Genomic DNA, 50,442 nt, shown 5'->3' with positions numbered 1-50,442 from the left:
TACCTGATGATCGTCGAGGCGATCGGCAGCCAGGGCCGCTACTTCCGCTCCTTCACCGCCAGCAGCCTGAGCGGCTCCTGGACCCCGCAGGCGGCCGGCGAGAGCAACCCGTTCGCGGGCAAGGCCAACAGCGGCGCCACCTGGACCAACGACATCAGCCACGGAGACCTGGTCCGCACCAACCCCGACCAGACCAAGACCGTCGACCCCTGCAACCTGCAACTGCTCTATCAAGGCAAGGACCCCAACGCCGGGGGTGACTACAACAACCTTCCCTGGCGGCCGGGCCTGCTCACCCTGCAGCGCTAGCGGCGTCCTGCCCTGACGGCTGGGCCGCTGCCACCAGCGAATTCCGCTCGGTGGCAGCGGCCCACCCGAGTATTACGTCAGCTGAGGCGGACGCGGCATTGCTCAGTGACCGCTGTTGCCGCCGGCCGCGCGTAAATCCTCGAAGACCGTGGTCAGGATTCCTCGGCGATACAGATCGTCCCGGATCTGGATAAGACCCGCATGGCTTCGCCTTCCGGCGAACCAGGGCGATGGTGAATCAGAGCAACGGCTGGGCGAGAGGAGCGACCTTGTTCTCCTGCTTCAGTGCGGCAACCTCAGGCATGTCGTCCCAGTCCTCCCAGCCCGCTGCGAAGGTCGCCTCGCCGCCAGAGGTCTGCAGGACAGCCTCCTCGCCGTTGAACAGCAGAACCCCCTCGGCGTAGGCAAGGCTGAGTGCGACACCGACCATGAGAGCGGTGTTGTGTGGTTCCAGGTCGGTACTGGTCGATGAGAACCTCCTCGGCGGCGTAGGTGATCAGGCGCGACACCAGCACGGCGATCGCGTCGCGCACCATCATCCGTACGCCCGCGATGAGCATCCCGGCACCCTCGGTGATGGCCGCCATCGTCTCCGCCGCGCCGGCCAAGGCGCCGACGGAGTCCCGCTGCTGGCGGTCCAGGTCTGGTACGCGTCAGCCGCGGCTCCCCGCCACTCGGCGGTGTCCCAGCGCACGGCGCGGTCCAGGTCGGCAGCCCGATCGTTCAGCGCCCCCGCGATGTTGCGCCAGGTCTGCGCGTGCGCGGCGATCTGACCCGGGTCGCCGGCCAGCCAGTCCAGCGCCTCCGACAACGGCTTGACGTGCTCGATGATCCAGGCGACGCCATATTGCAGCAGGCCGCCGATCGGGTCGGAGATGAAGGCGAGCGTGTCGAGCCCCGCCGAGACGGCGCCCAGCGTCGTGTCGATCCAGCTACCGTTCTTGATCCCGGCGAGGATCGTCTCGATGTCCTCGGCGATCCACGCACCCGCCCAGGGATCGGTGGGTTCCGCCGGAGCTGGCCACCGCGACGAGCGGCGGGCGACCCGGCCTCACCGCGTGTTCCGAACCCGGTCAGCCGCGTTGCCGTCGGCAGAGTCGTAGGCCGCCGCGACTGACCGCAGCGCGTCCGCGGTCTCGTGCGCGGACCCGGCCGCCGTGTTCATGCCGTCGATCATTTCCTGCTGCAGGCCGTTGAGTAGGGCGGGCACGAACTGGCACAACTGCCCGTAGGCCCCGGTATCGGTCTGCGCGGTCTGCCCGGCCTGGCCCGCGGCGGTCAACCCGTCGCCGATCGTGTCGATCCTGTCGGCATGCGAGACCAGCGTCGCGGAGTTGACCTCGAAGCCGCCCCGGTCAGTCGGGCTCACCGAGCCTCCTCCGAAGACCTGCCATCAGCATCCGTCCGGTCTCGCTCTCCGCGCCGACAATTTCTGCGGTGAGTTCCTGAAACTGTTTCAACAACGACGCGTTGGCAGCCCGAATGGTCTCCATCAGCGAACGCGCGGTGGTCTCGGCGGACTGCTGTCGCGTGCCGTCTTCGAGGTGGATCCGCTCGACTCTGCCCTCAGCGCCGACCGTTACCTTGACCAGACCGTCACGGCTGTGAGCGGTGGCGGTCAAATGAGCGCGATGGATCGCTCCCACGCATCGATGCGCTCCAGCGCTCCGCTCACGGACTCACCGTCGAACATTCTGGAATAGTAACTACGGCCGCCGATGCGGACCGGTTGTCGTCCAGCTCACCACCATCGGCCTGGCCACCGCGGCAGTCCCGGCCGTGCTCAGCGGCCACGCGTCGCCTGAGCCAACGTCTCACGAGCAGAACCTGAGCTACACAAACCATGCAAGATGGAGGCGAGAGGTGCCCATCGTGATGCGGTCGGCGGCGTTTCTGTTTGAGCGCCTGCATCGGTCCGGGATGCGCGACGTCGTCGCGGTGGAGCCGGTGACCGGTGGGCTCGCCGCGCTCGCGGGTATAGCAACCCGCCGGGACGCGCCGCCCGTGTTCGTCAAGGCGTTCGCCGAGGCGCCGCACGACGACGTCTTCAGCGCGGAGGCCGAAGGGCTGGCCGCCCTGCGCGCGAGCGGCGCCACGGCGCCACCCGACGTGCTCCTGGCAAATCGGGAACTGCTCGTGTTGTCGATACTGCGGGCGAGACCGTGCACCGAGACCTTCTGGGAGGAGTTCGCGCACGCGCTCGCCCACCTGCACGCGAGCACGATCCACCCTTGCTTCGGATGGCACCGCGACAACTGGCTGGGCCGCCGCCGGCAGATCAACACCTGGAACGACGACGGTTTCGCCTTCTTCGCCGAGCGCCGGCTGCTTCGGTGGCTGGGGGAGCCCCGCGTGGATGCCGCACTCGACGCCGGCGACCGCGCGGCGCTGGAGCGGCTGTGTCACCGGCTGCCCGAGCTGTTGCCCGACCGGCCGGCGTGCCTGACGCATGGCGATCTCTGGACCCAGAACCTGATGGCAACCCCGGACGGGCGGCCCGCGCTGATAGACCCGGCGGTGTCCTACATGTGGGCCGAAGTCGACCTTGCCCATCTCTGGACCACCGTGCCCCCGCCGGAGGCGCAACGGTTCTTCGAGATCTATGCGGAGCTGGCCTGCCTCGACAGCGGCTGGCAGGACCGCATGCCGATCATCCAGCTGCGACAACACCTCGCGGTCCTGGCCCAGTTCGACGACGACTGGGGCGCGGGCGACCTGATCCGCGCCACCCTCGCCCCATTCCGGACGTCAAACTGACCAGAGGCGCGTATGGAAGCGGCGTCAGGCGGTGCACTCCGCCAACTCGGCGGTCCGGTCGCGCACGGCCGTCCAGAAACGCTCGTCCGGCACCTCGGGGGTGAACAGGTACATCAGGTGCTCGTGGGTGCGGTCGCCCTCGATCGTGTCCCGCTCCGTGTACGGCACCTCGGAGGTGACGTGGAACCAGTGGTAGCCGAACGGGGCGACCACCTCGGCGAGCCGGTCCTCACCGCGGCCGGCCAGCACCTCGCACAGGATCCACGGCCGGTGCTCGGCGATCGTCGCCGCGGCGCCGGCGAGCACGTCGGGTTCGGTGGTCTCGGTGTCGACCTTCATGACCGCCGGCACGAGGCCGGTCCGGGCGGCATAGGAGTCGAGCGTCTCGACCGTGACCGTGAGCTGCTCGGACGACTTGCGGAAGCCCTCGGCGAGTGAGTTGGACGTGTCCGAGCTGTCGGACATGTAGAAGGTGGCCGTCCCGTTCTCCGCGCCCAGCGCCAGGGTCTCGACCGAGTAGCCGAGCTGGTTGTCGGCGGCGAACCGGCTGGCAACCTCGGCGAGCTCCGGCGCCGGCTCGAACGCCCGCACCGTACGGCGGGTGAGCGCGCTCGCGATGCCGGCGTAGATTCCCACGTTCGCCCCGATGTCGAGCACCTCGCCGGGGCCGGCGACATCGAGCGCGGCCAGGAAGCAGGCGATGGCCGCCGGCTCGTACGCGGCGAGCCCCGCCTGGGCCAGTTTCCGCGGCACCAGCATCCGGGGCGGCGCGGACATGGTGATCAGGGCCGGAGCGGCGTGCCGGTCGGACGCCGCCGAGGGCAGCGTGATCGGCACCACCCGGTCCGGCCGGACCACCGGGTTCGTGGCCGGCGCGGGAGCGGGAGCGGACTGCGCGCCGGCCGGCCGGGAGCGGCCCTCCCGCCACAGGCGGGCCAGGCCGGCCGGCACGCTGACCACGGCCTTGGCGGGCTGCCGGCCACCCGTGGACAGGACCTGCCCGGCCCGGAAGGCGATCGAGCGCTCCATGGTGGCCAGCCGCTTGCGGGCCTTGGCGAGCTTTTCCTCCGACTTCCGCAGCGCCTCGGCCCGCTTCTCGGCCAGCCTCTCCAGATCGAGGATCAGCTGGTCGCGGTTGTCTCCGGCGTAGGCGTCCTGGCCGTGGCCGGCCGCCGGAAAGACGTCGGTCCGCTCGACGAGCACCGCGCATTGCACGCCGTGCCGGCTCGGCTCGTCGATCGGCAGCACGGTCATGCACCGGGAGCCGGAGGCGTCCAGCAGGCTGGGCAGTCCCTGGGGAAGCAGTTCGGCCACCGGCCAGGCGGTCAGCAGCAGGGCGCGCGCGCCGAGCTTCATCCTCCTCAGCGCCGCTGCCACCTGCTCCGGACCGTTGTCATCCGGCGCCTTGTCGCCCACCAGTGCGACCAGAAGGGTGCCCGGGCCCAGCTCGAGCTTCTCCGTCTCCACAAGCGTGGAGCGCTGCTGGGGGAGGCCGTCGGGGACGCCGAGATGCCGCGGAAAGTCGGCTGCCGCGGGGGTCGTGTCGACGAGTTCGCGGATCTCACCCGTGAGCGGCAGGACTTCGGAGATGAGCATGAAGGGGAGAATCCTCTCTCGGCCAGCTGTGGCGGCCCATCCTATGTCGGATTCCGAATTATCACTGTCCGCGACCTGCCCTATTCACTTCCTTTTCAACCGGCTGCTCGTACCCACACTTATCGGGCATCACTCGCTCGAATGCCACGATCAACGGAAAGAACGGATCCCGCAGATCTTCGCGGAACATGACACCCGGCGTTTCGCGCGGCGGCGGCGAGGTTCGTGCGGACGTCGTCCCTGACCTGATCCTTACAAACCGCTCGCGGTTCCCTGACAGTTGACCCCGAAGATCGTTGGCATGAGACGAACCCTCGCCGTCGCGTTGGCGGCCGCCGTGCTGCTGACCGGCGGCTGTGCCCGTCACCCCGCGGCCACCGATTCGGCACCGACCCGGCGGCCGCCGGTGGACGCGCCCGCTTCGCCCTCGCCGCGTGGCACGACCGCCACGTCGGCCACCACCTCGAGCACCAAGTCGAACGCCGACATCGACGGCCTCCTCGACGAGGTCGACCGGCAACTGCGCGGCGACGAACAGCCGGCCCAGGACCAGGACTGAGAAAGAGGACACTGATGAACCGCACCCTGCGTACCGCCGTGGTGACCACCGCCGCGCTCGCCGTCGCCCTTGTCGCCGGAGCGCCGGCCCAGGCCGCGGAAAGGCCACTCGACAAGGTGAAGACGGTGGTCACCGCCCGGATCGACAAGCGCCTCGCCGCGCTCAAGCGTTTCGACACCACGCTGGACAAGGCCGCCCGGGTACAGAGCGCGCACCGGGCCACGCTGGCCAAGCTGATCGACGACCAGACGGCCGGGCTCACCGCCCTGCGTACCAAGGTCGCCGGCGAGACCACCGCGGCCGCGGTGAAGGCCGACGCTCAGAGCATGGTGAACGACTTCCGCGTCTTCATCCTGACCGGCCCCAAGGTCCGGCTCACCGCGGCGATCGACGCCGAACTGGCCGTGGCCGGCAAGCTGGACGACCGCTCGGACGTCGACCAGGCCAAACTCAAGTCGGTGACGACCTCCGTGAGCGGCCAGGTCGACAAGCTGCTGGCGATCCAGCCCGGACCGGACGGCGACGCGATCCGCGCCCAGGTTCGGCCGATCCGCGAGGCGGCCCGCAGCGCACGGACCACCCTGCGATCACTGAAGTGACCGGCCCGGTCCGGGCGGCACGCCGCCCGGACCGGCACCCGCGCCTGGCTCTTGAGGACGGGCAGGGTCGGGCCGGTGCACCCGAATCCACGCCTCGACGTCGTCGTGGTTCCACACCCTGCCCTGGACCAGGTGATCGCGGGGTGGAGGCCAGTCGGGGCGTTGGGTGAGCTGATAGACGCGTTGCCTGCTGATGCCGAGCCGCTGCCGGATCTCCGCTGTCCCCATCAATAGCCTGGACATGTGACTAGGTTACATGGGACTATCCCGCCCGAGGATGCCGGCCTGCTGACGACCACGGGCTCGAATCCCCGCCCGCCCCAAATTGGCAGCCGGCGAACAGGTCTTGTGTGGACGGTCGCGGACCAGCAGGGTGGGTGGGCAGCTTCCGTCAGCTCGCGACCCGGGGGATCCTGATGACGCATAGTCGCCTGCCCGCATTGACCGCAACCGTGGTCCTGGCTCTGACCGGCGCCCTTGCACCCTCAGCCGCCCAAGCCGCCGCCCAAGCCGCGCCACAGCGCCCCAATGCCGTAGTGGTCTGGAACCTGAACGCGCAGAACGAGATCTACGAGGTGGCCAGGCAGTCGCCGGCCACCGCGGCGCGGAGTTTCGCGATGGTGCAGGGAGCGGTCTACGACGCCGTCAACGCGATCGCCGGCGCGCCGTACCAGCCGTACCTGATCGCGCCGAGGGCGCGCCGCGGCTACTCGGCCGACGCCGCCGTGGCCGCGGCCGCGTCCGGCGTCCTGCTGTCGCTCTTTCCGGAGCAGGCCGCGACCGTGCGCGCGCAATACGACGCCGCCCTCGCCGAGATCCCGGACGGCCGAGCCGAGGCTGGCGGCGTCGAGGTAGGCCGGCGGGCCGCCGACGCGATGATCGCGGCCAGGGTCGGCGACGGCGCGTTCGGCTCCGCCACCTGGAACGTCGGCACGGCGCCGGGCCAGTGGTGGCCCACCCCGCCCGCGTACGCCCAGGACGGCGCGTGGTTCGGCGAGCTGCGGCCGTTCGTCATTCCCGACGCGGCGATGTTCCGCACCTCCGGCCCGCCGGCGCTGAGCAGCGCCGCGTACGCCCGGGATCTGAACGAGGTCAAAGCGATCGGCGGGGTCACGAGTGCGGTCCGCACGCTCGACCAGACCCAGTCGGCGATCTGGTGGCACGACCGCCGGCTCACCGAGTGGGCCATGAAACGCCAGCTTGCCGAGGTGCGGCAGCTGAGCACGTTGCAGACCGCGCGGATGTTCGCGATGGTCGACATCACCAACGTGGATGCCCTGATCGCCTGCTACAACGAGAAGAAGTACTGGAACTTCTGGCGCCCGGTCACCGCGGTGCAGGAGGCGAACGACGACGGCAACCCGGCGACCTCCGCCGACCCGTCCTGGATGCCGCTGCTGGTGACTCCGCCGTTCCCGGACTACACGTCGGGACACACCTGTTCCTTCTCGGCGATCACCCTGACCTGGCAGCGGTTCTTCGGCCGCGACGACATCGCGACGAGCGCCTACAGCGCCGACTCGGGCACCACGCGGGCCTTCCCCAGCTTCTCGGCGGCGCTGGCCGAGGTCGTGGAGGCGCGGATCTGGGGCGGCGTGCACTACCGTTCGGCCAATGTGCAGGGCGTCCGGATCGGCACCGGCACCGCACGGTACGTGCTCGCCCGCGAGTTCCGGCCCCGCCATTAGGCAGGCACCGGGCGCCTTCACAGGTCAAGCGGTTCGATGACCTGCTTCCGGGCGTGCTGGTAGATGACCGAACTGCGGAATCCGACGATCTCGCGGCGTCCACTGAACTTGTCCATCAGGAAGGCGTGCAGGCTGTCCACGCTGGGCACGGCGACATGCACGAGGAAGTCGTCGCCGCCCGCCACGACGAACACCGAGACCACCTCGGGCAACTTCATCGCGTACGCCTTGAAGCCGTCGATCACCGTGCGGCTCAACGGCCGTACCTGTACGTGCAGCAGCGCCTGAACCCCGCGATTGAGGGCCGCGAGGCTGATCTCGGCGTGGTATCCGGTGATCACGCCGCGCTCCCGCAGCGACCGTACGCGTTCGAGGCAGGTGGAAGGCGCGATGCCGACCGCGCGGGCAAGCTCGCGGTTGGTCTGCCGCGCATGTGTCTGCAGGTGCTGGATGATCGCCGCATCAAGTTCGTCCACGACCGCGATCGTGCCACCCTTTCCGAACGACGTTCGGTGAGAGCCGCCCGGCGCCGCTGCGCTGCGTACCGTCGGTCGCAATCCGGCGAGCGTATGACAGGGGGGCCATCGTGGTCGCGTCCGACATCGACACCGAGCCCATGCACGAACATGTCGTCGTCAAGCGGGGGACCCGCTCCGGCCTGCCGATCGTGGTGGCGGTGCACTCCACCGCGCTCGGGCAGGCCATCGGCGGTTGCCGGATCGCGCACTACCCGCACTGGCGCGACGGGTTCACCGACGCGCTGCGGCTCTCCGCCGCGATGTCGGACAAGTGTGCACTTGCCGGGCTGCCCAACGGCGGCGGCAAGACCGTCGTCGCCCTGCCCCCGGACGCGACACCGGACGCGGCCGCCCGCCGGGCGCTGCTGCACGACGTGGGCGACGTCATCGCGGGCCTGGCCGGCGCCTACGCCACCGGCCCGGACGTGGGAACCGGACCCGACGACATGCTCACGATCGCCGAGCGGACCCCGCACGCATTCTGCCGGCCGGTGGATGCCGGCGGCAGCGGCGACTCCTCCGAGCACACCGCCGTCGGCGTGCTGGCCGCGCTGCGCGCCCTGTGCACCGAGCGATTCGGCTCGGCCGACCTGTCCGCGCGCAGCTTCGCCGTGCTCGGCCTCGGTCGCGTGGGTGGTCACGTCCTGCGGATGCTTGCCGACGCCGGCGCGACCCTGGTCGCCGGCGACATCGATGAGACCCGGCGCGCGCTCGCCGACGCCGCCGGTGCCGCCTGGGCCGGCCCGCAGGACTGCCTGACCGCCGACGTGGACGTGCTCGTTCCGGCGGCCCTGGGCGGCCTGCTGACGGCGCGTTCGGTGCCGACGCTGCGCTGCGCCGCGATCGCCGGGCCGGCCAACAACCAACTCGACGCCCCGGCCACCGCCGGGTTGCTGAGCCGGCATGGCGTCCTCTGGGCGCCGGATGTCGTGGTCAGCGCGGGCGGCATCATCCACGCGACCGCCGTCGAACTGCACCACGAGACCGCCGCGCAGGCGGCCGCCCGGGTGCACGGCATCGCCGACACTCTTGCCGGCATCCTGCGTACCGCCCGCGCCACCGGCTCGACCCCGGCCGAAGCCGCCCGCTCCCGGGCCCGCCAACGCCTCAGGCGCCCTCCGCCGCGGTGATCCCGGACGTCGACTCATCCCGCCTGACGCCCGGCCATGAGCGCGTTCAGGCGGGCGCCGAGAAGCGTAACGGCAGTTCGTTCGGCCCGTGGGTGCCGATCGCCGGCCGCCAGGTCACCTCTCCGGCGATGACCGGCGGCCCGAATCGGCGGACGAGGACCGGAAGGGCCTCGCCCAGCTGGACGTGGGCGAGCGCGGAGCCGAGGCAATAGTGCGGCCCGGCGCCGAACTGGAGCAAAGGAGCCTCGCGGACGGCCGTGATGTCGAAGGATTCCCCGCCGGGGTATGCGCGCGGATCACGCTGGGCGGTGTGCACGGCCATGGTCAGGAAGGTCCCCGCGGCGATCGGCACCTCGTGATACTCGAAGTCCTCGGCCGCTCGGCGGAACACGCTCGCCGCGGACGGCCGCCAGCGCATCGTCTCGGTGACGGCGCGGTCGATCAATTCCGGCCGGTCGCGCAGCAGCGTCCATTGCGCGGGGTGTTCGGCGAAGCTGACCATCGTGTTGGAGAACTGGTGGCGGGTGTTGTCGTGCGCTCCGAAGACCAGCGTGACCAGCAGGTTGCGCAGTTCCTCGCGGGTGACCGTGTTCTCGATCTGCCAGGCGGCGACCATCCTGGAGATCAGATCGTCGGCCGGGTGCTTCGCCTTCTGGTCGATCAGTGTGTCCACATATCCGTCCAGGCCCGAAACCGCCTGTTCGACGCGGGTCGCCGTGTCACCGCCGGTGGCCAGGGCGAAGATCAGGCCGATGTCGCTCGACCAGACGCTGAATGTGCCGAAGTCCTCGGCGGGCACACCGAGCAGTTCGCCCATGACCGCCAGCGGCAGCCGATTGGCGAAGGCGTCGACGAAATCGGCCGGGTCGGCGCCGGCGAGATCGTCCGCCAGCGCTTCGGCCGTGGCGCGGATGAACGGCCGGAGCAGGTCGATGGTGCGCGGGGTGAAGGAACGCCCGACGAGGCCGCGGAGCCTGCGGTGGTCGGCGCCGTCGTGGTTGACGATCATCGGTACGTACCAGTCGTAGATCGGCCCGGAGGTGATGCCGTTCTGCCGGAGGTAGCCGTCGCCGCCGTGGTCGAGCCGCCGGTCCCGGAGCAGTTCCTGCGTCTCCGCGTATCTGAGGACGAGCGGACCGAGTGGACTGTCGGCGTACCAACTGGCGGCCTGGGCGGCGAACACCTCCGGCGCGGTGAAATCAAACGCCGGATCGACAACGTTGAGGAACGGCATGCGGGCCCCCATCCGGTCGCGCGCGTGTCACCGAGTGTGCCGTACCGCTCACCAAGAACGGAACGCCGAGGCGGCCACACCCACCCGGATTCGCAGGCGACCTTCCGCGACCCGACCGTCCGGATCCCTTCCGATCATTGGACAAGCCGACAGTTGGCGACCTTCGGTTCGCGCTGTTCCCGCGGTAGGTGGATGTCCTGTGGCCCACCATCCGATCTTGGAATCAGCCGCCCGGTTGCGTGGTGAGGAGGGTGGCGATTCGGTGGGCGACGGTCTCGGCGGAGTTCACCTCCGTGGTGGTGCTGCCTCGGGTGGTGGCGACCGCGATCGCGATGTTCCTGCCGGGCAGGTAGGTCTGCACGGCGGAGTAGCCGGCGAACGACGGCGTCTGCTGGATCCAGCCGTCCTTGACGGCGACGCCCAGCCCGAAGTGATACCTCTCGGCCTGGTGCACGCAGATCGTCGCCGGGCAGGTGCTGGTCGGCTTGCCGAGGCCCACGGTGCCCGGGTTCAGCTGGGTGCGCAGGGCCTGTGCGGAGATGAGCCGCCCGGTGCCGACGGCCCGCGCCGAGGTTGCCAGGTCGCAGATGTTCGAGGTCAGGACGGCGCCCGCGGCGGTGGTCCACGACGGGTTCCAGTATGTGGAGTCCTCGAACCGGCCGCGTTCGGTGGTGTAGCTGTGCAGCACCGGGCCGGGGATGGTCGAGGTGTTCTCGCTGCTGGTCGCGGAGAGGCCGAGCGGGTTCAGCACCTGCCGGCGGAGCAGTTTCTCCAGGGGAGTGCCGGTGATGCGTTCGAGAACCCGGCCGAGGATGACGAAGTTGGCGTGCGAATAGCTCCAGTTGGTGCCGGGTTCGTACCACTGGGGGCGGGACAGGGCCAGGTCGATGAGCTCCTGTTCGGTCCAGTGCTGGAACGGGTCGGCGTAGAGCCGGGCGATGAACGGCGGGTAGCTCTCGTAGTCGGGGTATCCGGATGTGCTGCTGCCCAGCATGCGAAGTGTGACCTTGCCGGCCCGGGGCAGCGTGGGAAGCCAGCGCGCGATCGGGTCGTCGAGCGTCACGGTGCCCTTGTCGACCAGTTGCAGCAGCAGGATGTTCAGGTACGCGATGGCGACCGATCCGACGCGGAAGCGCATGTTCGTTTTCGCCGGTATGCCGGTCGTCGAGTCGCCGGCGGCGGCGGTCACGACCTCTCGGCCGCCGACCGTCACGCGGACCACGGCCGCGCTGAGGCCGAGGTCCCGTCGTGTGGTCTGGGCGATGCCGACGATTTTCGCGGCGATGCCGCGTGGCCGCGCGGTTGGGGCGCATCCGGTCTGCGGGCCGCCGGCGTCGGCCGGCGCGACCCGGCAGCCGGTTGCCGCCAGCGCGGCGATCGTCAATACGGACAACACTGTACGTCGCATTTGCCTTACTTTATGGAGCTAGGGGAACGTAAGTGCAAACTCCGGCGAAGCGAGCCGCCTGGTCGGCCGCCGGACGATGAGCAGCGGAGTGACGCCGAAGACGCCGAACGACATGTCGATCAGTTCCCATCACCAGGGCAGGTGGCGGATCGGCCCGGTGATCAGCGCCAGCGGGATGATCGCGGCGCAGCGGATCGTGCACCGCTCGACCACCCAGACGTTGCGGACCGGATCGCGCCACGGCCCCCAGGGGGAGATCGCGATCGTCAGGTGGGCGAAGGCGAGCCAGTCGGTCCCGTACGCGATGAAGGGGTAGTCGCGGGCCGTCACCGTGACGTCCTCGTGCACCCGGTCGATCCACGTGACCAGCGCGGCCGGGGCAAGCGGCAGGTCAGGGATCTCCTGCCGGCGCCGCTGTTTGCCCCGGATCGCTACGATCCCGGGCAAGTCCTCGGGGGGTGGGAGCAACACATGGACAGACGCGTGCCTTGGATGCTCAGCGCCGTCGCCGTCCCCCTCGCGCTGGTGGCCGGTTACGGGCTCGCCGGCGACCGGCGGGAGCCGCCGCGGCAACCGCTCGCCGCGGCGGGCACGGTCGCCGAGTACCCGTCGATGACCGCGCTTCGCAAGGTGGAGAAGGCGGGCGTCGCCTACGACCTCGGCTGGACGATCTCGAGTTCGCCGCTGATCGTCGTCGCACCGCACGGCGGCGGGATCGAGCTGCGCACCAGCGAGATCACCAGCGCGATAGCCGGCGTGAACATCGACGGCACGCCGTTGGACGACCCGCCGGCGGACGGCACGCAACACACGCAGTGCCAGTTCATGGGCAGGCTTCCCGCCGGCCAGAACGGGCGGCTGCACGTCACCAGCGAGCACTGGGACGTCGAGGAGTGCCTGATCCTGATCGCCCAGCGCACCCACGCCCTGTCGGTACACGGCGCGAACAAGCCGGGCAAGGTCGCATACGTCGGGGGACGGGACACCGCCACCGGCGCCGAGCTGGCCGCCGCCCTGCGCGTGGCGGGCTTCACCGTCGTGCAGCCCGCACCCGCCGACGTCGCCGGCACGTCGATCGACAACTTCGTGAACAAGGACGCCGACGGCGCGGGCGTCCAGCTCGAGCTGACCTCCGACCTGCGCATGGAGCTCTTCCCCACGCGGGCCGGATCGCCGTCGCCGCGCGGGAGGGCCTTCGTCGATGCCGTGCGCGCCGTCTACGCGTGAACCACGGCGAGGAGCAGGGTGCCGGCCGGCCCGCCGGCCCGATCGCCTGAGTCGGCGAGCTCAGGTCTCCGAGCCCGCGCGCTGAGCCGCGTCCGCATCGCAGACACGGCGCCGCCGGTGGGTGCCGATCCACGCCTCGACGTCGTCGGCCGCCCAGACCTTGCCCTGCGCCAGGGTGGCGACGGGTCTCGGGAAGTCGGATCGCGCGGCCATCTGGTAGACCCGCTGCCGGCTCACGCCGAGCAGGTCCCGGATCTCGTGAGCGCCGACCAGGCGCGGGGACCCACCGTCCATGCGGACGACTATAGTCGTGAGACTAGCCGTACGGGAAGGCCGGGCGCCGGGGATCCCGCGGGTCAGGGGGTGGCGCGCAGGTCCAGGCCGCCGCCGTCGGCGCGGGTCAGCGTCAGCCGGTCGCCCGTGACGCGGTAGGACAGCTCGCCGCGGAGCAGGCCGAGGACCGTGCGGTCCAGCGCCTCGAACTCGGGCGCGCAGGTCCGCGCCCGGGTGGTCAGGCGGGAGAAGGTGATCGAGTCGTCGCCGACGGCCGCCGGGCCGGCTATCTCGGTGCAGCCCGCCGAGCCCGTCACGCGGCCGTCCCGGAAGGTCAGGTGGGCCTCGGCGCCGGCCGGGACCGACGCGGCCGCCTCGCCGTCGATCAGGGACTGCACCGACCAGCGCGGGCCGGCCAGCGGCCGGTCGGGCTCGGCGGCCCGGATGTCGATCAGCCGCAGCCGGGTCGTTGCGGTGCTCAGCACCAGGAGGTCGCCGTCGAGTTGCCAGCGCGGCCGCTCCTGCAGGAAGGCCGTCAGCCAGGCGTCCTGATCCATCAGCTCCGGCGAGCAGGCCATCATCGTGCCGCCGACGTCCGAGACCACCAGCCGGTCGCCGTCGACGGCGGCCGTGCCGGTGAGGTGGTTGCATCCGGCCTCGGCCGTGACGCCGCCCGGCTCGAATCCCAGGCGCAGGCGGGTGCCGGCGGCGAGCCTTCTGGACTCCTCGCCCGCCGCGGCCGGCGCCGAGACGAACGTCCGCCCCCAGATGCCCCCGGTCTCGGGGGGTGGCGCCGCGGCGCCACCCTGGCCGCATCCCGTGATCGACATAATCGTCACCACCGTCAGGAAGTGCCACCACTTGATCGTCATGCTGCCTGAGACGCCATTCATCCGCCCGTCGTTCCCTCGATCTGATCGCGAGCCGGGAGCCCCGGCAGGAATACCGGGGCCTCCGCCATTCATTTATCGGGGGTCACGCCGGGGACAGACCCTCCGCGAAATCGAAGAGGCTCTTGACGTCGTTGTCGAAGTACGGGCCGTCCATCTGGGCGGCGTCGTCGTGTCGATGACTGACCACGCTGTTGGTGTATCCGAGGCCGTTCTGATCGTTGTATTCCTGCAGCCAGGGTCCGCCGCTGGAGCCCTGTGTCATGTTGCACCAGGCCCGCACCTGCTGGCCGTGACCATTCCACGTGGTGCCCTGGCAGAAGTACTGAAGGTCGCCGGGGAAGCCGCCAGTGGCCGGGTAGCCCAGGATGGTCACTGCGACGGAGTAGCCCCAGTTCCACCGCAGGCCCATGCCGCCGACGGTGTCGACCACCGTGGCGCCGTAGATGCCGCCGTTGTTCATGATCGCGATGGCCATGTCCTCGTCGCTGCTGCTGTTGTTGATCCACGCGCTGCGGGCGGTGAGGTTGCCGGCGACGAAGTTGCCCACTGGCGAGACGCCCTGCCGGAAGCCCGGCACGAAGATGAAGTTCGAGTACCAGCCGCCGCCGGCACCGGCGTGCACGCAGTGGCCGGCGGTGATGACCAGGCGGCGCTTTCCGCTGTTCAGGGCGCTTGCCGAGCACTGCCCCGTGCCGCCGGGTACCGAGACGTACACCTTGCCGACGGTCACGGACTGGTTCAGCGCGGTCAGGCCGCGCTTCGGCGGCGCGGGGGCGAGGCTGCCGGGCTTGCCCTGCGGCGCCGGGGCGCCGACCGGGTCGGAGTCGGGGACCTTCAGGTCCAGGTCCACCGCGGCCGCCATGCGTTCGGGCGTCCAGTAGGCCTCCACCTCGGCGATCGCCGCGGGGCTGGTCACCGCCGTGCCGCCGGACGTCCGGGCGACCGTGCTGACGTTTCCGGAGGCCGACGCGGGCGGCTGGGCCTGCGCCGCGACGCCGCCCGCCAGCATCAGCGCGACGCCGACTCCCGTAACGGTTACCGATCTGACAACGGATCTCATTCGGATTTCCCTTTCCCGAGAGGTATTCGATTCCTCGATCGTATAGATCAATTCGGAGGAAAGGTTTCCGGACGGCGACTCGTAAAAAGACGTTGTCATTAACCGATTCAAGCGATGTCGAGGCAGCCGTCAATGGATCTCGAAAAGACCGGGACGTGGCATGATTAACCCACCCAAAAGGGCACCCGCCAATTCTGAATGGATCAATTCGGTGCCCGGATAATGGGAATCGCGGGCAATTGATCTCCGCCGCCGGCGCGTTCGATTCCGTCGAGGGGCAGGTCGATGGTGAACCCGAACGCGACCTGGCTGCCGCGCCGGCCGGGTTCCTGATTCCCGGGGCGACCGCCGCCGCGTCTATCGGCGAGTTCTGGATCCGCGTCGGCGTGCTCCCGGAGGTCGTGCCCGAGCAGGCCGTCACGATGCCGGCGAAGTCGCCCGCGTGAACAGGGCGACCGGTGGTCAGGCTCGGTGCGCGCGCGCCCGGGCCGCGGGTGCGGCGAACCGGTCGAAGCCGTTGTTGCGGGCGCGCCGGGCCGCGGGGCCGGCCGAAACCGGGGCCGGTCGCTCCGCCGGCGTCTCGATGATCTCGGCGGGCCGGGGCGCGGGTGCGGGCGCCGGCTCGGCCCGAGCCATCGGCGGGGCCGCGGCCGGCGGTGGGGGCGGGCCGGGGGCCGGTGCGACCGCCGGCACCGGGACGCCGCCCAGGTCGTCCGGTGCGCCCGTGGTGATCCGGGTCCATCGGGGCCGGTGGTGAAGGAAAACGGCCGCGCCGACGCAGATCATCAGGATGCTCACCAGGACCGTCGTCTGCACCACGCCGCCACGACCTCTCGCTCCGCCCGAGCTCATTGGTTATCTAGCCAACGACGGTAGCAGTACGCGGAGCCGCAACCAATCGCCGGACGGCCGGGAGCGTCTATTCTGGCCCGATGACCCCCTCGCGGCCGCTGATCGGCTTCGGTGGCTACCTGAAGGAAGCGATACAGGCGGCCGGGTTTCCGACGCCCACCCACTTCGCGCGCGCGGTCGGCACCGACCCGTCCGTCGTGCTGCGCTGGCTCAGCGAGGAGCAGCGGCCGACCATCAGGTCGATCGAGCGCATCGCGCCCGTGCTGGGCCGGAGCATCCCCGAGATCGTCGTGGCGGCGTACCCGGATCGGCTGGGTGGGCCGGCGCCGGCCGCGCCCGCCGTTCACCCGCTGGTCCGCGAGCTCGGACGGATCCTCCGGGAGGACTCGCCGATCCCGGCGGGCGACCGGGCCGCCCTGGAGACGGTGCTCGACCGGATGTTCGAGCCGTACCGGAAAGTGTTGCGCCGGCGGAGGTCGGCATGATCGATATCGCATCCACACCGGAACTTCCGTAATCTCGGACCATGACTGAGCGAGTCCGCGCCGACCATGGGTCCACCGTGGGCGGACTGTCCATCCAGATGAGCAGGTTGCTGCTGGTCTGCCTCGTCGTGGCCACGGCCGCGACCGGCGCACTCATCATCACGATTCTGGTCGGGCTGCCGCCCGCGCATCCGCCGCCGGGCCCCAACGGCCTGCCGCCGCCCCCGCCCGACCTCCGGCCCCTCGCCACCTTCCCCGTCGTCACCGGATTGTTCGTGCTCTCCTGGCTCTCGGTCGTGGTGGTGTTCTCTCGCGACCAGATCCTGCAGCGGATCCGGCAGGTGCAGCGCGAGCCGGAGGTGGCCGTCCAGCGGGTCGACGAGTTGTTCGCCGAGCTCCGGTCCCAGCTCGCCGCCGACCGCGAGCGTGAGCTGCGGATGCTCGAGGAGCGCATCGCCGAGCTGACCACCGAGTACGGGGAGCAGCGCGAGACCGACGGCTACCTCAGCGGCCTGCGCGTGGCGACCACCGAGGACCCGGCCGGGAAGGTGCACGCGATCCGCCGCGAACGCCGCCCGGGCGGCTGACGAGGCCCGCCTCCCGATTCGGGGTTTGAAGTCCGTTTCGCCGTCCCTTCCGGGTGGGTAGTCGGTGATCAGGAACATTTCCCGAGCCGAAGGGTCAGCGACCATGGTGACCGTAACTCTGTGCAATGCCCGGTCCGTCTCCCGGGAGGTGTGGCGATGAGCGCGGTCGCGAACCCCGCCACCGTCGGGGACTGCCTGCGGGTGGGTGCCGGGTTCTCCCAGGGTGACCGCAACTGGATCGCCGAGCAGTTCGCGACGCTGGACGCCCGGCTGGCCGGCTTCCACGCGGACACGACCGAACTCGAGGTCTCGGTGAAGGACCGCGAGGCCCGGGGGCAGAAGGTCACGCTGGAATGCTGGATCGCCGGCTGGCCGAAGTTCGTGACGACCTCCCAGGAGGAGGACCTGCACGCGGCGCTCAACGACGTCCGCGACGACCTGCGCCGCCGGCTCAACGACGCGAAGACCAGGCAGGAGCCGCGCAACAACCGGCACCTGCGCGACCAGGCGGCGCCGGAGGGCGCCGAGGAGCCGCTGCTCGAGCCCGGCGAGGTCTGACCGCCGGCCCCGCCCGCCGCCCGGCGGCGGGCGGGACCTCCCGGCGGCGGCCACCCGCCCGAGATGTGAGCGCACGAGATGCACCAGACTGTGTGCCGTGGCCAGAACGATGCGGATCAGCACGCGCAACGCGACCTTCCAGCAGTGGCAGGCGCTGCTCACCAACCGGAACAAGCGGCAGCGCGCCGGTGAGTTCCTGGTGCAGGGCGTACGCCCGATCTCCCTGGCCGTCGAGCGTGGCTGGGAGATCCGCGCGATGCTCGTCTCGGACGGTCCGGGCCTGTCCCGGTGGGGGCGCGACATCGTCGACATCGCGGGCGCGCCGCAGGCCGTTGTCGCCGCCGAGCTGATGCGTGAGCTGGGCGGCAAGGACGACGAGGCGCCGGAGTTGCTGGCCGTCGTCGCGATGCCGGGCGACGACCTCGCCCGCATCGTCCCCGGCCCGGCCATGCTGGTCGTGGTCTTCGACCGGCCGACGACGCCCGGCAACGTGGGCACCCTGGTGCGCTCGGCGGACGCGTTCGGCGCGGCCGGGGTGGTCGTCACCGGGCACGCCGCCGACCCGTACGACCCGAAGGCGGTGCGGGCCAGCACCGGTTCGCTCTTCGCGCTGCCGGTGGTACGGGTGCCGAGCCACGTCGAGGTCCTCGACTGGGTGAAAGTTGCCCGTGCGGACGGCGTACCCGTGCAGATCGTGGGCGCCGACGAGCACGGCCCGGTCGAGATCGCCGAGCACGACCTCACCGGGCCGACCGTGTTCGCCGTCGGAAACGAGACGCACGGGCTGAGCGCCGCCTGGCGCGACGCCTGCGACGAGGTGGTCCGCATCCCCATCACGGGCGCCGCGAGCTCGCTGAACGCCGCCACCGCCGGGTCCGTCGCCCTGTACGAGGCGGCGCGTCAACGCAGCATTTCGGGCTAGTCGCTCAATCAAGGGAGATTCCGGCCGAACGGGTAGGACGTGCGGTGTATCCGGTGCCGCCGTCCCAGGGGAGTACGACTCGTGCGTGTCAAGGACATCGGCGTCGGCAAGCGGCTCGGCGCGTCATATCTCCTGCTCACCTCTCTGATCGTCGTCGCGGCGGGGGTCGGCTGGTGGGGGCTGGAGCAGCAGAACGCCACCCAGAAGCGCCTGGCGGTGCTCGAGCAGGTGCGCGACGACCTGCAGGCGGCCCAGTACCTGGTGGCTGACGTGTCCGGCTGGCAGGGGCTGGTGGTCGCGGACGCCGGCGCGTTCGGATTCGAGAAGGCGACCGGCCCGGACGGCTTCAACCGCAAGGGCGAGCTGAAGTCGAAGAAGGCCATCTACGACGGCCTGGCCGCCACCCACGTCGACGGCATGACCGACGCCGAGAAGGCCAAGTTCGCCGAGCTCAAGCCCGCGTGGGACGACTTCTTCCAGTGGGACGACAAGATCATGAACATCCTGGCCGGCGACACCCCGGCCGCCCGGGCCGAGGCCATGACCAACATCAACGGCGGGCCCGCCTCCGACTCGTACGGCAAGGTCCTGGACGTCACCGACGCGCTCGACAAGTCCCTCAACGCCCGGGCGGCGCAGTTGCGCGCCGACGCGGCGAAGGTCCGCGAGACCAGCCTCCAGGTGCTCGGCGGCACGCTGCTGCTGGCCGTGATCCTGGCGTTCCTCATGGGCTTCCGTGTCACCCGCTCGGTGGTCCGGCCGCTCGCGGTGGTCGTCGCGGCGCTCGACCGCCTGGCCCGGCGCGACCTCACCGCCCGCGCGAGCCTCGCGCGCAAGGACGAACTCGGCAAGCTCGGCGACGCGGTGGACCGGACCGCCGAGTCGCTCAGCGAGACCGTCACCGAGATCGCGGGGCACGCCGGCACGATCGCGACGGCGTCCGACGACCTGTCGGCGGTGTCGGCCCGGGTCGCGGACTCCAGCGCGCACGTCGAGGTACAGGCCGCCGCGGTGGCGCGGGCCGCCGACGGCGTCTCCGGCAACGTCCGCACGATGGCCGCGGGCAGCCACGAGATGAGTTCCGCCATCGACGAGATCGCCCGCAACGCCGGCGCGGCGGCCTCGGTCGCGACCGAGGCGGTCGCGGTGGCCGAGCAGACCAACACCACCGTGGGCAAGCTCGGCGAGTCCTCGGCCCAGATCGGCGACGTGGTCAAGATGATCACGTCGATCGCGGAGCAGACCAACCTGCTGGCGCTCAACGCCACGATCGAGGCGGCCCGGGCCGGCGAGATGGGCAAGGGCTTCGCGGTCGTCGCGGGCGAGGTCAAGGACCTGGCCCAGGAGACGGCGAAGGCGACCGAGGACATCGCCCGCCTGGTGCAGGCGATCCAGGCCGACTCCGCCAACGCGACCGAGGCGATCGGCGAGATCGGCGCGGTGGTCGGCCGGATCAGCGACTTCCAGACGTTGATCGCGGCGGCGGTGGAGGAGCAGACGGCCACGACCAGCGAGATGGGCCGCAACGTCTCCGAGGCGGCGAGCAGCAGCGAGAACATCGCCACGAACATCGCGGGCGTCTCCATGGCGATGGGCGAGACGACGACGGCGGTGCAGCAGGCCCGGGAGTCCGCGGAGGGCCTGGCCCGGACCAGCGGCGACCTGCGCGGCCTCGTGGACAGCTTCAAGGTCTAGGGCGCGTCCCCGATATGGGGGAATTCCCCTCGCGGATCCGGGCCGGACCGCCCGGTGCCGCGGTCAGGCCGCGGACGTCAACCGGTTCAGCGCGCCGGTGAGCCGGGCCGCGGTCTCGTCGCCGAGTCGCTCGAACTCGATCCTCATGACCGGGGTGGCCAGCTTGGCGAGGCCGTGCATCTCGAGGTCGACGTGGTAGGTGACCTCGCTGCCGCCGGCGGCCGGGCGCACGGTGATGGTGTCGGTCGAGGTCGCGCCCTCGCTGCGGCCCACGAAGACCAGGCGGTCGCTCTCGACGGCGTGCAGCGTGTAGGTGAGCTCGCTCGTCACGCCGAGGATCCTCGAGGTGTTGTGCCAGCTGGCGCCCACGGCGAGCGGCCCGTCGTCGGCGCGGACGCTCCGCCGGGCGGACGCGTCCCCGCCGCCCAGGTTGCCGAAGTCCTTCAGGTACGCGAGCACCGCCTCGGCGGCGGCGACGACGGTGAACGTGCGGGAGATCGTGATCATCGTCGTCCCCTCGAGGATCCGGCAGAGCGTTTCCACCCTAAACGCCGGCAATCCCCGCCGTCGCAATTTCCGCCTCTGTCCGACATCGCCCGACCTGGGGCGGCGGCGTGATCACGGCCCGGGCGGCGCCCTGTCAGGACCCGGTCAGCCGGGCCCGGGCCGCCTCGAACTCGGCGTCGGTGATCTCACCCCGCTGGTGCCGCCGGACGAGAACCGCCAGTTCGGCGTCGACCGGGGCCTGCGGGCGTGCCGCCGGACGGACCGTGCCCCCATCGACCGGGCGGCTCCACGGTGGCCCGGGCTGCCCCGGCGGCGGGGCCGCGACCGGCCAGGGCTGCGGTGCCGCGACCGGCCAGGGCGGCGGTGCGGCGAACTGTCCCGGCGGCGGGCCACCGAACTGGTCCGGCCGGCCGGGGTAGGGCATCGGGTGGTAGCCCGGCTGCTGGACGAACCGCTGCGGCCGGAACCAGCGTCCGGCCGACGGCCGGGCGAGCAGCACGATCGCGACGATCAGCGCGACCATCGCGAGGCCCGCGAACACCCCGCTCACGATCCGGTGCGCCGCCGCGTAGGAATCCGGCAGCGTGTGGAACGTGGTCCCCGACTCGCCGGGTCCGCCGAACCGGGTGGACCGCATGGTCATGTTGTTGCCGAAGTCCGGGGTTCCGCCGTTGGAGACGGCGCTGGTGCCGCACAACAGCAGCAGGCCCATGACGACCCAGGCGAAGACGCGGCCGGCCTGGCTCCCGGAGCGCACCGCGGCCACGGCGCCGAGCAACAGCAGCGCCGCGACGATGGTGAGCACCGCGACCACCACCGGGGCGGACTGGACCAGGCCCAGCATGGGCCCGCCGTCCGGGTCGAACGATTCGAACTCGTCGCGAATCCACGCCCGGCTCCGGCCGGTCTGCCAGATGAGCACGAAGGCGCTGATCAGATAGATCAGGGCGGTGCCCGTCATCAGGGCGGCGGCGGCCCTGACCGTCGCCGGGCGTTGGCCGCTGGTGGTGTTGGTCATGGCGGAGTCCCCGTCCCCCGAACCGATACCGGCCAGTTCAGTGAAGCAGCTCACAACAACGCCCGTCAGTCCGACATGGACGAAGAATTTCGTCGATCGGCCGATCTTCGGCGCGCCCCGTGCAGTCAGCGGTAGCGCTGGACGTAGCGCCGCTGCCAGGGCGTCTCGACCGCGCGGCGGTGGTAGTGCCCGCGTACCCAGGCGACGGCCTGCTCCGGCGGCACGCCGTCCAGCACGGCCAGGCAGGCAAGCGCGGTGCCGGTGCGTCCCCGGCCGCCGAAGCAGGCCAGCTCGACCCGCTCGGTCGCGGCGCGCAGCCACGCCTCGTGCAGCACCTCGGCCGCCCGCCGCCGGTCGGCCGGAAGCCGGAAGTCGGGCCAGCGCAGCCACCGGCTCTCCCAGGCCGTCGCCGGCGGCTCGGAACCGAGCAGGTACACGCCGAACTCGGGGTCCGGCCCGGCCGGGGCCGGCCGCCGCAGGCCGCGCCCGCGCACCCGCCGGCCCGACGGGAGCGTGACGACGCCCTCCGCGTCTGCCGCCCAGCGCTCGCTCACCGGACGATTCTCCATCACGCCGGGCGGCCCGAGCGGCTAGCATCGTCGCCGTGCACAGTGCCAGCAGCGAGCGACGCCGGACGAACACCCTCCGGTTGAGCTAGCACGTTCCCAGCCGGCGGGTCGATCCCGCCGGCACCGGTCGACCCGCCTCCACGCGTACCGTCGATTGGGTTGTCATGAATTTCGAGGCTCTGCTCGCAGGGCGGCTCGGCGCCGCATTCTCCGAGGTCGCGGGCGCGACCGTCGATCCGGCGGTGCGGCGTTCGCGGCACGCCGACTTCCAGTCCGACGCGGCCCTGCCGCTCGCCCGGCGGCTGGGCCGGGCACCCCGCGACCTGGCCGGCGAGGTGCTCGCGGCGGCCGACCTGGCCGGCGTCGCGACGGCCGGGGTCTCGGGACCCGGCTTCATCAATCTGCGGCTGACCGACGACGTCATCGCGGACGCCGCGAACGAGGTCGCCGCCGACCCGCGTCTCGGCGTGCCGCTCGCCGCGCACCCGGAACGGGTCGTCGTCGACTACTCCTCGCCGAACATCGCCAAGGAACTCACCATCGGGCACCTGCGCTCGACCGTCATCGGCGACGCCGCGGCGCGGCTGCTCGAATGGCTGGGCCACGACGTCGTGCGGGCCAACCACCTCGGCGACTGGGGCACGGCGTTCGGCATGCTCATCGAGCACCTCGGCGCCGGTGACGCCGCCGACATCGGCGATCTCACGGCGTTCTACCAGGCGGCCCGGCTCAGGTTCGACACCGACGAGGGGTTCAAGACCCGGGCCCGGCTGCGGGTGGTGGCGCTGCAGGCCGGCGACGAGCCGACGCTGCGGCAGTGGCGGCAACTGGTCACCGCGTCGCAGCGCTACCTGCTGCTCGCCTACGACCGGCTCGGCGTCACGCTCGGCCCGGAACACTTCATCGGCGAGAGCTTCTACAACGACCGGCTGGAATCCGTCGTGGCCGAGCTTGCCGCCAAGGGCCTGCTGGTCGAGAGCGACGGCGCGCTCTGCGCGTTCCCGCCCGGCTGCACCGGACGCGACGGCGATCCGCTCCCGCTGATCGTTCGCAAGAGCGACGGCGGTTTCGGGTACGCGGCCACGGACCTTGCCGCGCTGCGGTACCGGGTACGGGAGCTCGGCGCGACCCGGCTGCTGTACTTCGTGGGCGCACCACAGCGGACCCACTTCCAGATGGTGTTCGCGGTGGCGGATGCCGCCGGCTGGCTGCCCGAACCGGTGACGGCGCAGCACGCCGGCTTCGGCTCGATCCTCGGCACCGACGGCAGGATGTTCCGCAGCCGGTCCGGCGAGTCCATCAAGCTGGCGGCCGTGGTGGACGAGGCGATCGCCCGCGCCTCGGAGCTCGCGCCCGCGCCGGAGGTCGCCCGGGCCGTCGGCATCGGCGCGATCAAGTACGCCGACCTGTCCGGCGACCGGAGGTCCGGCTACGTCTTCGACTGGGACCGGATGCTGGCGCTGACCGGCAACACCGGGCCGTACCAGCAGTACGCGCACGCCCGGATCCAGGCGATCCGGCGCAAGGCCGGCGCGTTCGAGGGCAGGATCGGACTCGGCACGGACGCCGAGCGGGCCCTCGCCCTCGAGGTGCTCGGCTTCGAGCCGGTGGTCACGGACGCGGCCCGGTCGCTGGAGTTCCACCGGCTCGCCGCCCACCTGTACGGCATCGCGCAGGCGTTCAGCGCCTTCTACGAGAGCTGCCCCGTGCTGAGCGCGCCCGCGGGCGTACGGGAAAGTCGTCTCGCCCTGTGCGTGCTCACGGCCCGGACCCTGCGGCAGGGCCTGGATCTACTGGGGATTGCCACGCCGGAGCGGATGTAGCGGGTCCGGCCGGCCCTGCTCCTTGACGACGCCGAGCAGCGGCCGGTTGCGGCCCGCCGGATCCCAGGACGGGTCGACGGCGGCCGGCTGGGTCCAGGAGAGCCGGCCGAAGCCGGGCCAGATCCGCTGGGTCAGCGCCCGGGTGGTGTGCACCCGGGAGGCGGCCCGGCGGCGGCGCTCGGCGAGCACGGCGCTGAGGAACATCCACGGCGGCGTGCCGGGCGGCGGCTGCTGGGCGATCCGCCCGGCGACCTCCTGGGCCAGTTGCTGGGCGAACCGCCCGTTCTGCGGCTCGCGGATGCTCGTGGCCCGGGCCAGGTAGTGCCGGGCCGCGAGCGCCAGTTGATCGTCGAGCCCGCTCAGGTCCAGCCCGGCCGCCCAGCCGGCGAGCTGCGGCGGCATGGACGGCACCCAGCCCCACGGCGCGGGCGAGCGCTCGTGGATGACGATGGTGCCCGCCGCCTGGTCGCCGAGGCGCCGGCCCTGCGGTGAGACGAGCATCGTGATCAGCGCCACCGCCCAGGTCAGCGGCACGAACAGCAGGCCGGGCCACTCCACCGCGACGCCGATCAGGGCCCGGGTCAGCGCGTGCCGCAGCCGGATCGGGCCGCCGTCCACCCGGACCACCCGCAGGCCCATCGCGCGCTTGCCGAGGCTGCGGCCGTTGGTGAGGGTCTCGACGATCGTCGGATAGCCGATGAACACGATGATCGTCGAAATGGTGAGGGCGGCCTCCATGAACGCGTCGTCGGCGACCTGGCTCGGCAGCGCCGTCGCCGAGATCCCGATCAGGGTGAGCAGCATCAGCACGATGACGGCCTGCACCGCGAGGTCGAGGAGCAGAGCGAGCGCCCGCGAGCCGACCCGGGCCAGGCGCACGTCGACCTCGACGGCCTCGCCGTTGACGAGCGGGTCGTCGCGCCGCTCCGGGGTCGTCACCGCCACAGTCATGCGGGTAGTTAACCCGATCGGCGTTGGCTACGCTGCGCCGGTGGACCTGGACGCGTACGTCGCCGAGCGGCGCGGGGAGTGGAACCGGCTCGAAGTGCTCGCCCGGCGCCGGCGCCTCACGCCGGACGAGGCGGACGAACTGGTCCTGCTCTACCAGCGGGCGGCGACCCACCTGTCGGTGGTGCGCAGCCACTCGCCCGACCCGGTGCTGCTCGCCCTGCTGTCGCAGTTGGTCATCGCCGGCCGCTCGGCGGTCACCGGCGGCCGGCGCTTCTCCTGGCGTCCGGTGACGCGGTTCTTCACCTCGTCGCTCCCGGCCCAGCTCTACGTCACCCGGCACTGGTGGCTGAGCGTCATGGCGGTGAACGTGGTCCTCGCCTGGGCGCTGATGTGGTATTTCTCCACCCACCCGGACATCATCAGCAGCTTCGCCGTCGGCCAGTCGATGCGGCAGTACGTCGAAGAGGACTTCGTCGGCTACTACAGCGAATACCAGGCGCAGAACTTCGCGGCGAGCGTCTGGTCCAACAACGCGCTGCTCGCCGCGCAGTGCCTCGCCTCGGGCGTGCTGATCCTGCCGGCGCTCTACATCCTGGGCTCGAACCTGTTCGCGCTCGGCCTGATCGGCGGCATGATGATCTACGCGGGCCACGGCGAGACCTTCTTCACCATGATCCTGCCGCACGGCCTGCTCGAGCTGACCTCGATCTTCGTCGCCGCCGGGGTCGGCCTGCGCATCGGCTGGGCCTGGATCGCACCCGGACCGCACCGCACCCGCGGCCAGGCGCTCGCCGAACGCGCGCGCGCCGCGATGCTGGTGGCGCTGGGCCTGGTCGTGATGCTCGGCGTCTCCGGGGTGCTGGAGGCGTACGTGACGCCGTCCTCCCTGCCGCCCGCGGTGCGGGTCGGGATCGGCGCCCTGGTCTGGCTGGCGTTCATGGTCTACGCGCTCGGCGTCGGCGGCGCGGCCCACCGCCGCGGCGAGACCGGCGCCCTGGCCCCGGAGCACGACGCAACGCCCGTGCCCACGGCCTAGGGGCCGCTCAGAAAAAGTCGCCGTGGTCGGCGTGCCCGGTGGCGCTGACGATGCCGGTGTCGCCATTTGGTGCGACGGTAACCGATAAGAATTACGCACGGCGGCGATTGAATGGCGATTCCGATGCGTGCCTGAAATGGCTCCGGAGTGCGAGTACGCTCTTCGCGTGTCGATGTTTATCGCGAACTGCCATTGTTTGGAGAGGGAGTAGTAATGAAGATTCGACGCTGGGCTGGAGTGGCGGCCGCCGGGCTGATTCTTGCGCTTGTTCCCGTTGTTCCAGCTGATGCCAATGTGCCGGCCCAGGCGGGCCCGGCCGCGAGGGCCGCGGTCACCCAGGTGAACATCACCAACCGCTACCCACATCAGGTACAGGCCTTCGTGGGCTACGACAGCAGCGACTGCGCCAACTGGATGGTGCGCGGCTGGTTCGTGATCGACTCTGGTGACACGACGCATGTGGCGAACACCAGCGGGAGCTCCGTCCTCTTCTGGGCCGAGTCGAACGGCGACGATGCCGTTTGGGATGGTTCGGCGCTCACCGTGAACATCCCGAACGAAAGGTTCGGCACCTGCGACACCTACCTGCAGCAGGCGTTGCCCGGAACGCGCCGGCTCGGAATGCGGATGCGTACCTTCAGCGCCGGTACCCCGACCTACACCATCATCCTCACTCCCTGATCATCGGACCATTGCCGCGAAGTCGCGCATTTGTCAGCCGGCCTTTCGTCCATCGCCTCGACGGGCAGACGCGCGACTTCGCCTGACGATTCGCCCGGGAATTGGTCGGACCGGGAGCGCGGGAAACGGCACCGTGTGCGAGGCTTTCCCGGTGACCGTCGAGGCCAGGCCGAAATGCCCATAGTGCCGGACACCGCCGGGGCGCTCGTCCTGCGGACCGACTTCTCCGACGACGCCGCCTTCGAGGCGGTCCGCGCCGCATGTGAGACGACGTCACCCGAGGGTTTCGGCGCCGATCTCACGTTCGTCAGCGATCGGGCGTTCGCCGGAGTCACTCCCGAGCAGGTCGTGGCCCTGCCGAAGGCCGGTTATTCAGGCTTCGTCTTCCTCGTCGACGACGTGACGATCACGGCCCCCGAGATGCCGGTCGTGGTCGTCGACCTCCTGCACGAGCCGGGCCGGTGGTTCCGCGTGGAGCCCGCCGAGATGTGGGCCGTGGAGAACAACCTGTCGCTCGGGAACATGGACTTCTTCGAGTTCGCCGACCACGCCGACCCGGACGGCGTCTTCCGCGCCTTCCCCGATTAGCAATCCGATCGCACGGCCCCGCCGCTAGAGCCGCCCGGCCGCCTTGAGCGTCAGGTAGACGTCGGAGACCTTCGAGGCGAAGCCGTCGCGGAGCTCGTCGACCACGATCACGCCCTGCTGCTCGAGCAGGGCGCGCACCCGGCCGCGCTCGGCCAGCGCCAGCTCGGCGGCCGCCGCCACGTGCACGTCCTCGGCGGTCGCGCCCCGCACCGGCAGCTGGGCCAGCTGGGCGGTCTCCGGGTCGCGGACGCTGGCGAGGACCAGCCGGTGCCGGGTGGTCAGCCGGGTCAGCATCGGCAGCAGGCCCTCGACGATCGGCGCGGCGTCCAGGGCCGAGAAGATCACCACCAGCGAGCGCTTGTGGTCGCGGCGCAGCAGGTCGGCCACGGCCAGGCCGAAGTCCGTCTCCACCAGGGCGGGCTCCAGCGCCGCCATCGAGCTGATCAGCCGCGGCAGCTTGGTGCGGTGCCCGCCGCCCTCCACCTTGGCCCGGACGACGGTGTCCACCGCCAGCAGGTCGACGCGGTCGTCGGCCTTGGAGGCGAGCACTGCCAGCAGCAGGGCCGCGTCGATCGCGGCGTCCAGGCGGGGCTCGTCCCCGATCCGCGCCGCCGAGGTCCGGCCGGTGTCCAGCACGCAGATCACCCGGCGGTCGCGCTCCGGGCGCCAGGTCCGGACCACCACGTCATGGGTACGGGCGCTGGCCCGCCAGTCGATCGAGCGCACGTCGTCGCCGATCACGTACTCGCGCAGCACGTCGAACTCGGTGCCCTGGCCGCGTCCGCGGGTCACCACGGCGCCGTCGAAGATGCGCAACCGGGCCAGCTTCTCCGGCAGCAGCCGCCGGGACGGGAAGCGGGGCAGCACCCGCAGCGTCGACGCCGGGGTGACCGCCTCGTCCCACCGCTGCCGCCGCTGCCGGTACGCGAGCCCCAGCGGCCCGTACGAGCGCAGCGTCACCCGCACGGCCGGCCGGTCACCGTGCCGGGTCGGCGTGAGCGTGGTGACCACCGCCCGCTCCTCGCCGGCCAGCAGATAGAGCCGGTGCTCGGCGTTGTCGGCGCCCGCCGAGGGCACCCAGCGGTCGCGCAGCCGCAGCATCATCGGCCGTTGCCCGGCGTTGCCGACCGTCAGCGTCGCCGTGGCAGTCTCGCCCAGCCACACCGTCGCGTCGCCCTCGCGGCGCATCGTGACCCCGGTCAGCGGGGCCGCGACCAGCACGTCCAGCGCGGCCGCGACGACGGCGATCCCGAGCACGGCGAGCATGAGCAGCCACGGCGACGCGAGCAGCGCCGGCAGCGGCGTGCCGAGCGCGAGCAGCAGCGCGAAGCGCCTGGTGACCACGGTCGGCTCAGCGGGGCGCGGGCACGGCGCCCAGCACGGTCCGCAGCACCGAGTCGGCCGTGACGCCGTCGAGCTCGGCCTCGGCCCGCAGCCGGACCCGGTGCCGCAGCGTCGGGATGGCGAACGCCTTGACGTCGTCGGGCAGCACGTAGTCGCGCCCGCTGAGCCAGGCCCGGGCCTTGGCGACGGCGAGCAGGGCCGTGGTGCCGCGCGGCGACGCGCCCAGCTCCAGCGCCGGGGACACCCGGGTGGCCCGGCACAGGTCGACCACGTATTCGAGGACCGGATCGGTGACCGCGACCCGCCGGGCCGCGGCCCGGCCGGCGGCCAGGTCGGCGGCGGTGGCGACCGGCCCGATGCCCGCCGCCTTGAGGTCCCGCGGGTCGAAGCCGTTGTGGTGCGCCCGCAGCACGCCCAGCTCCTCCTCGCGCTGCGGAAGCGGCACGGCGAGCTTGAGCAGGAACCGGTCGAGCTGCGCCTCCGGCAGCGGGTACGTGCCCTCGTACTCGATCGGGTTCTGGGTGGCGACCACGATGAACGGCTCGGGCAGCCGGCGGGTCTCGCCGTCGGTGCTGACCGTGCGCTCCTCCATGGCCTCGAGCAGCGCCGCCTGGGTCTTCGGCGGGGTCCGGTTGATCTCGTCGGCGAGCAGCAGGTTCGTGAAGATCGGGCCGGGCCGGAAGTTGAACGCGGCGCTGCGCGCGTCGTAGACCAGCGAACCGGTCACGTCGCCCGGCATCAGGTCCGGGGTGAACTGCACGCGCTTGGTGTCGAGGTCCAGCGCGGCGGCGAGCGCGCGGACCAGCAGCGTCTTCGCGACGCCCGGCACGCCCTCGAGCAGCACGTGGCCGCCGCAGAGCAGCGCGATGACCACGCCGCCGACCACCGCGTCCTGGCCGACGACCGCCTTGGCGACCTCGTTCCGCAGGCGCTGCAGCGCCTCGCGGGCCGCGGTGGCCTCCACGGGTACGGAAGTCGTCACGTCACATTCCCCTCGTCATGTCCCTGTCGCCAGTCCTGCCGCCCGGTCACGAAGCGGACCAGGTCCTGCACGTTCGTCGCGGCGCGGGCCAGTTCCTCGTCGCTGTCCTCGACGCCGCCGCCGAGCGCGTGCCGCACCTCGTTGGCCGGGTGGCCGGTGACGGCTGCGACGTGCTCGGCCAGCTCCTCCAGCTCGGTGTCCGGCGGCATTCCGAAGTGCTCGGTGAGCCGGAGACACGCGGCCGTCTGCAGCGTCTCGAGCGAGTTGCCGCGCGCGCCGGCCCGCCGGTACAGCCCGCCCAGGCCGCGTACCGTCTCGGCGGCCCGGACCCGCACCGGCAGGGGCTCGGCGACCGGCGCGCCCAGCCGCCGGGAGGACGCGGCGGCCAGGGCGAGCGCGGCCAGCGCGAGCAGGGCCAGGGTGGCCCAGACCGCGGGCGGGAAGGCCCGGAAGAGCGGGTTGCCGGAGTCCGTGTCGCCGCCGCCCTGCGCCTCGTCGTTCTGCGCCTCGTCGTTCTGGGGCTCGCCGGTCGGATCGCCCCGCTGTTCCGTGCTGCCCTCGCCGTCGCCGGATTCACCGTCCGGATCGGACCAGGGTGACGCCTCGTCGCGCGGGAACGTGTTGGTGTCCGGATCGGGCTCCCGCTTGTGCAGGTCGAGCCAGATCACCCGGGATTCGCGCGACAGCAGCCCGGCGGCGAGGACCTGGTTGCCGTGCTCGTCGGCGCGGTCGTTGCGGAAGGGGTCGGCGGCGCCGATCAACGTGATCGAGGGGCCGGAGCCGCGGAACTCGACGAGCCCGTTCCGGTAGCACCGCACCTCCTGGCCGCGCGGGCCGTAGGTCCGGCGCAGCGCCGCGGCCGGCCCGGCCGCCTGAGCGAAGTCGATCGGGCAGTCCGGCGCGGGCGCCGCGGCGGTCCAGCGGGGCCCGCCGACGGTTCCGTAGAAGCCGGCCAGCACCACCTGCCGCGCGTCGGGGGCCACGAGCACCACCCGGATCTCCGGCGGCAGCGACGTCAGCCGGCTCAGGTAGACGGGATTGACCAGCCCCGGCGTCGTCACGAGCACGGTCGCGGGCCCGCTCTCGGCGGCGGCCAGCGCCTCGGTGCTGCTGGTCCGCACGTCCACCCGGACCCCGGCGCGGGTCAGCCGCTCGGCCAGCAGGCGCGCGCCGTCGCCGGCGTCGCTGGTGGGGGAGAGGAACGAGGCGTCGGTCGGGTCCGGCTGCTGCACGACGTGCGCGATCCCGGTGAGCGTCACCAGGCCGAGGACGACGGCGAACGGCAGCGCGAACCGCACCCAGCGGCGGGACCTCACGGCGTGCCCTCGCTCATCCGGATGCGCACGTCCCCGGTGAGGGAGCGCATCCGCTCGTCGTGCGCGGACAGGGCGGTGCGGTCGCCGTACCAGATCTCCGAGAACAGGTCGGTGGCGCCGCCCAGCGGACCGGCCATCGCCGGCCGGCGCGCGGCGACGGCGGCCGCGACCTCCGCGGCGGTCGTGCCGGGCAGCGGCGAGACCACGCCCGCGGCGCTCAGGTCGCCGACGAGGTCACGCAGCCGCTGCCGGATGGCCTCGGCGTAACGCCCCTGTGCGGCGAGCCGGTCGGCCAGCAGGGTGCCGTCGGCGAGCACCACGGTCGGCTCGAAGGCCGGTTCCTGCTCCGGCGCCGGCTCGGCGGCCTTCGGTTTCCCGGTACGCCGAAAGCGCGGCAGCCGAAGCCGGGGCAGCCGGAACCGTGGCATGCGCCAGCGCGGCCACCGGCGCGGCACCCACGCGGGGAACCAGTACCAGAGCGCGCCGATCAGCCCGGCCAGCAGCAGCATGAGCAGCAGCAGGTTCTGCGGCGCGACGATGTCGAAGACCCCGGCCGCGAACTCGTCCCAGGACCGGGTCATCGCGTGTACACCAGGGGAGCGGCGTCGTCCTCGCCCCGCGCGCGGGCCCGCCCGATGGCGATGTCGAGCCCCTCGCTGCGGATCCGCGCCTCGAGCGACACGACGGCGGCGACGCAGGCGAGCGCGGAGTAGGCCACCGTGTTGACCATCGCCCAGGCGGCCGGGGTGACCCAGACGAGCCAGTCCGGGTCGGGGTCGCTGAACAACGACTGGATGGGCACCCATCCGCTGCCCAGCATGAACCGGATGGCGAACCAGGTGACATAGGCGGCCGACAACACCCAGAAGCCGCGGAGGCCTCCCCTGGCGGCAAGCCGGGCGGATCGCCCGAGCGCGGTGAACGGATTGCCGGACCGGTCGATGACGAGCACCGAGGTGGCGAGGCCGAACAACCCGAAGAAGATCAGCCACAGCACGGCACCGGCGAAGAACCCGGCCGCGCAGGCGACGCCGAGCAGCACCGCCGTGCAGACGGTCGCCAGGGGCCGGGTCCGCGACCAGAGCTCCCGATGCCGCACCGGCCGGTCGATCAGCGCGGGACCGGCGGCGGCCGCGGCGAGCGCCCCGAGCAGCACGAGGATGAAGGCCTCGATGGCGGACCCGAGCGTCGTGGCACCCCACCACAGGACAAAGTGGCCGTTGGCGGGCAGATAGAAGGGCGGGGTGAGGTGCGCGGCGACCCGCACGGGAGCGAGCAGCACCTGCTCTAGCAGGGCCAGCACGGCGGCGACACCGATCAGCGGGACGGCCCGGGCGCGCAGGAGCGATATCGCCGCGTCCAGCAGCTCACCGAGAGTCATGGGACGCAGCGGCAGGTCCGGCTGCGCAGGCATGGCGGCGATCCTACGAGATCCACGCTCCCGGGTGGTATTCGCGCTGCCCGCGGCGCGCAACCTCCAGGTCATCACCTGTTGGCCGGTTTGCCTCGCCTCTCGATGCATCGGCGGTTATCGTGCCTCTGGGCGCCCACGAGGCGCCCTGCGTCCTCCCCTTCGAAAGGTTCCCGATGACCCTTCCCGCAGGCGTTTCGCGGCGTGGCGTGCTGGCCGCCGCCGCTGCCGGTGTGGCCGTTCCCCTCGTTCTCGGCGATTCCGCCGAGGCCGCCGTTACGCACGGCCACGGGCAGCAGCCCGCTCCGAAGACGTACGACCTCACCGTGCTCGGCACCTCCGACACGCACGGCAATGTCTATAACTGGGACTACTACAAGGATCTGGAGTACGACGACAGCGCGCACAACGACGTCGGCGTCGCCAAGCTCGCCGCGCTGGTCAACCAGATCCGGGACGAGCGGCGGGGCCGGGCCACGCTGGTGCTCGACGCCGGCGACACCATTCAGGGCACGCCGCTGGCCACCTACTACGCCAAGCAGGAGCCGATCACCGAGACCGGTGAGCGGCACCCGATGGCGCGGGCCATGAACGTGTTGCACTACGACGCCGTCACGCTGGGCAATCACGAATTCAACTACGGGCTGCCGCTGCTCAACCTGTGGATCCGCCAGCTCGGCTTCCCGGCGCTGGCGGCCAACGCCGTCGACGTCAAGACCGGGCGGCCGGCCTTCACGCCGTACGTGATCAAGAAGGTCTCGCTCGGGCACGGCGCACCGACGCTGCGGGTCGGCATCCTGGGCCTCACCAATCCGGGCGTGGCCATCTGGGACCGGGCCAACGTCGAGGGCAAGCTCGCCTTCAAGGACATGGTCGCGACGGCCGCGAAGTGGGTGCCGATCATGCGGGCCCGCGGCGCCGACATCGTGCTGGTCTCCGCGCACGGTGGCGACAGCGGCACGTCGAGCTACGGCCCGGAGCTGCCCAACGAGAACCCGAGCGCCCTGATCGCCGAGCAGGTGCCGGGGATCGACGCGATCCTGTTCGGGCACGCGCACGCCAACGTGCCGCAGCGCTTCGTGACGAACGCGGCGACCGGCGTGCAGGTGCTGCTCGCCGAGCCGTCGAAGTGGGGCCAGCGGCTCGCCCGGATGGACTTCACCCTTACCCGCGACCGCGGCCGGTGGACCATCACGGAGAAGAAGTCGGACCTGCTGAACACGAACACGGTGACCGAGGACCCGAAGGTGCTCGCGGCGGTGCGTTCGCAGCACGCCAAGACGGTCGCCTACGTCAACCAGGTCGTCGCGACGTCCACCGAGGAGCTGTCCGCGGCGGAGTCGCGCTTCAAGGACACGCCGATCCTGGACTACATCAACAAGGTGCAGACGGACACGGTGACGGCGGCGCTGGCCGGAACCGCGTACGCGGCGCTGCCGGTGCTGTCGATCGCGGCCCCGTTCAGCCGCACCGCGGTGTTCCCGAAGGGCCAGGTCAAGATCAAGGACGTGGCCGGGCTCTACATCTACGACAACACCCTCGAGGCCGTCGTGATGACCGGCGCCGAGGTGCGGGCGTACCTGGAGTACTCGGCGAAGTACTTCGCGACGCTGCCGGTCGGTGCGACGCCGGACCCGGCGACGATCAGCGACCCGGCGGTGCCGGACTACAACTACGACGTGTTCTCGGGCGTCGACTACGACATCGACATCAGCCGCCCGGTCGGCGACCGGATCACCCGGTTTGAGATCGCGGGCGTGGCGGTGGCGGCGGACGCCCAGTTCGTGGTGGCGGTGAACAACTACCGGCGCAGCGGCGGCGGCAACTTCCCGGGCATCGTGAAGACGCAGGTCTACAACGCGCAGCAGGAGATCCGGCAGCTGCTGATCGACTGGGCGCAGGCCAAGGGCGAGATCAACCCGGCGGACTTCTCCGTGCAGAACTGGCGGCTGGTCCGGGCGGGCGTCCCGGTCTTCTGATCCCTGCGCACAACGGCAGGTGCCGTCGTGATGCTCCCCCCGGAGCACCACGACGGCCACCCGCCCACCCCAGCAGGTCCATGCACCATCGGGGTTGTCCCAGCGGCGCGCCTTGGCGCGCCGGCCGGGTCAGTCGGAGTTCCGGGTCACCCAGCCGCCGTTCGCGTCCGCGGTCACCGTGAGCGTCGCGGTGCGCCCGTCGTCGAGGGTCAACCGGCACAGGTACTCGCGCATGCCCTCGGGGTCGCGTTCGGCGATGGCCCGGCACTGCGCGCCGGTCGCGGTGAGGTTCGCCTTCTGAAGCTGGCCGTCGTGGACGATGGCGTCCTGCACCGCGGCGAGCCGCTGATCCTCGCGGACGTCGTCGTAGATCGGCTTGATGACCACCGCGCCGACCACGAACCAGATGAACGCGGAGGCCGCGAGGGCGACCAGCAGCGTGATCCAGTAGGGCGCGGTGCTGTTGCGACCGCGCCGGGCGTCGGCGGCGCGGCGGGCCGCGGAGATCACCCCGGGGAACCCGAAGAACAGCGTGAACACCGTGACGGGCCAGACCGCCGGCGGATGGGCGCGCGAGGCGTTGCGCATCTCGTCCGGAAACGGAACCAGCAGGGTGCCGTGCTCCGTCGCCGGTGGCCCGGGGTGTGCCGGCGCCGGCGCGGGCGTGGCCTGGGCGGTGGCCGCCCACGGGGGCGCGGTCGGATACGCCGACGGCGGCGGATACCCGCCACCCGACGGCGCGGCCCCGCCCGCTGCGGAGTACGCGGGAGCCTGGCTCGGCCCGCCCGCCTGCGCATACCCGGGCGGCCCGCCGGCCGCGGCATATCCGGCCGGGTCGGCGGCCGGGACATATCCGGCCGGGTCGGCGGTCGGGGCATATCCGGTCGGGCTGGCGGCGGGGGCATATCCGGTCGGGCTGGTGGCCGGGGCATATCCGGTCGGGCTGGTGGTCGGGGCATATCCGGTCGGGTCGGCGGTCGGGGCGTATCCGGTCGGGCTGGTGGCCGGGGCGTATCCGGTCGGGGCATATTCGGCGGAGTCGGCGGTCGGGGCGTATCCGGTCGGGCTGGTGGCCGGGGCGTATCCGGTCGGGGCATATTCGGCCGAGCCGGCGGCCGAGGCGTATTCGGCCGGGGCAGGCGGGTAGGCGTCCGGGTGTGGTGCGTCCTCGGGCGGGCGGTGAGCGCTGTGCACCCGCATCCCGCGCGGCTCAGTGACCGCGTCGTCCACGGCGCCGTAGCCCTGCGGGACCCCGGCCTCCTGCGGATAGGCGGTTGCCAGGGTCAGCTGCGGGTACGCCACCGGCTCCGGAAAGCCGGCCGCGCCCTCCTGCGGGTACGCGACGGCGTGATAGCCGCCGGGCGAGTAGGTCGCGGGCGGCGCGGAGACCGAAGGCGCATAGTGATCCTGAGCCGGCGGGTACTGTGCGTAGCCCGTGGCGAACTGCGGATACTCCTTTGGACCGTGCGGAACCTGCGACGTCATTCGTGGGGCCTTCCCGGGTTGCGGCTCGGGAGCAATGCCGTGCCAGTGGCCCACCTCATCGGCGCGGCACCGAAGGAGTTGAGTACTACTGCCCCGCGAGTGCGCGCGGTGGGCCGATCGGCCGAGTCGTGCCCGGCCGTCGGCCCCGCCCGCCGCACGTCCGGCGCGCCGGAACCGCCGTCAGGCGGCCGGCGCCACCGCAACCTGCATCTCGGTGATCCATTTGCTCTGGTCGTCCATCGGGCAGTCCAGGTAGATCTCGCGGGCGTAGCCGGTGCCGACCGTCTGGTAGCCGCTGTCGTCGATCCACTTCGCGATCAGCTGGCCGGTGCGGAACGCCTCCGACATCGGGCCGTGGTGCAGCAGGGTGGCGGCCCGCTCGATGGCGGGCAGGTCGACGACCTGGAAGCCCGGGTCGACCGGCACGTCGCCGGTGATCGGGAACGCGGCGTGCACCGTGATCGACTCGTCGCCCGGCGACTTTCCGGCGGGCAGGTAGTAGGCCATCGGCGGCCCGCACATCGTCATGCCGCTGCTCTCCAGCCGCTCGATGAGCTGCGGGTACAGCGGGCTGAGCGCCACGCCGATGTCCGGCCCGTCGTAGCTCGAGGCGGGCGCGGACAGCTCCGCGACGCGTACCGACGGGATGCTCTTGAGGATGACGTCTCCGGTGTCCATGTGCCCCTCTGTCTCGATCATTCGAAGACGCGCGTCGACCAGGGCCAGCCGCGCGGTGTTGGCGGCCATCTCCTCGGCGAGCTGGGCCCGGCGCAGGCGCAGCATGCCGCGCAGCTCACCGGAGTCGACCTTGTCGTCGATCAGCGCCTGGACCTGTTGCAGGGTGAAGCCGAGGTCCTTGAGCGCGATCACCCGGTTGAGCAGGGACAGCTGCGCGGCGGTGTAGAACCGGTAGCCGCTGAACTCGTCGACACGGGCGGGTCGGATCAGGCCGATCGCGTCGTAGTGGCGCAGCATGCGCACCGACACGCGGCCCAGGGCGGCGAAGTCTCCGATACTGAACATGGTCACCTCACCCTGCTGCCTGACACGGTGTCAGGGTCAAGCGCCTAGAGAGTGCCGCCGCCTTCGCCCTCGGTCGGCTCGACCGTCGCCGGAGTGGTGGGCGGCGTGGTCGAGGTCGGCTCGGTCGGCGGCGGGCTGGTCTCCGTGGCCGTCGCCGTCGGGGTCGCGGTCGCGGTCGCGGTTGCGGTCGCGGGCGCGGTCTTCTTCGGCGTCGTCGTGCGGTTGGGCTTCGGGGTGGCGCCGTTCTGCTGGTTCTGGCGAGTCGGGGTCACGGTCGGCTCGACCGGCTCCTCGGACTCGTCCGGCGCGACGCTCGTGGCGGCCGGCACGGCACCCTTGTCGGGGTTCTGGCCGGCGTCGGCGCCGTCGTTCGTCAGGTACATCGCCATGGCCAGGCCGCCGGCCAGGACGAACAGTGCGATCACCGTGAACAGCACGGCGAGCTCGTTTCTCGACCGGCCCTGCCTTCTCGGCAGGGTCTGCGGCGCGGGTGCGGCCTCGAGCAGGTTGCGCTGCCCCGGCAGGACCCGGTTGGGCGCGGGGCTCATCGGCCGGGTCAGTGCCGTCCCGGTCATCGAGGTGCCGCCCAGCGTGGCGCCGGCCGCCGCGGAGCCCAGCACCGAGGTGCGGCGCAGCGACGTGCCGGTCATCGAGGTGCCGGTCTGATTACGCCAATCGAGTGATCCCGAGGCGGCCAGCGCGGCCTCGGCGAACTCGGCGGCGTTGGCGAACCGGTCGTCCGGGTGCTTCGCCATCGCGCGGCTGATCAGCTCGCGGACGGCGGGCGGCACCACGTTGCTCGGCAGCGGCTCCGGATCGTCCTCCAGGTGACGCAGCGCGACCTGCAGGGCGTTGTCGCCGTCGAACGGCGGGTGCCCCGCGATGCAGTGGTAGGCGACCGCGCCCAGGGCGTAAACATCCGTCGCTGGGGTGACGTTGCCCTTGGCGACCTGCTCGGGCGCCATGTAGAGCGCCGTGCCGACGATCGCGTTGAGGCCGGTCACGCTGGTCACGGCGGCCGAGCGGGCTACGCCGAAGTCGACCAGGATCACGGTGCCGTTGGGCTTGACGATCAGGTTGCCGGGCTTGACGTCGCGGTGCACCGTGCCGTTCTCGTGCGCGGCGTGCAGCGCGTCGGCCGCCTGCGACACGATCGACATGGTCTCGGTGACGCTGAGCCGGCCCTGGTCCTTGAGCCGGGCGGAGAGCGGTTCGCCGTCCACGAATGCCATCACGAGGTAGGCGCAGTCGTCCTCGCTGCTCGTGTCGCCGGCGCTGTAGTCGTAGACCTCGACCACGCCGGGGTGACGGAAGGCCGCCATCATCCGCGCCTCACCGTAGAAGCGGGCGGCGAACTCCGGGTCGGCGAGCATGGCGGTGCGCAACACCTTGACCGCGATCGTGCGACCGAGCACCACGTCGGTGCCGCGCCACACGTCACCCATGCCACCAGTGGCGATGCGCTCGTCCAACCGGTAGCGGTTGTCCAGGAGACTTCCCGAACTGAGCACCAGCTGGACCTATCTACTCGGGTGTTGCCACGGATGGAACATGACGGACTCTGCCCGACCTGCGAGCCGGGCACAACTGTACAGATTCACGGTGCCTCCCGGTTAGCTCGGTGGGTTGCGGAACGGATGCGATGATCGTTTAGCGGCGGGTCAGCGGAGGGACCGTCCGCCCGGCCGCCGAGTCGGTGATCAGCCGGTCGAGGCGTCGCTCCCGGGTGTCCTCCCGCTTCGCGCTGACCACCCAGTGCACGGCCGCGCGACGATACGAGGCCGGCTGTGCCGAGAACCACTCCCATGCCTCCTCCTCGCTGGTGAACCTCGCCGTCTGCCGCTCGTCGAGAACCGCGTCGGCGGGCTGCTCATATGAATAGGCCGCCACCCGTTCGGGTTTGCGGGTGTCGAACGCCAGCAGGCCGGCCGGATGCATCCGGCCCGCCGCGGTCAGCTCGGCGATCTTGGCTATGTTGATCGCGCTCCACACGCTGCCCTTGCGCCTCGGCGTGAACCGGACCTGGTAGCGGTCCTCGTCGATGCGCCGGCCGATGCTGTCGATCCAGCCGAAGCAGAGTGCCTGGTCGATGGCCTCGTGATGCTGGACCGTCGGCCGACCGGTGTGCTTTTTGTAGTAGCCAACGAACAACTCGGGCGCGTCGGCATGGTGCTCGGCGAACCAGGCGCGCAACTCGGCCGCGTCGGCGAAGAACACGGGCTCCATGGCTCAGGAGCCTAGGCGCCGGGTGCGACAGGAACAGCGGCCGTCCGGACCGTCAGTGAGCAATTTCAACCTGGCGCCGGGCCAGAGGTATCCGGCCGTCGACCTCCACCCGGTGGTGCCGCCCGGGCCACGTGGAAAAGGCTCAGTTGTCGTACGCCGGGGTGGTGATCATGGCGGGCTCCGCCCTCTCGAGCTCCTCGTTCTCGGCCTGGCGCGCGATCGCGGCCCGCGCCGTCGAGGCGGCGGTCCAGCCGAGTGCGACGCCGATCAGGCCGACGCCGACGATCAGGCCCCACGGCAGCCCCGGCCGGCGGCCGGCCAGCGCGTTCGCCGCCAGGTTGGCCCGCGTCCACGCCTCGTCGCTCGCGGCGCTCAGCGCGGTGCCGGCCCGGTCGGCCAGCCGGTTGCCCTTGCGGCCGGCCTTTCCGGCCAGCTTCGAGCCGTGCCGGCTCGCGCTGCCCGCCAGGCTCGACGCCTTCGCCCCCGCCGCCGAGACGCCGGTGCCGGCGAGGTCGGCGGTGTGCCGTCCCGCGTCCCTGGCGCCCTCGCCCGCGGTCGCCATGGCCGCCGCCAGGTATTCCCAGGCCTGTGCCGCGGTGCGCTCGGCGGTGCTCCTGCGAGAGAACATGTTCTCGTTACCTCCTGCGATCGCCGGACGGCGTTGGGTGGTCCACCTGAACTGTGCCCCGTCCATGCCGGGAACAAACCCCCTCGTGTCGGCAAGCAGACACGCCGGCCGCGGTGCCGCGGGGGATTAAACGGTGGACATCGCTGGTTAGGCTTGGTGCGGTTTCGCACGTGGCACTCAGCCACCTGCCAGGTTCGGGCACTACGGTTCAAGGCAGTTTCACCGGACCCGACGGGGGTGGTCTCCGCTGCCCCCCGGATGAGAGCGGCATCGGTTCGGGCCGTTCTCGTTTCGAGGAGAAGACGCCCGGGGTATTCCGGGCGGGTGGAGGTATTGGCGTGACGCTGTCGATAACGACGTCGACGCTGCCCGATGGGGTGGTGGAGATCTCACTGTTCGGCGAGATTGACGTCGAGAACGCGTACCAGATCAAGGAAGCCGTGGCGGAGCGGCTCGCCGACGGACCACCCGAGCGCTTCGAGCTCGACATGCACGCCGTGGCCTTCATCGATTCCGTGGGCATCAGTGCCCTGGTGGCCGCCTTCCAGCTCGCCAGCGTCAGCGGCGTCAAGCTCGTGGTGACGCGCCCCAGCCGCTTCGCACACCGCCAGCTGTGGGTGACCGGGCTGCTCGGCCTCTTCGGGGCCCCGGAACCGTGCACCGATTGTCCGGATCCGTCCCATCGACCCCTCGTGTCCCGTCCCTGACCGCGAGTGATCATTGCCTTAACCCTCTCTGAGGTGGCTTGTCGGTGCCCTCGGCGGTAGGGAATAGTTCCCATTCGTGGCGCTACTTCCGATGGGCACCGCCATCCTCGGGCGATATGTGCTGATGGGCGCCATTGGCCGGGGCGGCGTCTCGACCGTCTACTCGGCCGTCGACGCCCGTCGCGGCCGCCGGCTCGCGATCAAGGTGCTGGCCCCGAGCCTCGCGGACGATCCCCGGGCCCGTGAGGACGTCCGGCGCGAGGCGCTCATCACCGATCGGCTGCGGCACCCGAGCGTGCCGCGCGTCTTCGAGTACGGCGAGGCGCCGCTGCCGGACGGCACCGTGGTCCCGTACGTGGTGTTCGAGCTGCTGGCCGGGGTGCCGCTGACCGAGCGGCTGGCCGGTGGCCGGCTGGAGTGGCCCGAGGCCGTCCGGATCGCCGCCACCGTCGCCGACGTGCTGGCCGTGGCGCACCGCCGCGGGGTCGTGCACCGCGACCTGAGCGCCCGCAACGTGATGATCAGCGCGGCCGCCATCAAGATTATCGACTTCGGGCTGGCCACCGCCGCGCTGCGCACCGGCGACTCCGGCCCGCATCCGATCGTGGTGCGCGGCGACAACCGCCGGCTGCCCTCGCACCCGAAGACGGCCTTCGCCCGGCCCGCGGACGACGTCTACACGCTGGGCGTGCTGCTCTACGAGATGCTGACCGGCCGGTCGCCGTACCCGTCGGCGATCGCGGCGACGATCGTGGCCGCCGGCCGGGTCGCCCACCTGGCGCCGACGCCGGTCCTGACGATCCCGGGACTCCCGCCCGAGCTGCGCGACCTGGTCCGCGCCTGCATGGCGAAACGGCCGGAGGACCGCCCGCGCAGCGCGGCCCTCGCCCTCGACCTCTGGCGGATCCGGGACGGTCTCGGCCTGCCCGTGCCGAGCGTCAACTAGGAGCTAGATCGCGGGCGTCTGCACCACGATCGACTCCAGGTTGAACGTCACGTCGGTGGCCTCGCCGGGCGACCGGATCGGTGTCACCACCGCGAAGCCCTGGGCCAGCGCGGCCAGGTCCGTGCCCGGCTCGATCGGCTCGTCGGCGGCCTGCACCGCCGTGCGCACGAAGCCCTCGCCCGCCTCCGCGATGCTCATCTGCACCTGGCCGAACCGGGCCAGCCGGGCCCGGCGCAGCCCGCGGATCCCGTCCACGTGCAGGTCGGGCACGTTCAGGTTGAGCACCGTGCCGGGCGGCGTGTGTGTCAGCGTCGGCAGCAGCTTCATCGCCAGCCCGGCGGCGCTGTCCCAGTGCCGCTTCTCGTCGGCGGCCGGATCCACCTCGGTGAGGGCCGGGCCGTCCCGCTCGGCCGCCTCGCCCCCGGCGTCGACGGGGGTGAGCACGTCCAGGGAGACCGCGAGCCCGTGCAGGCCCGCGTGCGAGGCGGTCAGCGTCGCGCCGACCGTGCCCGAGTGCACGACGGCCGCGCCCGCGTTCGCGCCGCGGTTGATCCCCGAGAGCACGATCGTCGGCGGCGCGCCGAACGCACCGCGCAGGGCCAGCAGCACGATGAAGGCGGGCGACGCGGCCACCCCGTACGCGGGCACGTTCCTGGCACCGGCGAGCTCGCGCTGCTGAACGACGATCTTGCCGTTCTGCTCCACCGCGGTGATGGCGGCGCCGCTGCCGCTCGCCTCGGTGAGCGGCGCGGCGACCACGACGTCCAGGCCCTGGCGGGCGGCGGCCCGGGCCAGGTGCCGGATACCGGGCGAGTCGATGCCGTCGTCGTTGACGATCAGGATCCGTGGCGTCATACCGGCACCTTCATGTCGACGGGCGTCAGTCTCACCCGCTCGGTCAGAACCTGGACCGCGTCGACGCGTCCGGTGCCCAGCCCGTGGCGGGTGACGTTGAGGGCGCCGGCGGCTGCGCCGGTACGCACAGCGTCACACAGCGTGCCCCCCTGGGCCAGCACCGCCGCGATGCCGGCGGTCATCGAGTCGCCCGCGCCGCGCGACTCGGCGGCGATCATCCTGGGCATGTCCACCTCGTACATCCGGTCGTCGAAGAGGGCGAGCGCGCCCTCGTGGGCGCGCGACACCAGGGCCATCGCGGCGCCGTCGGCGTGCAGCCGGTGCAGCGCCCGGACCAGCGAGCCGAGGGAGTCGTCGGCGACCATGCCGTCGCGCAGGAGCTCCTCGTGGCTCACCTTGACGACGTACGGGCGGGCCTCGAGCGCGGCGACCAGATGGGCGCCCGAGAGGTCGACGATGACCCTGCAGCCGTTGGCGCCGAGGTCGGTGGCGAGCCGGCGGTAGACCTCGGCGGGCACCACGGAGGGGTGCGCCGGCCCGCTGAGCACGGCGATGCCCGCCCGCAGGCCCTCCGCCAGCGCGAGGCTGTACAGCTCGTCCATCTCGTGCCGCGACAGCGGCTGGCCGGGGTCCTCGGCGAGTTCCCTGCGCTCGCCGCTGCGCCGGTCGTGCACGTACCAGCCGGTGCCCCACTCGCGCTTTATCGTCTTCAGAGTCACGCCGTGGAACTTCAGCAGCGGCTCGAGCACCCGGCCGACCTCGCCGCCGACGGCCGCGCAGAGGGTGACCTCCGCCCCGAGCAGCGTGATCATCCGAGCCTGCCAGACGCCCTGGCCGCCGGGGTGCACGTGCAGTTCGGCCCGGTCGTTCTGCTGCTCGAGCGTCACGGTCAGCTGGGGCGCGGGCACGAACACCATGACGCCTCGGTGGGTCATGGGCTCAGTCTTGCGGACGGTCCGCCCCGCCGGGCAGGATCCGTGATTTAGCCGGCGGGGGTGTCCGCGAGGCCCTCGGTCAGGTCGCGCACCGCGCTGATCAGGTCGGGGCGCCGGCGCATCAGGTCCTCGAGGCGGACCCGCCACCTAGCGACCTCGACGTCGGTGACCGCGTGCTCGTCGTCCTCGCCCTCCAGCGAGGCGTCGAGCAGCCGCTGGCGGGTGTTGGCGAGCTCGCCGTACCAGTCGGTGCCGAGCCTGCCGAGCATCTCGGTGGCGAGTGTGCCGTACTCCGGGCCGCCCGCGGCGCCGACGAACGCGCATGCGCCGTCCCAGGCGACCTTGGGCTGATGGATGACGGTCCGAGCCATGGTGTCCCCCCGCGATTTTGGCGTCATCGAGGAGTCTAAGCAGCTCACGGCCGCCCTCGTGCCGCTTCCCGGCGGTTGCTACCAGCCCGCCGGGGTGCAGGACCCGCCCGCGGTGACCGGCTCGACCTGCAGGGTCGCGTGGTCGATCTCGAACTCCGCGTGCAGCGTCTCGCGGGCCGTGGCCAGCACGGTGCCGAGCTCGGCGGCGGGGTCGAGGCTCAGGTGCGCCGAGGCCACGTCCATGCCCGAGGTGAGCGTCCAGACGTGCAGGTCGTGCACGTCGCAGACCCCCGGTACGGCGGCGAGCCGGTCGCGCACCACCGCGACGTCGACGTGCGCGGGCGCGGCCTGCACGAGGATGCGTACCGCCGAGCGCCCGAGGGCGAAGGTGCGCGGCAGGATCATCAGCGCCACGATCACGGCGACGATCGGGTCCGCGTACCACCAGCCGGTGACCGCGATGATCCCGGCCGCGACGATCACGCCGGCCGAGCCGAGCAGGTCGCCGACCACCTCGAGGTACGCCCCGCGCACGTTGATGCTCTCCTGGGCGCCCGAGCGCAGCAGCAGGAACGCGACGACGTTGACGAGCAGGCCGCCGAGCGCGACGACCAGCATCGGCCCGGCGGGCACCGGGTGGGGATCGGCGAAGCGGCGGACCGCCTCGATCAGCACGTAGATCGCGACGCCGGTCAGCAGCAGCGCGTTGCCCAGGGCGGCGAGCACCTCGAGCCGGTAGAGCCCGAAGGTGCGCTGGGAGTCGACGGCGGCCCGGCCGGCGGCGGTGATCGCGGCCAGCGCCATCGCAATGCCCAGCACGTCGGTGAACATGTGCCCGGCGTCCGAGAGCAGCGCGAGCGAGCCGGTGATCAGGGCGGCGGCGGCCTCGACCAGCATGAAGCCGGCCAGCAGCCCGGCGGCCCACCAGAGCCGGGACCGGTGGCGCGCGCCGGCGCGCAGCGCCTGGCCTCCGTGGTCGTGCCCGGCTCCCATGGGCCCACCTTTCAACGCCTCGCGAACCTCGGCCAATGTATGTTCACATCGCTATGTATGCAAGTTGAACTCGGTTGCCATTACCGGGGCACCGGACGTCGGCAGACCGAACCCGCCTGGAAGGAAGCACCCGGGTCCAGACGTATTCTCTGTCGTGGGTGTTGCCCCGGCCGAGGCTCACCGGAGGCGCCCGCCGTACACCGCGGTCGCCGTGCCGCGGCCCTAGTGGCCCCTGGTCCAGTCGTGGGTGCCCACCGTCGTGAGGCGCTGGGTGGCCCGCGACAGGGCCACGTACAGGGTGCGGGTGCCGCTGGCGTCGATGGCGATCTCGGCCGGCTCGACCAGCACGACCGCGTCGTACTCCATGCCCTTGGCCTCCAGCGCGGTCACCACCTGGACCCGCTCGGGGAGCGTGGCCACCCACTGCGCGATCTCGTCGCGCCGCGGCACCGGCGTGATCACGCCGATCGTGCCGTCCACGTCGGAGAGGTGCTTCTCGGCGGACTCCCGGACCGCGTCCGGAAGCTGCGCGGCGCCGACGACCAGGTCGACCGGCTCCACGCCGGTGCTGCGCACCGCCGACGGCAGCGGCAGGTCCGGCATGATGGTCCGGATCACCCGGGCGGCCACCGCGAAGATCTCCGACGAGTTCCGGTAGTTGGTGGTCAGCGAGTAGGTGTTGCGCCGCCGCGAGCCGAGCGCCCGGTCGCGCGAGCGGTCCAGCTCCTCCGGGTCGCCGGACCAGGCCGTCTGCGCCGGGTCGCCGACGATCGTCCACGACGCGTAGACGCCCCGGCGGCCGATCATGCGCCACTGCATCGGCGACACGTCCTGCGCCTCGTCGACCACGACGTGCGCGTAGTCGCGGTAGTCCTCGTCGCGGACCACCTGGGCGCGGGTCGCCGCCTGCCGGTCCGCGAACGTGCTGACCTCCTGCACGCCGTCGCGGATGTGGAAGGGGTTGCCCTTCTTGCGCTGCGGCTGCCGCGGGCGGCCCATCAGCTCGTCCAGCTCGTCGAGCAGCGCCACGTCGGCGATGCTCGGGCCGTGCGCGGCCAGGTCGTCGAACGCGCCCTGCAGCAGCGCGATCTCCTCGCGCGACAACAGCCCGTTCGTGTACGCCCGCAGGCGGCCCGGCTCGGCCAGCCAGCGCAGCACCCGCATCGGGGTGAGCCGCGGCCACCAGGCCCGCAGGAAGTCCCGGAAGTCGCCGCGGTCGGCGAGCTCGGCCTCGAACTCCCGCTTCTCTCCCAGGTTTTTCACCGAGCCCTTGGCCTGCGCCCAGAGCGCGTCGAAGAGCCGGTCGAAGCCGGTGCCGCGGACCTCGTTGCGGCGGGCGCCGCGCGGCAGCGCCTTGCGCCGGATCCGGTCCAGGTCGCCGGCGTCCAGGCGCAGCAGGGCGCCGTGGTAGAGCAGCCGCAGCTCGGTCGGGCCGCCGGGAACGGCGTCGTGCGAGGCCCGCTCGAGCACCCGGCGCATCCGCAGCGAGCCCTTGAGCGCCGCCACGTCGGTCGGATCCGTGCGGGCGGCGTCGTAGCCCGCGACCAGCGAGCCCAGCGAACGCAGCGTCGCCGTGTCCTCGCCGAGCGACGGCAGCACCGTCGCGATGTAGTTGACGAACACCCCGGACGGGCCGACCACCAGGATGCCGCCGCCGGCGAACCGGCTGCGGTCGGCGTAGAGCAGGTAGGCCGCGCGGTGCAGCGCCACGGCGGTCTTGCCGGTGCCGGGGCCGCCGGTCACGATCGTCACGCCGGAGGCGGGTGAGCGGATCGCGTCGTCCTGCTCGCGCTGGATGGTCGCCACGATGTCGCGCATGCCGCGCCCGGTGGCCTTGGAGAGGCTGGCCAGCAGCGCGCCGTCGCCGACCACCCGCATGTCCTCGGGCGCGGCCTCCGGGTCCAGCAGGTCGTCCTCGATGTTCGTCACCCGCTCGCGGGTGGACTGGATCATCCGGCGCCGGACGACACCCAGCGGGTCGGCGGGGGTGGCCCGGTAGAACGCCGCCGCGGCGGGCGCCCGCCAGTCCACCACCAGCGACTGCGAGTTCTCGTCGCGGATGCCCATGCGGCCCACGTAGTGCACGGCCCCGGTGCCCAGGTCGAGGCGGCCGAAGACGAGGCCCTCGTACTCGGCGTCCAGGGCGTGGCGGCGCCGGGCGCGGTGGTAGACCATCGCGTCGCGCTCGACCAGGGCGCCGAAGGTGCCGACCCCGGCGAGCTGGTAGCCCTCCTTCTCGGCCCGGGACGCGTCCTCTCGAAGCTCGGTGAGCCGGGTGTATACCCGGTCGACGTGCTCCTGCTCGATCGCGATCTCCTGCTGCAGAACGGTGGCGTCGCTCAAGTCGGTTGTGCTCCCCGCTGGTGTTCCGCGTGCTGACGCCGCCCGGCACCGGTGCCAGGGGGCAATCGAACTTACTCCTGTTGCGGTACCCCCGTCGACGGCGGCACGCCCGCAAACGCTTGACCTGGGAAATTACGAAAGATCAGCCGTCCAGGGCAAGGTCGGACCGATCCGGGCATCCCGGCGCCGCCGCGGGCTCAGGCCGCTTGCTCGTAGCCGACCCGGCGGCCCCGGGCCCGGCGGCGCACCACCGGCGGGGTTTTCGCGGCGCGGGCCGCCACCGCCAGCACCGCCGCGGAGACCTCGAACGGCCGTTCCATCATCAGCATGTGCCCGGCGCCCTCGAAGATCGTCAGCTCGGTGCCCGGCAGGGCCTCGGCGATCGACTCCGCGCACGGCGGCGGGGTCAGCCGGTCCCGGTCGCCGACCAGCGCGGCGGCCGGCACGTCGCCCAGCGCGGCGAGGGTCGCCAGCCGCTGCTGGGCGCCGACCGAGGCGCGGAACCCGCCGATCGAGCGCAGCGACGCCCAGCCGAACGCCGACATCGTGATGTCCAGGTCGCCGGACCGGTAGCCGTCGCCGAAGAGCAGCCAGCGCACGGCGGGGCGCAGGGCCGGCAGCATCGCCCGGTGCGGGCGCCACACGCCGAGCCGGGCGAGCACCCCGGCGCCGGTCGTCTCCGCGGCCCGCAGGATGGAGGCCAGGGGGGTGGGCAGCCCGTAGCTGGTGTGGGTGGCGCCCTCGGCGGTCGTCGACACGAAGACCAGGCCGGCCACCCGGGCGGCGAACTCCTCGGGGTGCGAGTCCGCGTACTCCATGATCGTCATGCCACCCAGGGAGTGGCCGACCAGCACGACCGGGCCCTTGGGCGCGTACACCCGCAGCACCTCGGCCAGGTCGTCGCCGAGCTGTTCGAGGGTGGCGGAGTGCCGCAGGGTCGGGGAGGAGCGCCCGTGCCCCCGCGCGTCGTACGCGATCACCCGGGCGTCGGTGGCCTCGAGGGCGCTGCGCTGGTAGTGCCAGGTGCGCCGATCGAGGCACCAGCCGTGCAGCAGCACGACGGTCACCGGCGCGTCCGCCGGACCACTCGTCTCGACGTTCAACCGGACGCGGTCGGGAAGCATCAGCTTCGAGCGCTCGGACATGGGCACCTCCGTGATTCGCACGGCCCCCGTCGTACCCACGGGTTACAAGCATCACGCGCGATCGCGGGAATTGCTACCGGCTATCCGGATCTTGCGCTGAACGGTCGTTCAGTCACATCGTACGGCTGAGGTGATGTAGCTCGCAGATCCTGTCGCGAGCCCGTCACTCATAGAGAATCAAGCCCATGACGGGCTCTTCACCTGCCGAACAAACCACCAGGTCCGCCGAGGCTGCGGTCCTTGCCGCACCGCCCGGCCCCGCACCCACGCGCATCGTCCGCCCCGCGGACGCGCTGGCCGAGCTGATCGCCGGAAACCGCCGGTTCGTCAGCGGCCGGCCGCAGCACGGCCACGAGGTGGCGGCCGCCGCCGCTGCGTCGGGCGGGCAGTTGCCGCACGCGGTGGTGCTCGGCTGCATCGACTCACGGGTGCCGCTGGAAGCGATCTTCGACCAGACCTTCGGCTCGATCTGCGTGATCCGCTCCGGCGGGCACGTGGTGGATCGCGCGGTGCTCGGCTCGGTCGGCTTCGCCGTCTCCGCGCTCAGCGTGCCGCTGGTGATGGTGCTCGGCCACGCCCGCTGCGGCGCGGTGGACGCGACGGTCGAGGCGCTGCGCGCCGGCGAGCGGCCCGACGGCGACGTGGGCTACCTGGTCGACGAGATCGCCCCGGCGGTGCACGCGGTCGGCCTGGACGACCCCGAGGTCACCGCCAAGGCGATGCGCGCGCACGTGGTCCGCACGGTCCGCCGGATGCGCGACGTCACCGGCGTGCCGGGCGCGATCGCCGAGGGCCGGGTCGCCGTGGCCGGTGCGGTCTACGACCTCGACACCGGCTGGGTCGAGCTGCTGAGCTGACCCCGGCCGCCCGGCGGCCAGATCAACTTGTCTTGATCTTCATCAGATGCAAAAAGGCGCTCCTCGGGCGATCAAGCCCGGGGAGCGCCTTCGCGGCTGTGGTGCTCAGGCGCCGAAGACGCCGGCGTCCTCGAGGCGCTTCTGGGTCGCGTTCCAGCCGTGCTGCGGGAAGGACTCGTCGAGCCCGTTGAGCTCCGCGCGGATCTTGGCACCGTGGCCGGCGGCCGCGAGGGTGCGGATCTCCTCGACGAAGGCGTCCGAGTTGGTCGGGAGGTGGTGGGTCTTGCCGTTGGTGAGGTTGCGCACGTAGGCGAAGCGGCCCTCGGCGAGCGGGATGAGGTACTTGAACTCGCCGAGCACACTCAGGGCGTCGCCCTTGCCGGCCTGGCCGGCGCGGACAGATGCGCGGGCGGTCTTAGAGGTGTTGCTCGCCACGGCGGTACTCCTAGCTAATGATTCTCGGCAAAGTTTGTCGGCAGAAAACGCCGCAGCAAGCCTACACGACACCGGCGTGGCCGCACCGCCGGAGCCGGTTCGGCCGTTAGGTCAGGTGTGTTGCAGCGGCCCGGCACATGTCGATATTGCGGTTTCTCTGGCGCACCATCCGTACCACCCGGCATCATGGAGCACGATCAACCGCGGTCGAGGTCGTAGGGGAAGACGCACCTCGGTCTCCGGGAGGTCACCGTGCCAACGTGTGGCGTCGTATACGTCCACTCGACCCCACTCGCCGTGTGCCAGCACGTCGAGTGGGCGATCGCGCGCGTCCTGACAGCGGCGGTCAACCTGCACTGGACCGAGCAGCCGGTCGACCCCGGCATGCGGCGGTCCGAGTGCAGTTGGACCGGACGGCCTGGGACCGGCGCGGAACTGGCTGCTGCCCTCAGACAGTGGCCCATGATCCGTTTCGAGGTCACCGAGGAACCGAGCCCCGGAGTCGACGGGGAGCGGTTCATGCACGTACCCGGCCGCGGGCTGTTCCGCGGCACCATCGGGGCGTCCGGTGACATCCAGATCGGCGAGGACCGGCTGCGGGCCATCATGGCGGCCGCCAGGGCTCCCGAGGGGCTCTCGCACGCCCTGGAGAAGGCGCTCGGCACCGCCTGGGATGCCGAACTCGAGCCGTATCGCTACGCCGGCGACGGCGCGCCGGTAACGTTGCTGACCCGCGTGGGGTAACCGCCGGGGCTGGCACCGCGGCTCCGGGCGACGCCGTTGTCGATGTTTGCCGGGAGCTGATCCATTGGCGGCCGTGAATAGGGCGATCCGCGTTGCGGTGGCCGTACCCCTGGCGATGCTGGTGGGGTGCGGCAGCGGCGGCGACGCGCCCCCCGCGCCGCCGCCGGCACCGGTGCCCGCGGCGATGCCCGCGG

The 50,442-nt window shown here is 71.8% G+C and carries 54 protein-coding genes and 1 pseudogene; 22 read left to right on the top strand and 33 right to left on the bottom strand.

Going from position 1 to position 50,442, the window contains the following annotated elements:
* Positions 1-309, top strand: a 309-nt coding sequence (locus AB0F10_RS16165) for a non-reducing end alpha-L-arabinofuranosidase family hydrolase (RefSeq protein WP_360624569.1), incomplete at its 5' end; no start/stop codon positions are given.
* A gap of 238 nt (positions 310-547) precedes the next feature.
* Here AB0F10_RS16165 and AB0F10_RS16160 read toward each other — a convergent pair.
* The 3 genes from AB0F10_RS16160 to AB0F10_RS16150 form a co-directional block, all read right to left on the bottom strand.
* Positions 548-739, bottom strand: coding sequence for a hypothetical protein (locus AB0F10_RS16160; protein ID WP_360624566.1), 192 nt, complete (start codon positions 737-739; stop codon positions 548-550).
* Positions 740-1,360: 621 nt separating this feature from the next.
* Positions 1,361-1,678, bottom strand: coding sequence for a type VII secretion target (locus AB0F10_RS16155; RefSeq protein ID WP_360624563.1), 318 nt, complete (start codon positions 1,676-1,678; stop codon positions 1,361-1,363).
* Complete coding sequence (locus AB0F10_RS16150; RefSeq protein WP_360624560.1) at positions 1,665-1,955, bottom strand: YbaB/EbfC family nucleoid-associated protein; 291 nt, start codon at positions 1,953-1,955, stop codon at positions 1,665-1,667. Before AB0F10_RS16150 ends, AB0F10_RS16155 begins: the two co-directional genes overlap by 14 nt.
* 229 nt (positions 1,956-2,184) lie before the next feature.
* Here AB0F10_RS16150 and AB0F10_RS16145 point away from each other — a divergent pair, with 229 nt between their 5' ends.
* On the top strand, positions 2,185-3,066 hold the full coding sequence (locus AB0F10_RS16145; protein ID WP_360624575.1) for a fructosamine kinase family protein: 882 nt from the start codon (positions 2,185-2,187) through the stop codon (positions 3,064-3,066).
* Positions 3,067-3,090: 24 nt separating this feature from the next.
* Here the strand turns inward: AB0F10_RS16145 and AB0F10_RS16140 are convergent, their stop codons facing one another.
* The gene (locus tag AB0F10_RS16140; RefSeq protein WP_360624557.1) at positions 3,091-4,662 is read right to left on the bottom strand and encodes an FkbM family methyltransferase; all 1,572 of its coding nucleotides are present in this window, start codon (positions 4,660-4,662) and stop codon (positions 3,091-3,093) included.
* A 301-nt stretch (positions 4,663-4,963) separates the two neighbouring features.
* Between AB0F10_RS16140 and AB0F10_RS16135 the strand changes: the two genes are divergently transcribed.
* The 3 genes from AB0F10_RS16135 (at position 4,964) to AB0F10_RS16125 (ending at position 7,508) form a co-directional block, all read left to right on the top strand.
* Entirely contained in the window at positions 4,964-5,221 is a 258-nt protein-coding gene (locus AB0F10_RS16135; RefSeq protein WP_360624554.1) for a hypothetical protein, read from the top strand.
* A 14-nt stretch (positions 5,222-5,235) separates the two neighbouring features.
* Positions 5,236-5,820, top strand: a complete 585-nt coding sequence (locus tag AB0F10_RS16130) for a hypothetical protein (RefSeq protein ID WP_360624551.1) — start codon at positions 5,236-5,238, stop codon at positions 5,818-5,820.
* Between the two features lie 536 nt (positions 5,821-6,356).
* Complete coding sequence (locus tag AB0F10_RS16125; RefSeq protein ID WP_360624548.1) at positions 6,357-7,508, top strand: vanadium-dependent haloperoxidase; 1,152 nt, start codon at positions 6,357-6,359, stop codon at positions 7,506-7,508.
* A gap of 17 nt (positions 7,509-7,525) precedes the next feature.
* Here AB0F10_RS16125 and AB0F10_RS16120 read toward each other — a convergent pair whose 3' ends face one another.
* A complete protein-coding gene (locus AB0F10_RS16120) occupies positions 7,526-7,984 on the bottom strand; it encodes an Lrp/AsnC family transcriptional regulator (RefSeq protein ID WP_360624545.1) in 459 nt (152 codons plus the stop codon).
* A 110-nt stretch (positions 7,985-8,094) separates the two neighbouring features.
* Here AB0F10_RS16120 and AB0F10_RS16115 point away from each other — a divergent pair, with 110 nt between their 5' ends.
* Positions 8,095-9,156, top strand: coding sequence for a Glu/Leu/Phe/Val dehydrogenase dimerization domain-containing protein (locus tag AB0F10_RS16115; protein WP_360624542.1), 1,062 nt, complete (start codon positions 8,095-8,097; stop codon positions 9,154-9,156).
* 46 nt (positions 9,157-9,202) lie between these two features.
* Here the strand turns inward: AB0F10_RS16115 and AB0F10_RS16110 are convergent, their stop codons facing one another.
* From AB0F10_RS16110 to AB0F10_RS16100, 3 genes and pseudogenes are all read right to left on the bottom strand, one after another.
* Positions 9,203-10,390 (bottom strand): cytochrome P450, encoded by a 1,188-nt coding sequence (locus AB0F10_RS16110; protein ID WP_360624539.1) that lies wholly within the window; start codon positions 10,388-10,390, stop codon positions 9,203-9,205.
* A gap of 223 nt (positions 10,391-10,613) precedes the next feature.
* Positions 10,614-11,798, bottom strand: a complete 1,185-nt coding sequence (locus AB0F10_RS16105) for a serine hydrolase domain-containing protein (RefSeq protein WP_360624536.1) — start codon at positions 11,796-11,798, stop codon at positions 10,614-10,616.
* A 132-nt stretch (positions 11,799-11,930) separates the two neighbouring features.
* Positions 11,931-12,170, bottom strand: a pseudogene (locus AB0F10_RS16100) (hypothetical protein); the annotation flags it as partial.
* Positions 12,171-12,269: 99 nt separating this feature from the next.
* On the opposite strand from AB0F10_RS16100, the gene AB0F10_RS16095 reads away from it, so the two are divergent.
* Positions 12,270-13,025 (top strand): poly-gamma-glutamate hydrolase family protein, encoded by a 756-nt coding sequence (locus AB0F10_RS16095; RefSeq protein ID WP_360624533.1) that lies wholly within the window; start codon positions 12,270-12,272, stop codon positions 13,023-13,025.
* Positions 13,026-13,085: 60 nt separating this feature from the next.
* Here AB0F10_RS16095 and AB0F10_RS16090 read toward each other — a convergent pair whose 3' ends face one another.
* The 3 genes from AB0F10_RS16090 to AB0F10_RS16080 form a co-directional block, all read right to left on the bottom strand.
* The gene (locus tag AB0F10_RS16090; protein WP_360624530.1) at positions 13,086-13,319 is read right to left on the bottom strand and encodes an AlpA family phage regulatory protein; all 234 of its coding nucleotides are present in this window, start codon (positions 13,317-13,319) and stop codon (positions 13,086-13,088) included.
* Between the two features lie 62 nt (positions 13,320-13,381).
* Complete coding sequence (locus tag AB0F10_RS16085) at positions 13,382-14,191, bottom strand: META domain-containing protein (RefSeq protein WP_360624527.1); 810 nt, start codon at positions 14,189-14,191, stop codon at positions 13,382-13,384.
* A gap of 82 nt (positions 14,192-14,273) precedes the next feature.
* Positions 14,274-15,251, bottom strand: a complete 978-nt coding sequence (locus tag AB0F10_RS16080) for a hypothetical protein (protein WP_360624524.1) — start codon at positions 15,249-15,251, stop codon at positions 14,274-14,276.
* 239 nt (positions 15,252-15,490) lie between these two features.
* Between AB0F10_RS16080 and AB0F10_RS16075 the strand changes: the two genes are divergently transcribed.
* Positions 15,491-15,697, top strand: coding sequence for a hypothetical protein (locus AB0F10_RS16075; protein WP_360624521.1), 207 nt, complete (start codon positions 15,491-15,493; stop codon positions 15,695-15,697).
* Between the two features lie 16 nt (positions 15,698-15,713).
* On the opposite strand, the gene AB0F10_RS16070 is transcribed toward AB0F10_RS16075, so the two are convergent.
* Positions 15,714-16,070, bottom strand: coding sequence for a hypothetical protein (locus AB0F10_RS16070; RefSeq protein WP_360624518.1), 357 nt, complete (start codon positions 16,068-16,070; stop codon positions 15,714-15,716).
* 113 nt (positions 16,071-16,183) lie between these two features.
* Between AB0F10_RS16070 and AB0F10_RS16065 the strand changes: the two genes are divergently transcribed.
* From AB0F10_RS16065 to AB0F10_RS16045, 5 genes are all read left to right on the top strand, one after another.
* Entirely contained in the window at positions 16,184-16,588 is a 405-nt protein-coding gene (locus tag AB0F10_RS16065; RefSeq protein WP_360624515.1) for a helix-turn-helix transcriptional regulator, read from the top strand.
* A gap of 41 nt (positions 16,589-16,629) precedes the next feature.
* Positions 16,630-17,175 (top strand): hypothetical protein, encoded by a 546-nt coding sequence (locus AB0F10_RS16060; protein WP_360624512.1) that lies wholly within the window; start codon positions 16,630-16,632, stop codon positions 17,173-17,175.
* 156 nt (positions 17,176-17,331) lie between these two features.
* On the top strand, positions 17,332-17,733 hold the full coding sequence (locus tag AB0F10_RS16055; protein WP_360624509.1) for an HPF/RaiA family ribosome-associated protein: 402 nt from the start codon (positions 17,332-17,334) through the stop codon (positions 17,731-17,733).
* Positions 17,734-17,830: 97 nt separating this feature from the next.
* Complete coding sequence (locus tag AB0F10_RS16050) at positions 17,831-18,655, top strand: RNA methyltransferase (protein ID WP_360624506.1); 825 nt, start codon at positions 17,831-17,833, stop codon at positions 18,653-18,655.
* A gap of 81 nt (positions 18,656-18,736) precedes the next feature.
* Positions 18,737-20,350 carry a methyl-accepting chemotaxis protein gene (locus AB0F10_RS16045; RefSeq protein WP_360624503.1) on the top strand — a complete coding sequence of 538 codons (1,614 nt, stop codon included), beginning with the start codon at positions 18,737-18,739 and terminating at the stop codon, positions 20,348-20,350.
* A 63-nt stretch (positions 20,351-20,413) separates the two neighbouring features.
* Here the strand turns inward: AB0F10_RS16045 and AB0F10_RS16040 are convergent, their stop codons facing one another.
* From AB0F10_RS16040 to AB0F10_RS16030, 3 genes are all read right to left on the bottom strand, one after another.
* The gene (locus AB0F10_RS16040) at positions 20,414-20,857 is read right to left on the bottom strand and encodes an SRPBCC family protein (RefSeq protein WP_360624500.1); all 444 of its coding nucleotides are present in this window, start codon (positions 20,855-20,857) and stop codon (positions 20,414-20,416) included.
* A gap of 133 nt (positions 20,858-20,990) precedes the next feature.
* Positions 20,991-21,875: an SHOCT domain-containing protein gene (locus AB0F10_RS16035; protein ID WP_360624497.1), complete on the bottom strand. Its 885-nt coding sequence runs from the start codon at positions 21,873-21,875 to the stop codon at positions 20,991-20,993.
* A 125-nt stretch (positions 21,876-22,000) separates the two neighbouring features.
* Positions 22,001-22,429: a protein phosphatase gene (locus AB0F10_RS16030; protein WP_360624494.1), complete on the bottom strand. Its 429-nt coding sequence runs from the start codon at positions 22,427-22,429 to the stop codon at positions 22,001-22,003.
* Positions 22,430-22,608: 179 nt separating this feature from the next.
* Between AB0F10_RS16030 and argS the strand changes: the two genes are divergently transcribed.
* Positions 22,609-24,267: an arginine--tRNA ligase gene (gene argS, locus AB0F10_RS16025; RefSeq protein ID WP_360624491.1), complete on the top strand. Its 1,659-nt coding sequence runs from the start codon at positions 22,609-22,611 to the stop codon at positions 24,265-24,267.
* Here the strand turns inward: argS and AB0F10_RS16020 are convergent.
* Entirely contained in the window at positions 24,235-25,218 is a 984-nt protein-coding gene (locus AB0F10_RS16020) for an RDD family protein (RefSeq protein ID WP_360624489.1), read from the bottom strand. The genes argS and AB0F10_RS16020 overlap by 33 nt on opposite strands.
* Before the next feature lie 40 nt (positions 25,219-25,258).
* Here AB0F10_RS16020 and AB0F10_RS16015 point away from each other — a divergent pair, with 40 nt between their 5' ends.
* The 3 genes from AB0F10_RS16015 to AB0F10_RS16005 all read left to right on the top strand — a co-directional run bounded on the left by AB0F10_RS16015 (position 25,259) and on the right by AB0F10_RS16005 (position 27,523).
* Positions 25,259-26,254, top strand: a complete 996-nt coding sequence (locus AB0F10_RS16015) for a stage II sporulation protein M (RefSeq protein WP_360624486.1) — start codon at positions 25,259-25,261, stop codon at positions 26,252-26,254.
* 213 nt (positions 26,255-26,467) lie between these two features.
* A complete protein-coding gene (locus AB0F10_RS16010; protein WP_360624483.1) occupies positions 26,468-26,935 on the top strand; it encodes a hypothetical protein in 468 nt (155 codons plus the stop codon).
* 174 nt (positions 26,936-27,109) lie between these two features.
* Positions 27,110-27,523 carry a DUF6924 domain-containing protein gene (locus AB0F10_RS16005; protein WP_360624480.1) on the top strand — a complete coding sequence of 138 codons (414 nt, stop codon included), beginning with the start codon at positions 27,110-27,112 and terminating at the stop codon, positions 27,521-27,523.
* A 24-nt stretch (positions 27,524-27,547) separates the two neighbouring features.
* On the opposite strand, the gene AB0F10_RS16000 is transcribed toward AB0F10_RS16005, so the two are convergent.
* The 5 genes from AB0F10_RS16000 to AB0F10_RS15980 are packed head-to-tail and all read right to left on the bottom strand — an operon-like array spanning position 27,548 to position 32,579.
* Positions 27,548-28,867 carry a DUF58 domain-containing protein gene (locus AB0F10_RS16000; protein WP_360624477.1) on the bottom strand — a complete coding sequence of 440 codons (1,320 nt, stop codon included), beginning with the start codon at positions 28,865-28,867 and terminating at the stop codon, positions 27,548-27,550.
* Between the two features lie 7 nt (positions 28,868-28,874).
* Positions 28,875-29,849, bottom strand: a complete 975-nt coding sequence (locus AB0F10_RS15995; RefSeq protein WP_360624474.1) for a MoxR family ATPase — start codon at positions 29,847-29,849, stop codon at positions 28,875-28,877.
* A complete protein-coding gene (locus tag AB0F10_RS15990; protein ID WP_360624471.1) occupies positions 29,846-31,165 on the bottom strand; it encodes a DUF4350 domain-containing protein in 1,320 nt (439 codons plus the stop codon). Before AB0F10_RS15990 ends, AB0F10_RS15995 begins: the two co-directional genes overlap by 4 nt.
* A complete protein-coding gene (locus AB0F10_RS15985) occupies positions 31,162-31,746 on the bottom strand; it encodes a DUF4129 domain-containing protein (protein WP_360624468.1) in 585 nt (194 codons plus the stop codon). The genes AB0F10_RS15990 and AB0F10_RS15985 overlap by 4 nt, the downstream gene beginning before the upstream one ends.
* The gene (locus tag AB0F10_RS15980; protein ID WP_360624465.1) at positions 31,743-32,579 is read right to left on the bottom strand and encodes a hypothetical protein; all 837 of its coding nucleotides are present in this window, start codon (positions 32,577-32,579) and stop codon (positions 31,743-31,745) included. Before AB0F10_RS15980 ends, AB0F10_RS15985 begins: the two co-directional genes overlap by 4 nt.
* A 173-nt stretch (positions 32,580-32,752) precedes the next feature.
* On the opposite strand from AB0F10_RS15980, the gene AB0F10_RS15975 reads away from it, so the two are divergent.
* Positions 32,753-34,555 (top strand): 5'-nucleotidase C-terminal domain-containing protein, encoded by a 1,803-nt coding sequence (locus tag AB0F10_RS15975; protein ID WP_360624462.1) that lies wholly within the window; start codon positions 32,753-32,755, stop codon positions 34,553-34,555.
* Positions 34,556-34,684: 129 nt separating this feature from the next.
* Here AB0F10_RS15975 and AB0F10_RS15970 read toward each other — a convergent pair whose 3' ends face one another.
* The 5 genes from AB0F10_RS15970 to AB0F10_RS15950 all read right to left on the bottom strand — a co-directional run bounded on the left by AB0F10_RS15970 (position 34,685) and on the right by AB0F10_RS15950 (position 39,917).
* Positions 34,685-36,040 (bottom strand): hypothetical protein, encoded by a 1,356-nt coding sequence (locus AB0F10_RS15970; RefSeq protein WP_360624459.1) that lies wholly within the window; start codon positions 36,038-36,040, stop codon positions 34,685-34,687.
* Positions 36,041-36,220: 180 nt separating this feature from the next.
* Complete coding sequence (locus AB0F10_RS15965) at positions 36,221-37,063, bottom strand: MerR family transcriptional regulator (RefSeq protein ID WP_360624456.1); 843 nt, start codon at positions 37,061-37,063, stop codon at positions 36,221-36,223.
* Positions 37,064-37,107: 44 nt separating this feature from the next.
* Entirely contained in the window at positions 37,108-38,574 is a 1,467-nt protein-coding gene (locus tag AB0F10_RS15960; protein WP_360624453.1) for a protein kinase domain-containing protein, read from the bottom strand.
* 139 nt (positions 38,575-38,713) lie between these two features.
* Complete coding sequence (locus tag AB0F10_RS15955; RefSeq protein ID WP_360624450.1) at positions 38,714-39,289, bottom strand: YdeI/OmpD-associated family protein; 576 nt, start codon at positions 39,287-39,289, stop codon at positions 38,714-38,716.
* Between the two features lie 142 nt (positions 39,290-39,431).
* Positions 39,432-39,917 (bottom strand): hypothetical protein, encoded by a 486-nt coding sequence (locus AB0F10_RS15950; RefSeq protein WP_360624447.1) that lies wholly within the window; start codon positions 39,915-39,917, stop codon positions 39,432-39,434.
* Positions 39,918-40,255: 338 nt separating this feature from the next.
* Here AB0F10_RS15950 and AB0F10_RS15945 point away from each other — a divergent pair, with 338 nt between their 5' ends.
* A complete protein-coding gene (locus tag AB0F10_RS15945) occupies positions 40,256-40,624 on the top strand; it encodes an STAS domain-containing protein (RefSeq protein ID WP_360624572.1) in 369 nt (122 codons plus the stop codon).
* 76 nt (positions 40,625-40,700) lie between these two features.
* Complete coding sequence (locus tag AB0F10_RS15940; RefSeq protein WP_360624443.1) at positions 40,701-41,570, top strand: serine/threonine-protein kinase; 870 nt, start codon at positions 40,701-40,703, stop codon at positions 41,568-41,570.
* A 3-nt stretch (positions 41,571-41,573) separates the two neighbouring features.
* On the opposite strand, the gene AB0F10_RS15935 is transcribed toward AB0F10_RS15940, so the two are convergent.
* The 6 genes from AB0F10_RS15935 to AB0F10_RS15910 form a co-directional block, all read right to left on the bottom strand.
* Positions 41,574-42,425, bottom strand: coding sequence for a 5'/3'-nucleotidase SurE (locus tag AB0F10_RS15935; RefSeq protein WP_360624440.1), 852 nt, complete (start codon positions 42,423-42,425; stop codon positions 41,574-41,576).
* Positions 42,422-43,360 (bottom strand): PfkB family carbohydrate kinase, encoded by a 939-nt coding sequence (locus AB0F10_RS15930; RefSeq protein ID WP_360624437.1) that lies wholly within the window; start codon positions 43,358-43,360, stop codon positions 42,422-42,424. The genes AB0F10_RS15935 and AB0F10_RS15930 overlap by 4 nt, the downstream gene beginning before the upstream one ends.
* A 47-nt stretch (positions 43,361-43,407) precedes the next feature.
* Positions 43,408-43,731 carry a hypothetical protein gene (locus AB0F10_RS15925; protein WP_360624434.1) on the bottom strand — a complete coding sequence of 108 codons (324 nt, stop codon included), beginning with the start codon at positions 43,729-43,731 and terminating at the stop codon, positions 43,408-43,410.
* A gap of 78 nt (positions 43,732-43,809) precedes the next feature.
* Complete coding sequence (locus tag AB0F10_RS15920; RefSeq protein ID WP_360624431.1) at positions 43,810-44,724, bottom strand: cation diffusion facilitator family transporter; 915 nt, start codon at positions 44,722-44,724, stop codon at positions 43,810-43,812.
* Between the two features lie 222 nt (positions 44,725-44,946).
* A complete protein-coding gene (locus AB0F10_RS15915; protein ID WP_360624428.1) occupies positions 44,947-47,067 on the bottom strand; it encodes an AAA family ATPase in 2,121 nt (706 codons plus the stop codon).
* Positions 47,068-47,264: 197 nt separating this feature from the next.
* Positions 47,265-48,212, bottom strand: coding sequence for an alpha/beta hydrolase (locus AB0F10_RS15910; protein WP_360624425.1), 948 nt, complete (start codon positions 48,210-48,212; stop codon positions 47,265-47,267).
* Positions 48,213-48,397: 185 nt separating this feature from the next.
* Between AB0F10_RS15910 and AB0F10_RS15905 the strand changes: the two genes are divergently transcribed.
* The gene (locus tag AB0F10_RS15905) at positions 48,398-49,069 is read left to right on the top strand and encodes a carbonic anhydrase (protein ID WP_360624422.1); all 672 of its coding nucleotides are present in this window, start codon (positions 48,398-48,400) and stop codon (positions 49,067-49,069) included.
* A 105-nt stretch (positions 49,070-49,174) separates the two neighbouring features.
* Here the strand turns inward: AB0F10_RS15905 and AB0F10_RS15900 are convergent, their stop codons facing one another.
* A complete protein-coding gene (locus AB0F10_RS15900; RefSeq protein WP_360624419.1) occupies positions 49,175-49,504 on the bottom strand; it encodes a hypothetical protein in 330 nt (109 codons plus the stop codon).
* Between the two features lie 252 nt (positions 49,505-49,756).
* Here AB0F10_RS15900 and AB0F10_RS15895 point away from each other — a divergent pair, with 252 nt between their 5' ends.
* Complete coding sequence (locus tag AB0F10_RS15895; protein WP_360624416.1) at positions 49,757-50,248, top strand: DUF3145 domain-containing protein; 492 nt, start codon at positions 49,757-49,759, stop codon at positions 50,246-50,248.
* The last annotated feature ends 194 nt before the right edge of the window (positions 50,249-50,442 follow it).

This window comes from Actinoplanes sp. NPDC026623, assembly GCF_040638275.1.
Lineage (GTDB): Bacteria > Actinomycetota > Actinomycetes > Mycobacteriales > Micromonosporaceae > Actinoplanes.
The sequence above is the reverse complement of the archived record's forward strand: the minus strand, read 5'-3'. Positions and strand labels throughout refer to the sequence as shown.

Bases quoted from the DNA above. Each gene is read 5' to 3' on its own strand.
- AB0F10_RS16160 (WP_360624566.1), bottom strand. From the start codon at position 739: ATGGTCGGTGTCGCACTCAGCCTTGCCTACGCCGAGGGGGTTCTGCTG.
- AB0F10_RS16145 (WP_360624575.1), top strand. From the start codon at position 2,185: ATGCGGTCGGCGGCGTTTCTGTTTGAGCGCCTGCATCGGTCCGGGATG.
- AB0F10_RS16140 (WP_360624557.1), bottom strand. From the start codon at position 4,662: ATGCTCATCTCCGAAGTCCTGCCGCTCACGGGTGAGATCCGCGAACTC.
- AB0F10_RS16135 (WP_360624554.1), top strand. From the start codon at position 4,964: ATGAGACGAACCCTCGCCGTCGCGTTGGCGGCCGCCGTGCTGCTGACC.
- AB0F10_RS16130 (WP_360624551.1), top strand. From the start codon at position 5,236: ATGAACCGCACCCTGCGTACCGCCGTGGTGACCACCGCCGCGCTCGCC.
- AB0F10_RS16110 (WP_360624539.1), bottom strand. From the start codon at position 10,390: ATGCCGTTCCTCAACGTTGTCGATCCGGCGTTTGATTTCACCGCGCCG.
- AB0F10_RS16105 (WP_360624536.1), bottom strand. From the start codon at position 11,798: ATGCGACGTACAGTGTTGTCCGTATTGACGATCGCCGCGCTGGCGGCA.
- AB0F10_RS16095 (WP_360624533.1), top strand. From the start codon at position 12,270: ATGGACAGACGCGTGCCTTGGATGCTCAGCGCCGTCGCCGTCCCCCTC.
- AB0F10_RS16090 (WP_360624530.1), bottom strand. From the start codon at position 13,319: ATGGACGGTGGGTCCCCGCGCCTGGTCGGCGCTCACGAGATCCGGGAC.
- AB0F10_RS16085 (WP_360624527.1), bottom strand. From the start codon at position 14,191: ATGAATGGCGTCTCAGGCAGCATGACGATCAAGTGGTGGCACTTCCTG.
- AB0F10_RS16080 (WP_360624524.1), bottom strand. From the start codon at position 15,251: ATGAGATCCGTTGTCAGATCGGTAACCGTTACGGGAGTCGGCGTCGCG.
- AB0F10_RS16065 (WP_360624515.1), top strand. From the start codon at position 16,184: ATGACCCCCTCGCGGCCGCTGATCGGCTTCGGTGGCTACCTGAAGGAA.
- AB0F10_RS16060 (WP_360624512.1), top strand. From the start codon at position 16,630: ATGACTGAGCGAGTCCGCGCCGACCATGGGTCCACCGTGGGCGGACTG.
- AB0F10_RS16055 (WP_360624509.1), top strand. From the start codon at position 17,332: ATGAGCGCGGTCGCGAACCCCGCCACCGTCGGGGACTGCCTGCGGGTG.
- AB0F10_RS16040 (WP_360624500.1), bottom strand. From the start codon at position 20,857: ATGATCACGATCTCCCGCACGTTCACCGTCGTCGCCGCCGCCGAGGCG.
- AB0F10_RS16035 (WP_360624497.1), bottom strand. From the start codon at position 21,875: ATGACCAACACCACCAGCGGCCAACGCCCGGCGACGGTCAGGGCCGCC.
- argS (WP_360624491.1), top strand. From the start codon at position 22,609: ATGAATTTCGAGGCTCTGCTCGCAGGGCGGCTCGGCGCCGCATTCTCC.
- AB0F10_RS16020 (WP_360624489.1), bottom strand. From the start codon at position 25,218: ATGACTGTGGCGGTGACGACCCCGGAGCGGCGCGACGACCCGCTCGTC.
- AB0F10_RS16010 (WP_360624483.1), top strand. From the start codon at position 26,468: ATGAAGATTCGACGCTGGGCTGGAGTGGCGGCCGCCGGGCTGATTCTT.
- AB0F10_RS16005 (WP_360624480.1), top strand. From the start codon at position 27,110: ATGCCCATAGTGCCGGACACCGCCGGGGCGCTCGTCCTGCGGACCGAC.
- AB0F10_RS15985 (WP_360624468.1), bottom strand. From the start codon at position 31,746: ATGACCCGGTCCTGGGACGAGTTCGCGGCCGGGGTCTTCGACATCGTC.
- AB0F10_RS15980 (WP_360624465.1), bottom strand. From the start codon at position 32,579: ATGCCTGCGCAGCCGGACCTGCCGCTGCGTCCCATGACTCTCGGTGAG.
- AB0F10_RS15975 (WP_360624462.1), top strand. From the start codon at position 32,753: ATGACCCTTCCCGCAGGCGTTTCGCGGCGTGGCGTGCTGGCCGCCGCC.
- AB0F10_RS15970 (WP_360624459.1), bottom strand. From the start codon at position 36,040: ATGACGTCGCAGGTTCCGCACGGTCCAAAGGAGTATCCGCAGTTCGCC.
- AB0F10_RS15965 (WP_360624456.1), bottom strand. From the start codon at position 37,063: ATGTTCAGTATCGGAGACTTCGCCGCCCTGGGCCGCGTGTCGGTGCGC.
- AB0F10_RS15955 (WP_360624450.1), bottom strand. From the start codon at position 39,289: ATGGAGCCCGTGTTCTTCGCCGACGCGGCCGAGTTGCGCGCCTGGTTC.
- AB0F10_RS15950 (WP_360624447.1), bottom strand. From the start codon at position 39,917: ATGTTCTCTCGCAGGAGCACCGCCGAGCGCACCGCGGCACAGGCCTGG.
- AB0F10_RS15935 (WP_360624440.1), bottom strand. From the start codon at position 42,425: ATGACGCCACGGATCCTGATCGTCAACGACGACGGCATCGACTCGCCC.
- AB0F10_RS15930 (WP_360624437.1), bottom strand. From the start codon at position 43,360: ATGACCCACCGAGGCGTCATGGTGTTCGTGCCCGCGCCCCAGCTGACC.
- AB0F10_RS15925 (WP_360624434.1), bottom strand. From the start codon at position 43,731: ATGGCTCGGACCGTCATCCATCAGCCCAAGGTCGCCTGGGACGGCGCA.
- AB0F10_RS15920 (WP_360624431.1), bottom strand. From the start codon at position 44,724: ATGGGAGCCGGGCACGACCACGGAGGCCAGGCGCTGCGCGCCGGCGCG.
- AB0F10_RS15910 (WP_360624425.1), bottom strand. From the start codon at position 48,212: ATGTCCGAGCGCTCGAAGCTGATGCTTCCCGACCGCGTCCGGTTGAAC.
- AB0F10_RS15905 (WP_360624422.1), top strand. From the start codon at position 48,398: ATGACGGGCTCTTCACCTGCCGAACAAACCACCAGGTCCGCCGAGGCT.